The 56,323-nt window shown below is 69.5% G+C and carries 54 protein-coding genes (1 of these 54 cut by a window edge); 36 read left to right on the top strand and 18 right to left on the bottom strand.

Translation table 11 applies throughout. The annotated features are described in order from the left end of the window. The 8 genes from KL771_RS23165 to KL771_RS23130 form a co-directional block, all read left to right on the top strand. Positions 1-903 carry the 3' portion of a PDR/VanB family oxidoreductase gene (locus tag KL771_RS23165; RefSeq protein ID WP_261970885.1) on the top strand. It extends 75 nt beyond the left edge of the window, so only the last 903 of its 978 coding nucleotides appear in the window; its start codon lies beyond the left edge, outside the window; its stop codon occupies positions 901-903. Continuing rightward, positions 900-1,658, top strand: a complete 759-nt coding sequence (locus tag KL771_RS23160; RefSeq protein WP_261970884.1) for a GntR family transcriptional regulator — start codon at positions 900-902, stop codon at positions 1,656-1,658. Before KL771_RS23165 ends, KL771_RS23160 begins: the two co-directional genes overlap by 4 nt. 162 nt (positions 1,659-1,820) lie before the next feature. Beyond that, on the top strand, positions 1,821-2,999 hold the full coding sequence (locus KL771_RS23155) for an ABC transporter substrate-binding protein (protein ID WP_261970883.1): 1,179 nt from the start codon (positions 1,821-1,823) through the stop codon (positions 2,997-2,999). Positions 3,000-3,156: 157 nt separating this feature from the next. Beyond that, positions 3,157-4,011 (top strand): branched-chain amino acid ABC transporter permease, encoded by an 855-nt coding sequence (locus KL771_RS23150; RefSeq protein WP_261970882.1) that lies wholly within the window; start codon positions 3,157-3,159, stop codon positions 4,009-4,011. Positions 4,012-4,027: 16 nt separating this feature from the next. Beyond that, complete coding sequence (locus tag KL771_RS23145) at positions 4,028-5,092, top strand: branched-chain amino acid ABC transporter permease (protein ID WP_261970881.1); 1,065 nt, start codon at positions 4,028-4,030, stop codon at positions 5,090-5,092. Between the two features lies 1 nt (position 5,093). Then, positions 5,094-5,846, top strand: coding sequence for an ABC transporter ATP-binding protein (locus KL771_RS23140; protein WP_261970880.1), 753 nt, complete (start codon positions 5,094-5,096; stop codon positions 5,844-5,846). Next, positions 5,839-6,570, top strand: a complete 732-nt coding sequence (locus KL771_RS23135) for an ABC transporter ATP-binding protein (RefSeq protein WP_261970879.1) — start codon at positions 5,839-5,841, stop codon at positions 6,568-6,570. The genes KL771_RS23140 and KL771_RS23135 overlap by 8 nt, the downstream gene beginning before the upstream one ends. A gap of 54 nt (positions 6,571-6,624) precedes the next feature. After that, positions 6,625-7,734 (top strand): 5-methyltetrahydropteroyltriglutamate--homocysteine S-methyltransferase, encoded by a 1,110-nt coding sequence (locus KL771_RS23130; RefSeq protein ID WP_261970878.1) that lies wholly within the window; start codon positions 6,625-6,627, stop codon positions 7,732-7,734. An 82-nt stretch (positions 7,735-7,816) separates the two neighbouring features. On the opposite strand, the gene KL771_RS23125 is transcribed toward KL771_RS23130, so the two are convergent. From KL771_RS23125 to KL771_RS23110, 4 genes are all read right to left on the bottom strand, one after another. Continuing rightward, positions 7,817-8,155, bottom strand: a complete 339-nt coding sequence (locus KL771_RS23125) for a helix-turn-helix domain-containing protein (RefSeq protein WP_261970877.1) — start codon at positions 8,153-8,155, stop codon at positions 7,817-7,819. After that, positions 8,152-8,505, bottom strand: a complete 354-nt coding sequence (locus KL771_RS23120; RefSeq protein ID WP_315901521.1) for a type II toxin-antitoxin system RelE/ParE family toxin — start codon at positions 8,503-8,505, stop codon at positions 8,152-8,154. Before KL771_RS23120 ends, KL771_RS23125 begins: the two co-directional genes overlap by 4 nt. 289 nt (positions 8,506-8,794) lie before the next feature. Beyond that, positions 8,795-10,294, bottom strand: a complete 1,500-nt coding sequence (locus tag KL771_RS23115; protein ID WP_261970875.1) for an aldehyde dehydrogenase family protein — start codon at positions 10,292-10,294, stop codon at positions 8,795-8,797. Then, complete coding sequence (locus KL771_RS23110) at positions 10,291-11,397, bottom strand: mandelate racemase/muconate lactonizing enzyme family protein (RefSeq protein WP_261970874.1); 1,107 nt, start codon at positions 11,395-11,397, stop codon at positions 10,291-10,293. The genes KL771_RS23115 and KL771_RS23110 overlap by 4 nt, the downstream gene beginning before the upstream one ends. Positions 11,398-11,604: 207 nt before the next feature. Here KL771_RS23110 and pdxR point away from each other — a divergent pair, with 207 nt between their 5' ends. The 6 genes from pdxR (at position 11,605) to KL771_RS23080 (ending at position 18,962) form a co-directional block, all read left to right on the top strand. Next, a complete protein-coding gene (pdxR, locus tag KL771_RS23105; RefSeq protein ID WP_261970873.1) occupies positions 11,605-13,143 on the top strand; it encodes a MocR-like pyridoxine biosynthesis transcription factor PdxR in 1,539 nt (512 codons plus the stop codon). An 86-nt stretch (positions 13,144-13,229) separates the two neighbouring features. Continuing rightward, positions 13,230-14,297: an extracellular solute-binding protein gene (locus KL771_RS23100; RefSeq protein ID WP_261970872.1), complete on the top strand. Its 1,068-nt coding sequence runs from the start codon at positions 13,230-13,232 to the stop codon at positions 14,295-14,297. 79 nt (positions 14,298-14,376) lie between these two features. Then, on the top strand, positions 14,377-15,561 hold the full coding sequence (locus KL771_RS23095) for an ABC transporter ATP-binding protein (RefSeq protein WP_261970871.1): 1,185 nt from the start codon (positions 14,377-14,379) through the stop codon (positions 15,559-15,561). Further along, positions 15,558-16,451, top strand: a complete 894-nt coding sequence (locus tag KL771_RS23090; protein WP_261970870.1) for an ABC transporter permease — start codon at positions 15,558-15,560, stop codon at positions 16,449-16,451. The genes KL771_RS23095 and KL771_RS23090 overlap by 4 nt, the downstream gene beginning before the upstream one ends. 2 nt (positions 16,452-16,453) lie before the next feature. After that, positions 16,454-17,323, top strand: a complete 870-nt coding sequence (locus KL771_RS23085) for an ABC transporter permease (protein ID WP_261970869.1) — start codon at positions 16,454-16,456, stop codon at positions 17,321-17,323. Positions 17,324-17,333: 10 nt separating this feature from the next. Beyond that, entirely contained in the window at positions 17,334-18,962 is a 1,629-nt protein-coding gene (locus KL771_RS23080) for a GMC family oxidoreductase (protein WP_261970868.1), read from the top strand. Positions 18,963-18,975: 13 nt separating this feature from the next. On the opposite strand, the gene KL771_RS23075 is transcribed toward KL771_RS23080, so the two are convergent. The 8 genes from KL771_RS23075 to KL771_RS23040 form a co-directional block, all read right to left on the bottom strand. Next, complete coding sequence (locus KL771_RS23075; RefSeq protein ID WP_261970867.1) at positions 18,976-19,893, bottom strand: lysophospholipid acyltransferase family protein; 918 nt, start codon at positions 19,891-19,893, stop codon at positions 18,976-18,978. A 171-nt stretch (positions 19,894-20,064) separates the two neighbouring features. Continuing rightward, positions 20,065-20,859, bottom strand: a complete 795-nt coding sequence (locus tag KL771_RS23070; protein ID WP_261970866.1) for an SDR family NAD(P)-dependent oxidoreductase — start codon at positions 20,857-20,859, stop codon at positions 20,065-20,067. After that, on the bottom strand, positions 20,856-21,701 hold the full coding sequence (locus KL771_RS23065) for a shikimate dehydrogenase (protein ID WP_261970865.1): 846 nt from the start codon (positions 21,699-21,701) through the stop codon (positions 20,856-20,858). The genes KL771_RS23070 and KL771_RS23065 overlap by 4 nt, the downstream gene beginning before the upstream one ends. A gap of 22 nt (positions 21,702-21,723) precedes the next feature. Further along, positions 21,724-22,146, bottom strand: a complete 423-nt coding sequence (locus tag KL771_RS23060) for a GlcG/HbpS family heme-binding protein (RefSeq protein ID WP_261970864.1) — start codon at positions 22,144-22,146, stop codon at positions 21,724-21,726. A 10-nt stretch (positions 22,147-22,156) separates the two neighbouring features. After that, positions 22,157-23,191: a branched-chain amino acid ABC transporter permease gene (locus KL771_RS23055; RefSeq protein WP_261970863.1), complete on the bottom strand. Its 1,035-nt coding sequence runs from the start codon at positions 23,189-23,191 to the stop codon at positions 22,157-22,159. Next, positions 23,188-24,066: a branched-chain amino acid ABC transporter permease gene (locus KL771_RS23050; RefSeq protein WP_261970862.1), complete on the bottom strand. Its 879-nt coding sequence runs from the start codon at positions 24,064-24,066 to the stop codon at positions 23,188-23,190. The genes KL771_RS23055 and KL771_RS23050 overlap by 4 nt, the downstream gene beginning before the upstream one ends. Positions 24,067-24,241: 175 nt before the next feature. Further along, on the bottom strand, positions 24,242-25,414 hold the full coding sequence (locus KL771_RS23045; protein ID WP_261970861.1) for an ABC transporter substrate-binding protein: 1,173 nt from the start codon (positions 25,412-25,414) through the stop codon (positions 24,242-24,244). Between the two features lie 151 nt (positions 25,415-25,565). Further along, positions 25,566-26,465, bottom strand: coding sequence for a LysR family transcriptional regulator (locus KL771_RS23040; RefSeq protein ID WP_261970860.1), 900 nt, complete (start codon positions 26,463-26,465; stop codon positions 25,566-25,568). 265 nt (positions 26,466-26,730) lie between these two features. Between KL771_RS23040 and KL771_RS23035 the strand changes: the two genes are divergently transcribed. The 21 genes from KL771_RS23035 to KL771_RS22935 all read left to right on the top strand — a co-directional run bounded on the left by KL771_RS23035 (position 26,731) and on the right by KL771_RS22935 (position 46,881). Beyond that, the gene (locus KL771_RS23035) at positions 26,731-27,732 is read left to right on the top strand and encodes an NADH-quinone oxidoreductase subunit B family protein (protein WP_261970859.1); all 1,002 of its coding nucleotides are present in this window, start codon (positions 26,731-26,733) and stop codon (positions 27,730-27,732) included. Beyond that, the gene (locus KL771_RS23030; protein WP_261970858.1) at positions 27,729-29,177 is read left to right on the top strand and encodes a nickel-dependent hydrogenase large subunit; all 1,449 of its coding nucleotides are present in this window, start codon (positions 27,729-27,731) and stop codon (positions 29,175-29,177) included. Before KL771_RS23035 ends, KL771_RS23030 begins: the two co-directional genes overlap by 4 nt. Before the next feature lie 187 nt (positions 29,178-29,364). Then, positions 29,365-30,453 (top strand): hydrogenase small subunit, encoded by a 1,089-nt coding sequence (locus KL771_RS23025; protein ID WP_261970857.1) that lies wholly within the window; start codon positions 29,365-29,367, stop codon positions 30,451-30,453. Positions 30,454-30,563: 110 nt separating this feature from the next. Continuing rightward, complete coding sequence (locus KL771_RS23020; protein WP_261970856.1) at positions 30,564-32,354, top strand: nickel-dependent hydrogenase large subunit; 1,791 nt, start codon at positions 30,564-30,566, stop codon at positions 32,352-32,354. Positions 32,355-32,414: 60 nt separating this feature from the next. Beyond that, positions 32,415-33,113 (top strand): Ni/Fe-hydrogenase, b-type cytochrome subunit, encoded by a 699-nt coding sequence (gene cybH, locus KL771_RS23015; RefSeq protein ID WP_054362026.1) that lies wholly within the window; start codon positions 32,415-32,417, stop codon positions 33,111-33,113. Position 33,114: 1 nt separating this feature from the next. After that, positions 33,115-33,732, top strand: a complete 618-nt coding sequence (locus KL771_RS23010) for a HyaD/HybD family hydrogenase maturation endopeptidase (RefSeq protein WP_261970855.1) — start codon at positions 33,115-33,117, stop codon at positions 33,730-33,732. A gap of 117 nt (positions 33,733-33,849) precedes the next feature. After that, entirely contained in the window at positions 33,850-34,455 is a 606-nt protein-coding gene (locus KL771_RS23005) for a HupE/UreJ family protein (protein WP_261970854.1), read from the top strand. A gap of 14 nt (positions 34,456-34,469) precedes the next feature. After that, positions 34,470-34,760, top strand: coding sequence for a HypC/HybG/HupF family hydrogenase formation chaperone (locus KL771_RS23000; RefSeq protein WP_261970853.1), 291 nt, complete (start codon positions 34,470-34,472; stop codon positions 34,758-34,760). Between the two features lie 86 nt (positions 34,761-34,846). Continuing rightward, positions 34,847-35,293, top strand: coding sequence for a hydrogenase accessory protein (locus KL771_RS22995; RefSeq protein WP_261970852.1), 447 nt, complete (start codon positions 34,847-34,849; stop codon positions 35,291-35,293). Beyond that, positions 35,290-36,147, top strand: coding sequence for a hydrogenase expression/formation protein (locus KL771_RS22990; RefSeq protein WP_261970851.1), 858 nt, complete (start codon positions 35,290-35,292; stop codon positions 36,145-36,147). The genes KL771_RS22995 and KL771_RS22990 overlap by 4 nt, the downstream gene beginning before the upstream one ends. Further along, complete coding sequence (locus tag KL771_RS22985; protein WP_261970850.1) at positions 36,144-36,332, top strand: rubredoxin; 189 nt, start codon at positions 36,144-36,146, stop codon at positions 36,330-36,332. Before KL771_RS22990 ends, KL771_RS22985 begins: the two co-directional genes overlap by 4 nt. Continuing rightward, the gene (hybE, locus tag KL771_RS22980; RefSeq protein ID WP_261970849.1) at positions 36,325-36,840 is read left to right on the top strand and encodes a [NiFe]-hydrogenase assembly chaperone HybE; all 516 of its coding nucleotides are present in this window, start codon (positions 36,325-36,327) and stop codon (positions 36,838-36,840) included. The genes KL771_RS22985 and hybE overlap by 8 nt, the downstream gene beginning before the upstream one ends. Further along, positions 36,837-37,895 carry a hypothetical protein gene (locus KL771_RS22975; protein WP_261970848.1) on the top strand — a complete coding sequence of 353 codons (1,059 nt, stop codon included), beginning with the start codon at positions 36,837-36,839 and terminating at the stop codon, positions 37,893-37,895. Before hybE ends, KL771_RS22975 begins: the two co-directional genes overlap by 4 nt. Beyond that, complete coding sequence (gene hypA / locus KL771_RS22970) at positions 37,888-38,229, top strand: hydrogenase maturation nickel metallochaperone HypA (RefSeq protein WP_261970847.1); 342 nt, start codon at positions 37,888-37,890, stop codon at positions 38,227-38,229. The genes KL771_RS22975 and hypA overlap by 8 nt, the downstream gene beginning before the upstream one ends. Next, entirely contained in the window at positions 38,229-39,185 is a 957-nt protein-coding gene (gene hypB / locus KL771_RS22965) for a hydrogenase nickel incorporation protein HypB (RefSeq protein ID WP_261970846.1), read from the top strand. The genes hypA and hypB overlap by 1 nt, the downstream gene beginning before the upstream one ends. Positions 39,186-39,189: 4 nt before the next feature. Further along, the gene (gene hypF / locus KL771_RS22960; RefSeq protein WP_261970845.1) at positions 39,190-41,469 is read left to right on the top strand and encodes a carbamoyltransferase HypF; all 2,280 of its coding nucleotides are present in this window, start codon (positions 39,190-39,192) and stop codon (positions 41,467-41,469) included. Between the two features lie 2 nt (positions 41,470-41,471). Continuing rightward, positions 41,472-41,723 carry a HypC/HybG/HupF family hydrogenase formation chaperone gene (locus KL771_RS22955; RefSeq protein WP_054359139.1) on the top strand — a complete coding sequence of 84 codons (252 nt, stop codon included), beginning with the start codon at positions 41,472-41,474 and terminating at the stop codon, positions 41,721-41,723. Next, complete coding sequence (gene hypD, locus KL771_RS22950) at positions 41,720-42,880, top strand: hydrogenase formation protein HypD (RefSeq protein WP_261970844.1); 1,161 nt, start codon at positions 41,720-41,722, stop codon at positions 42,878-42,880. The genes KL771_RS22955 and hypD overlap by 4 nt, the downstream gene beginning before the upstream one ends. Then, positions 42,877-43,938: a hydrogenase expression/formation protein HypE gene (hypE, locus tag KL771_RS22945; RefSeq protein WP_261970843.1), complete on the top strand. Its 1,062-nt coding sequence runs from the start codon at positions 42,877-42,879 to the stop codon at positions 43,936-43,938. The genes hypD and hypE overlap by 4 nt, the downstream gene beginning before the upstream one ends. A gap of 161 nt (positions 43,939-44,099) precedes the next feature. Then, positions 44,100-45,536 (top strand): sigma-54-dependent transcriptional regulator, encoded by a 1,437-nt coding sequence (locus KL771_RS22940; protein ID WP_261970842.1) that lies wholly within the window; start codon positions 44,100-44,102, stop codon positions 45,534-45,536. Further along, a complete protein-coding gene (locus tag KL771_RS22935) occupies positions 45,529-46,881 on the top strand; it encodes a sensor histidine kinase (RefSeq protein ID WP_261970841.1) in 1,353 nt (450 codons plus the stop codon). Before KL771_RS22940 ends, KL771_RS22935 begins: the two co-directional genes overlap by 8 nt. A gap of 148 nt (positions 46,882-47,029) precedes the next feature. Here KL771_RS22935 and KL771_RS22930 read toward each other — a convergent pair whose 3' ends face one another. From KL771_RS22930 to KL771_RS22920, 3 genes are all read right to left on the bottom strand, one after another. After that, positions 47,030-48,547 carry a tripartite tricarboxylate transporter permease gene (locus tag KL771_RS22930; RefSeq protein ID WP_261970840.1) on the bottom strand — a complete coding sequence of 506 codons (1,518 nt, stop codon included), beginning with the start codon at positions 48,545-48,547 and terminating at the stop codon, positions 47,030-47,032. A gap of 159 nt (positions 48,548-48,706) precedes the next feature. Then, the gene (locus KL771_RS22925; protein WP_261970839.1) at positions 48,707-49,213 is read right to left on the bottom strand and encodes a tripartite tricarboxylate transporter TctB family protein; all 507 of its coding nucleotides are present in this window, start codon (positions 49,211-49,213) and stop codon (positions 48,707-48,709) included. Between the two features lie 135 nt (positions 49,214-49,348). Further along, positions 49,349-50,350 carry a Bug family tripartite tricarboxylate transporter substrate binding protein gene (locus tag KL771_RS22920; RefSeq protein WP_261970838.1) on the bottom strand — a complete coding sequence of 334 codons (1,002 nt, stop codon included), beginning with the start codon at positions 50,348-50,350 and terminating at the stop codon, positions 49,349-49,351. Positions 50,351-50,819: 469 nt separating this feature from the next. Between KL771_RS22920 and KL771_RS22915 the strand changes: the two genes are divergently transcribed. Further along, positions 50,820-51,431, top strand: a complete 612-nt coding sequence (locus KL771_RS22915) for a GntR family transcriptional regulator (protein ID WP_261971023.1) — start codon at positions 50,820-50,822, stop codon at positions 51,429-51,431. 143 nt (positions 51,432-51,574) lie between these two features. Here the strand turns inward: KL771_RS22915 and KL771_RS22910 are convergent, their stop codons facing one another. The 3 genes from KL771_RS22910 to KL771_RS22900 all read right to left on the bottom strand — a co-directional run bounded on the left by KL771_RS22910 (position 51,575) and on the right by KL771_RS22900 (position 56,037). Beyond that, positions 51,575-52,675 carry a Fic family protein gene (locus tag KL771_RS22910; RefSeq protein WP_261970837.1) on the bottom strand — a complete coding sequence of 367 codons (1,101 nt, stop codon included), beginning with the start codon at positions 52,673-52,675 and terminating at the stop codon, positions 51,575-51,577. 419 nt (positions 52,676-53,094) lie between these two features. Next, a complete protein-coding gene (locus KL771_RS22905; protein ID WP_261970836.1) occupies positions 53,095-54,975 on the bottom strand; it encodes a vWA domain-containing protein in 1,881 nt (626 codons plus the stop codon). Positions 54,976-54,978: 3 nt separating this feature from the next. After that, positions 54,979-56,037, bottom strand: a complete 1,059-nt coding sequence (locus tag KL771_RS22900; protein WP_261970835.1) for an ATP-binding protein — start codon at positions 56,035-56,037, stop codon at positions 54,979-54,981. Positions 56,038-56,323: the final 286 nt, after the last annotated feature.

Here is a 56,323-nt window from a genome sequence, read left to right as displayed (position 1 = left end):
GAGATCGAGACCGACGGCGCCTTCGTGCCGCCGGCCCCGGGCTGCCACATCAATGTCGCGGTCCAGATCGGCGAGCGCGCCGACCGGCGCTCCTATTCGGTGGTCGGCGCCTGCCAGGACGGCCGCTACCGGATCGCCGTCAAGCGCCTCCCCGAGAGCCGCGGCGGCTCGGCCTATATGTGGAGCCTCTCGCCCGGCGCCCGGCTGGCGGTGTCGACGCCCGGCAACCACTTCGCCCTGTCGCCGCACCGGCCCGACTACCTGCTGGTCGCCGGCGGCATCGGCATCACGCCGATCTACACCATGGCGCTGGCGCTCCAGGACGCGGGCGTGCCGTTCCGCGTGCTCTACGGCGCGCGCGGCCGGGCCGACCTGGCGCTCGCCGACGATCTCGCCGAGCGGATCGGCGGCCGGCTGGAATGCTTCGTCTCCGACGAGGGCCGCCGGATCGGTTTCGCGGCCGAGATCGAGCGGCTGGCCCCGGGCGGCGAGCTCTATGTCTGCGGCCCGATCGGCATGCTGGAGGACGCCAAGCTCGCCTGGGCGGCGAGCGGGCGGCCGGTCGGCGGCCTGCGCTTCGAGACCTTCGGGTCGAGCGGGCGCTTCGCCACGACGGGCTTCACGGTGCGCATCCCGCGGCTCGGTCGCGAGATCGAGGTGCCACCGAACGCTTCCATACTGGACGCCCTGGAGGCCGCCGGGGTGGAGATGATCTCGGATTGCCGGCGCGGCGAATGCGGGCTCTGCGCGCTGAAGATCCTCGACAAGGACGGCATCGTCGACCATCGCGACGTGTTCTTCTCCGACGAGGAGAAGGCCAGCGACGCCAAGCTGTGCACCTGCGTCTCGCGCATGGCCGGCGGATCGATCACGGTCGACACGGCGGACAGGATGGCGCCATGACCCGTGCCGCGATCCCGGCCGTCGAAAAGTCGCCGTCGCAGACGCTGAAGGCGCAGCTTCTGCTGCGCGATCTGATCGTGCAGGGCGAGTTGCGGCCGGGCGAGCGCGTGTCCGAACTGCAGATGGTCGACCGGCTGGGCATGTCGCGCACCCCGATCCGGGCCGCGCTGGTGCGCCTCGAACAGGAGGACCTGCTCGAGGCCCTGCCGTCGGGCGGCTTCGCCGTGAAGGCCTTCTCGGAGCGCGACTTCGCCGAGGCGATCGAGATCCGCGGCACGCTCGAGGGGCTGGCGGCACGGCTGGCCGCCGAACGCGGCGTGCGTCCGGCGCAGCTGCGCGAGGCAAGGGCCCTGCTGGCCGAACTCGATACCGTGGTCCGGCGCGAGACGATCGAGATCGACGTGTCGCTCTATGTCGAACTCAATGCCCGCTTCCATGCCCTGGTCATCGCCATGGCGGGCAGCACCGCGCTGGCGCGGCAGATCGAGCGAGCGAGCGCGCTGCCCTTCGCCTCGCCGAGCGCCCTGGTGCCGGTGCAGACCCGATCGCCGGAATCCCACCATATCCTGACCATCGCGCAGGACCAGCACCGCTGCGTCATCGCGGCGATCGAACATCGCGAGGGCAGCCGGGCGGAGGCGATCATGCGCGAGCATGCGCGCATCGCCCACCGCAATCTCGAACGCGCCTTCGCCGACCAGCGCAACCTTGCGCTCGTCCCGGGCGCCGCGCTGATCCGGAGGGCGGAGGCCTAGCCCGAATTGGGTGGCGGGAATCGGCCGACCGATCGATACGCCCTGGCGAGCCGGTCCGGCACTATTCTACAAGGGACATCCTGCCGACCCTCCGGGCCGGCCAAGAAGCGGCACAAGCCGTCGCGAAGGCCGAAGCGGCAACGACAACCAAGGAGGACACGCATGCACCGCAGAACCCTTTTGGCGCTCGCCGCCGGTCTCGCCGCCGCCGGCCTCGCCGGCACCACGCCCGGCGCCCGGGCGCAGGAGACGTTCAAGATCGGCCTGATCCTGCCGATGACCGGCGCCTCGGCCTCGACCGGCCGGCAGATCGAAGCCGCAGTGAAGCTCTACATCGCCCAGAACGGCGACACCGTCGCCGGCCGCAAGGTGCAGCTGATCGTCAAGGACGATACCGGCGTCGCCGACGTGACCAAGCGCCTCGCGCAGGAGCTGATCGTCAACGAAAAGGTCGGTGCCGTCGCCGGTTTCGGCCTGACCCCGCTCGCCCTCTCGGTCGCCCCGCTCGCCACCCAGGCCAAGGTGCCGCAGGTCGTCATGGCCGCCGCCACCGCAACCATCACCGAGGCCTCGCCGTTCATCGTCCGCACCAGCTTCACGCTGCCGCAGGCGACCCAGCCGATGGCCGAATGGGCCTCGGCCAACGGCATGAAGAAGGTCGTCACGCTGGTCACCGACTACGGTCCGGGCATCGACGCCGAGAAGACCTTCACGGCGACCTTCACCAAGGCCGGCGGCACGGTCGAGAACCTGCGCGTCCCGCTCGCCAATCCGGACTTCTCGCCCTTCCTGCAGAAGGTCGCCGACGCCAAGCCGGATGCCCTGTTCGTGTTCGTGCCGTCGGGCTACGGCGCGCAGTTCATGCGCCAGTTCACCGAACGCGGCCTCGACAAGAGCGGCATCAAGCTGATCGGCACCGGCGACGTGACCGACGACGATCTCCTCAACGGCATGGGCGACGCCGCGCTCGGCGTGGTCACCTCACACCACTATTCGGCCGTCCACGACAGTGCCGAGAACAAGGCCTTCGTCGCCGCCTTCAAGAAGACGGCCGGTTTCCGCCCGAACTTCATGGGCGTCGGCGGCTATGACGGCATGCATGTGATCTACGAGGGCCTGAAGAAGACCAACGGCGCCGGCGGCGAGGCCCTGGTCAACGCCATCAAGGGCATGGCCTGGACCAGCGTGCGCGGCCCGGTCTCGATCGACCCGCAGACCCGCGACATCATCCAGAACGTCTATATCCGCAAGGTCGAGAAGGTCGACGGCGAACTCTACAATGTCGAGTTCGCGACCATCCCGAACGTCAAGGATCCGGTCAAGGCCGCCAAGGCCAACTGATCCGAGCGGGCCGACATCCGGCGCCGGCCGTCCGCCGCCGGATCGATCCGCCCCGCCACCCGGTTCGGGCTGGATGCAAGCATCCGTCCCGATCCCCCCCAGACGGGCGCCCCGGCCGGACCGGCGGCGCCCCTCCTGCCCCGTGCGGAGGCTTCCGGTGCTGACCATCCTGTTCGACGGCGTCGCCTACGGCATGCTGCTCTTCGTGCTCGCCTGCGGGTTGGCGATCACGCTCGGGCTGATGAACTTCGTCAATCTCGCCCATGGCGCCTTCGCCATGGCGGGCGGCTACGTCACCGCGATCCTGATCAACCGCTGGGGCCTGCCCTTCCTGGCCACCCTGCCCTTCGCCTTCCTGGTACCCGCCGCGATCGGGCTGGTGCTGGAACGGACCCTCTATGTCCGCCTCTATCACCGCAACCACCTGGACCAGGTGCTGTTCTCGATCGGCCTGGTCTTCATGGCGGTGGCGGCGGTCGACTGGACGATGGGATCGCAGCAGCAATTCGTGACGCTGCCGTCCTGGCTGAAGGGCCGGGTCGACATTCTCGGCGTCCAGGTCGGCCTCTACCGCAGCTTCATCATCGTGGTCTGCAGCGTGCTGGTGGTCGCCCTCCAGCTGGTGTTGGCCAAGACCCGCTTCGGCAGCCGGCTGCGTGCGGCTGTGGACGATCCGCGCGTCGCCCGCGGCCTCGGCATCAACGTCTCGGCCATCTTCGCGATCACCTTCGCGTTCGGCTCCGGCCTCGCCGGCCTCGGCGGCGCGCTGGGGGCGGAGATCCTCGGCCTCGATCCGACCTTCCCGCTGAAATTCATGATCTACTTCCTGATCGTGGTCACCGTCGGCGGGACCACCAGCCTGACCGGGCCATTCCTGGCCTCGATCCTCCTCGGCGTCGCCGACGTGGCCGGCAAGTACTACGTGCCGAGCTTCGGCGCCTTCGTCATCTATTCGCTCATGATCGTGGTCCTGGTCCTGCGCCCGCAGGGTCTGTTCGCCCGCGCCCGCTGAGTCCAGGGACCGCACCATGTCGCACGCCTCCGCCGACAGCTTCGTCCAGAGCGGCATCGTCGCCCGCACCCTCGCCCGGCGCGGCCGCTGGCGGGTGCCGGAGATCCTGTTCTGGCTCGCCGCGCTCGCCTCGATCTGGCTCCTGCCGGACCGGCACCTGATCCTGAACGAGATCGCCATCATCGGCCTGTTCGCCGTCTCGCTCGACCTGATCCTCGGCTATGCCGGCATCGTCTCGCTCGGCCATGCCGCCTTCTTCGGGCTCGGCGCCTACACGGCCGGGCTGATCGCCAAGCATTTCGCGCTCGACCCCGTGATCGGGCTCGTCGGCGCGGCCGCGACCGCCGCGGCGCTCGGCTGGGTGACCAGCTTCCTGGTGCTGCGCGGTGCGGATCTGACCCGCCTGATGGTCACCCTCGGCGTGGCCCTGATCCTCGCGGAGGTCGCCAACCAGATGGCCTGGCTGACCGGCGGCGCCGACGGCCTGCAGGGCGTGATCATGCCGGCGATCCTCGGCCGCTTCGAGTTCGACATCTTCGGCACCACCGCCTATGTCTACAGCCTCGTCGTGACCTTCGTGCTGTTCGTGATCGCACGGCGCATCGTGGTCTCGCCCTTCGGGCTGTCGCTGCGCGCCATCCGCGACAATTCATTGAGGGCACGGGCGGTCGGCATCCCGGTCAATGCCCGGCTGATCGCGGTCTACACGCTGTCGGCCGCCTATGCGGGCGTGGCCGGCGCGCTGCTCGCCCAGACGACCCAGTTCGTCTCGCTCGACGTGATCGCCTTCCACCGCTCCGCCGACGTGCTCCTCGTGCTGGTCATCGGCGGCACCGGCTATCTCTACGGCGGGCTGGTCGGCGCGGTCGTCTTCAAGCTCCTGCAGGACATGCTCGCCAGCATCACGCCGCAATACTGGCTGTTCTGGATCGGCCTGATCCTGATCATCCTGGTCCTGGCCGACCGAGACCGCCTGACCGCCCGGCTCACCGCCGCCTGGCGCGCCCGCGCGACCGGGCCCGCCGGCGGGGCCGGACCCGCCGGCGGACCCCACGCCACCCCCGCCTCCGGAGAGCGCTGAGATGGCCCCCGCCCTGGAAACCCGCGGCCTGGTGCGCCGCTTCGGCGGCCTGATCGCCACCGACCATGTCGATTTCCGCCTGGAGACCGGCGCCCGCCATGCCCTGATCGGCCCGAACGGGGCCGGCAAGACCACCTTCGTCAACCTCCTGACCGGTGTCCTGCCGCCATCGGCCGGGCAGATCCTGCTCGAAGGCGCCGACGTGACCCGGCTCCGCTCCGACCTGCGCGTCCGCCGCGGCCTGTCGCGCACCTTCCAGATCAACCAGCTGTTCCCGACCATGACGCCTTTGGAGACGATCGGCCTTGCCGTCTCCGAGCGGATGGGGTCCGGGCGCGACTGGTGGCGGGTGGTTGGCAGCAAGGCGGCCGTCACCGACGAGATCCTGGAGATCGCCGAGCGCTTCCGGCTGACCGAGGTGCTCGGCGAGCCGACCCGGACGCTCGCCTACGGCAAGCAGCGGCTCCTGGAGATCGCCGTCGCCTTCGCGTGCCGGCCGCGCGTGCTGCTCCTCGACGAACCCGCCGCCGGCGTGCCGGAGGCCGAGCGCCAGGAACTGCTCGCCACCGTCGCGGCCCTGCCGCGCGACGTGTCGGTGCTGCTGATCGAGCACGACATGGACCTCGTCTTCTCTTTCGCTGACCGCATCTCGGTGCTGGTCAACGGTGCGCTGTTCACGGAAGGCAGCGTCGCGGAGGTCGCCAACGACCCGCGCGTGCGCGCCGTCTATCTCGGGGAGAGCCTGGATGGCTGATCTTCTGCGGCTCGACCGGGTCGCCGCCGGCTATGGCGAGGCGCTGGTCATTTCCGGCATCGACCTGACCCTTGGCGAGGGCCGCGCGCTCGCCGTGCTCGGCCGCAACGGCACCGGCAAGACGACGCTGCTCAACACGATCGTGGGCGTCACCCGCCATCGCGGCGGCCGGATCGCGCTCGGCGGAAAGGACATCACGGGGCTCCGGCCCGACCGGCGCGCCCATGCCGGCATCGGCTGGGTGCCGCAGGAGCGCAACATCTTCAAGTCGCTGACGGTCGAAGAGAATCTGACCGCCGTGGCGCGGCCGGGCGCCTGGACGGTCGATCGCGTCTACGGCCTGTTCCCGCGCCTCAAGGAACGCTGCCGCAATCTCGGCAACCAGCTGTCCGGCGGCGAACAGCAGATGCTGGCAGTCGGCCGCGCGCTGGTGCTCAATCCGCGCCTGCTGCTGCTCGACGAGCCGACCGAGGGCCTGGCGCCGATCATCATCGAGGAACTGCTTGCCGCCTTGAAGCGGATCATCCGCGACGAGGGCATGGCGGCGATCGTGGTCGAGCAGCATGCCCAGAAGATCCTCGGCGTGACCGACGACGCCGTCATCCTCGATCGCGGCGCCATCGTGCATGCCGCGCCGAGCCGGACGCTGATCGACGATCCCGCGCCGCTGGAGCAGCATCTCGGCGTGACCGCCCGCAAGCCCGGCCGTATCGGACAGCATTGACCGCCCGAAACCATCGGATCCGCACGACAGAAAACGAAACAGGGAGGATATCGCATGCAACGCCAGACGCCGCCGTTCCGGGCCGACATGGTCGGCAGCCTTCTACGCACCGCACCGGTTAAGGCCGCGCGCGAGAGCCACGCCGCCGGCACGCTCGACGATGCCGGCCTGAAGGCCGTCGAGGATGCCGAGATCGTCAAGCTGATCGCCCGCCAGGAGGCGGTCGGCCTGAAGGGCATCACGGACGGCGAGTTCCGCCGCGCCTTCTGGCATTTCGACTTCCTGGAACGGCTCGACGGCGTCACTTCGGTCACCGCCGATTCCGGCATGAACTTCAAGGGCGGCGTCGGCATCGCCAAGGCGCTGCGCATCACCAGCAAGGTCGGCTGGCCTGGCACCCACCCGATGCTCGACCATTTCGCCTTCCTGCGCGACCATGTCGGCCCCGGCTCGACGCCGAAGATGACCATTCCGGGTCCGAGCATGCTGCACTATCGCGGCGGCCGGAAGATGATGAATCCCGGCATCTACGACGACATGGACGGCTTCTACAACGATGTCGGCACGGCCTATCGGGGTGCCGTCGACAGCTTCTACGCGGCCGGCTGCCGCTACCTGCAGCTCGACGACATCTCGTTTGCCTATCTGTGCGATCCCGAGCAGCGCGAGATGCTGCGCGCGCGCGGCGACGACCCCGACCGGCAGCCGGACATCTATGCCGGCATGGTCCGGACGGCGCTCGCGGCCAAGCCGGCCGACCTCGCCATCACGATGCATCTGTGCCGCGGCAACTTCCGCTCCACCTTCATCGCCTCGGGCGGTTACGAGCCGGTCGCCGAGGTGCTGTTCAACGCCATGCCGGTCGACGGCTATTTCATGGAATGGGATAGCGACCGCGCCGGCGGCTTCGAGCCGCTGCGCTTCCTGCCCAAGGGCAAGTTCGTGGTGCTCGGCCTCGTCACCTCCAAGACCGGCACGCTGGAGAAGAAGGACGACATCCGCCGCCGCATCGACGAGGCGGCCCGCTACGTCTCCCTCGACCAGCTCTGCCTCTCCCCGCAATGCGGCTTCGCCTCGACCGAGGAGGGCAACATCCTGGCCGAGGACGAGCAATGGGCCAAGCTCGCCATGATCGTCGACATTGCCCGCGAGGTCTGGGGCTGAGGGTTAGACCGACGGACTGGGGGCGGGACACGTTTCGAGGTCCCGCCCGCAGCGGCGCAATCCGGACGGTGGCGACGGACGGTCAGGCCTCCACGGCGCTGAATCGAATCCGGCCGCGGCCCTGTTGGGCCGCGCGCGGGCGGGCGACGATCTCCACATCTCGGCCGAAGGCGGTCAGGAAGGTCATCAGCCGGTCGACGGAATATTCGCGAAAGTGCCCTTTGAACAGGCGGGACACCTCCGGCTGGGAAATCCCCATGAGGGTCCCGGCCCTCGCCTGGGTCAGCTTCCGTTCGCCGGTCAGGCGATAGATCTCGGCCACCAACTGGGCCTTGAGGAAATGCGTTTCGGCGTCCGGCAGGCCGAGGTCGGCGAACAGGTTGCCGGTTCCCTCGGTGACCTCGATCGGGTCCGCAGTCATGATGGGGTCTCCCGCTTCATCCTGTTGGCATGGTCCGCTTCGGCATCCTTCAGGCGCTTGCTGATCAGATCGATATCGGTCTGCGGCGTCTTGATGCCGCTTTTCGACTTCTTCTTGAAGGCATGCAGGACATAGATGACGCTTTCGAAGCGGGTCGTGTAGACGGCCCGATAGGTGTCGCCGTCGAAGTCGTCGATCAGTTCGACCGTCCCGCCGGACAATCCCTTGAGGGTCTTGGCCGACGGCGGACGTTGGCCGGTCTGGGCCAGAAACAGTTCGAACCCGAAGGCTTCCTGGACGGCCGGCGGGAAGGCCCCGTAGTCCTTCCGGCAGGACCCGATCCAAACCAACGAGCGGCTGGGTCGCGGTAGCCTTTCCATCGCAGGGCTGCCCCCAGCCTCAACCAGTCCGGGCACGGGCCGTCGTGCTCCGATCTTGGCATTATGAGTATAAACTCATGAAGAAATCAAGCCGCCGCACTTTCGGGCGCACGGACAGCGATCGCAGGCCCGGTGACGCCGGCAAGGCTGCCCGAATTCGGACCAAATGTCGCGAAGAAGCCAGGGTGGGGAGGACGGATCGGAGACGTTATGGAGCGATCCTGCCTCCCCTCCCGTTACCACTGCACCCGCCCGCCGTTCAGATCCGCGCGACGATGCTCTTCAGTTTGCAGTAGCCGCGCAGGCCTTCGAGGCCTTTTTCGCGGCCGAAGCCGGACTTGCGGTTGCCGCCGAAGGGCACCTCGATGCCACCAGCGAAATATTCGTTGATGTAGACCTGTCCGGCGTCGACGGCGCGGGCGAAGCGGAAGGCCTGGCCGAGATCGGCGGTGTAGATGCCGGCGACCAGGGCATACGGGGTCGCGTTGGCGGCCGCGATGGCGGCGTCGAGCTCGTCGACCACCGTCACGGCGAGGACCGGGCCGAACACCTCCTCCTGGACGATTGGGTCGTCGAGGCCGCGCGCGAGCACCACGGTCGGCGCGAAATAGTGGCCGGCCTCGCAGCCCTCCGGCCGGCAGACCGCGCCGCCGGTCAGGATGGTGTTGCCGGCCCGGCGCGCCGCCGCCACATGGGCGTCGATGCGGGAGAGATGCAGCGCGGAATTGACCGGCCCCATGTCGGTCGCGTCGTCGAGCCCGTGGCCGAGCCGCAGGCGCGCGATCCGGCCGAGCAGCGCCTCGATGAACGCCTCCGCGATGCCGCGCTGCAGGATCAGACGCGAGCCGGCCGAGCAGATCTGGCCGGCATTCTCGAAGATCGCCTCCATCACGCCGTCGAGCGCGCGGTCCCGGTCGGCGTCGGCCATGACGACCAGCGGCGACTTGCCGCCGAGTTCCATGACCGTGCGGGTGACGTTGTCGGCGGCCGCCTTGATGACGCCGATGCCGGTCGGCACCGAGCCGGTGAAGGTGATGTGGTCGATCCCCGGATGGGCGACCAGCGGCGCCCCGGCCGCGCGGCCCGTACCGGTGACGACGTTGAGCACGCCGGCGGGCAGGCCGGCGCGGGCGAGGATGTCGGCCAGCATCAGCGCGGTGAACGGGGTCTGCTCGGCCGGCTTCGCCACCACCGTGCAGCCGGCGGCGAGCGCCGGCGCGATGCCGCGGGCGGCGGTGGAGATCGGATAGTTCCAGGGGATGATCTGCGCGGCGACGCCGACTGGCTCCCAGACGGTCAGCCCGACATGGTCGGCATCGAGCGGCAGGCTGTCGCCCTGCAGCTTGTCGCAGGCCCCGGCATAATATTCGAAGCAGCGCGCCACGCCGCGCACGTCGCCTTCGGCTTCCGCCAGCCGCTTGCCGGCGTCCAGGCATTCGACCACCGCCAGACGGGCGGCCTCCGCGCGCACGATCTCGGCCGCGCGCATCAGAATGCGGCCGCGCTCGGCCGGGGCCATGCGACGCCAGACGCCGCGGGAGGCCTTGCCGGCACTCGCCACGGCGCGCTCGATATCGGCGGCATCGCCGGCGGCGAAGCGCGCGAAGGGCCGGCCGAAGCCGGGATCCTCGCTGTCCATGAAGCGGCCGGCGGCCGGCGGCACAAAGGCGCCGTCGATGAAATGGCCGTCCGGCAGGCCGGCGAGCGTACCGGTCGCCCGGGCCTCGGCGACCAGCGCGTCGCGCGAAACGGCGCTCATCGGGCCACCTCGCTCACCTGATAGTCGGCCCCGTCGAGCCAGGCCGGCTCGATCTCCAGGCCCCATCCGGGACCGGCCGGGATGTCGACCATGCCGTCGCGGGCAACGAGCGGATTGCGCAGCAGGCCGACCTCCCAAGGATAGTAGTCCGGCCCCTCGATCGAGAATTCGACATAGGGCCCGGCATTCGGGATCGCGCCCATGATGTGCAGGGTGAAGCAGGTAACCAGCGACTGGTTGGCGGAGTGCGGCGTCACCGGCAGCCCGGCCGCCGCGGCCATGCGGGCGACCTCGAGCATGCGGCAGACGCCGCCGACATAGCACACGTCCGGCTGCACCACGTCGACGACCCGGTTCTCGGTCATGTAGCGCCACAGCGTCAGGTCGCAGTCCTGCTCGCCGCCGGTCACGTCGAGAGTGAGCGCGCGCGTCACCTCGGCGGTCCAATGGTGCATCCAGTAGGGGCAGGGCTCCTCGAAATGCACCACGCCGTGGTCCTGCAACATGTGGCCGACCTCGATCGCCTTCTTCGGCGAATAGGCGCTGTTGCCGTCGACCAGCAGGATGGCGTCGTCGCCCAGCGCCTTGCGCACCATCGGCACAATGGCTTCGGTGCGCCCCGGCCATTCGTCCTGGTCGTGGCCGCATTCCCGGCCGACGCGGAACTTGAAGGCCTTGTAGCCGTGCCGGTCGCGCAGCCGCGGCAGCCGCTCAGCCTCGGCCTCGGGCGTGATCTCGCCGCGCTTCATGCTGGAGGCATAGACCGGGAACGGCCGCGGCGTGCCGCCGAGCAGTTCGCAGACGCTCTTGCCGGCCCGCTTGCCGGCGAGATCCCACAAGGCGGTGTCGAGCCCGGTCAAGGCGCGGAACAGGTAGGAGCAGGGAAACTTGTGCTCGCGCTCGGGAATCAGGGCGACCAGGCCGGCAATGTCGGTCTCGTCGGCGCCGAGCGCATGGGGGGCGATCTGGCGGTGGAACACCGTCGCGGTGATGTCGGCATTGTAGGCCGACATCTGACCCCAGCCCTGCCGGCCGTCCTCACTCGTCACGCGAACGAAGCCGACGGAACGATTGGCAAAGGTCTCGAGCTTCTGGATCCGCATGCCGCCTCCCGGAGCCCGGTGCATCTCCGTCGAAATGCCCCGGCTCCTGCCTCGGGTTGGCGCCGATCCTCGGAGACGGGCCGGCGCGGTTCGGGATGGGCTGCCCCCACGCCGATGCCGTGGACTTTAGTCTGGATTGGACTGCGACTAAGGTCCATTCTGGACAAATCGACGGGCCAATCGAACCGAGGGTCGAAGCGTGACAGCATGGTGAAGCGGGCCGCGGGACCGTTGATGCAGGCGATCCGGCTCGACCGGACCTCCGAACTGGCCCTGCCGGTGCAGATCGGCGACGCCTTGCGCGAGTTGGTCCTGTCCGGCGCGCTGGCGGCCGGCGACCGCCTGCCGGCGACCCGGACGCTGGCGCGCGAACTCGGCGTCGCGCGGGCGACGCTGGTGGAGTGCTTCGAGCGGCTGGCCGCAGAAGGCATCCTGGAGACCCGGATCGGCGACGGCACCTATGTCAGCGCCGCGGTCGGGGCGGAGCGGCCGCGCCCGGTCGCCGTTGCCGCGCCCGGCGCCGCCCGGCCGGCCCGGCTCGCCCGCTCGATGGCCCTGGCGGCATCCGAATTCACGCCGCGCCTGACCCACCAGCCGCGCCCCTTCACCACCGCCATGCCGTCCTTCGAAGACTTTCCCATGGCGCAATGGGCGCGGCTCTCCGCCAAGCATTGGCGCAAGGCCCGCCACCAGGTGCTCGGCTACCCGGACCCGCACGGCCATGCGCCACTGCGCAAGGCGATCGCAGCCCATCTGCGCTTCGACCGCGGCATCGAATGCGACTGGCGCTCGATCCTGATCGTGGCTGGCGCGCAGGATGCCTTCCAGCTGATCGCCGCGGCCCTGATCGATCCCGGCGACCCGGTCTGGTTCGAGAATCCCGGCGCGATCGGCGCGCGCAATTCCTTCGTGCTTCGCGGCGCCCGGCTGGTGCCGGTGCCGGTCGACGACAGTGGCCTCGTGGTCGAGGCCGGCCTTGCCCGCGAGCGGGCCTTCCGCCTCGCCTTCGTGACGCCGTCGCATCAGCAGCCGCTCGGCGCGACCCTGTCGCTCGACCGCCGCCTGGCGCTGCTCAATGCCGCCGAGGCGGCGGACGGCTGGATCGTGGAGGACGACTGGGACGGCGAGTTCCGCCTGTCGGGTCAGCCGCTGCCGACCCTGAAGGGCATCGATCGCGGCGGACGTGTGATCTATGTCGGCAGCTTCTCGAAATCGCTGTTCCCGGCGCTGCGGCTCGGCTTCATGCTGCCGCCGCCCTCGCTCGCCGATGCGCTGGCCTTGAGTCTGGAGGCCTTCTCGCCGGGCGTGCCGACCGTGGTGCAGGCCGTGGTGGCGGATTTCCTCGCCGAGGGCCATTTCGCCACCCATGTCCGGCGCATGCGCCGCATCTACGCGGAGCGCTACCGGGCCCTCAGCGCGGCGCTGGCCGGCCCGCTGGCCCGATGGATGGACCCGGTGCCGACCACCACGGGCCTGCACACGGTCGCCTTCCTGAAACCCGGTCTGTCGGCGGCGCGGCTCGCCCGGGCGGCGGACAAGCGCGGCCTGACCGTGGCGCCGATCGAGCGCTTCTGCGTCGAGCCGATCGGCCGGGAGGGCGTCGTCCTGGGTTTCAGCGGTTTTTCGCCGGCCCAGATCGGACACGCGACTGTCACACTGGCTGAGTCTCTGGCTGATATCGAGGCCGACGGCCTTCGCGTCGACAGGACCGCGGAGACCGGGATTGGTCTGCCTGATTGGCCATAATGGACCTGCCGGACAGACCAATCCCTCCATACTGTTCCAATCCGACGGCAGCCCAAGCGCTGGCGTGCGGACCGAGGGAGAGACACATGAAGAGCTTCCAGCGTTTGCTCGCCTCCGCGGCGGGGCTTGCCCTTCTCGCCATCGCCCATCCGGCCGAGGCCGAAACCCTTCGCCTCCTGACCTGGGGCGACTATGCGCCCGAGGCGGTCCTCAAGAAGTTCAAGGCCGAGACCGGCATCGACGTCGAGGTCACGATCTCGAACAACGAAGACATGATCTCCAAGCTGCGCGCCACCGGCGGCGCCGGCTTCGATCTGGCCCAGCCGAGCCAGGACCGCATCACCGGTCCGCAGACCGAGTTCGGCATCTACAAGCCGATGGACCTGTCCAAGATCAAGGCCGAGCTGTTCATCCCGGAACTGCTCGAGGCCTCCAAGAAGAACACCGCCGTCGACGGCAAGGTCTACGGCGTCGCGCATCTCTGGGGCACCTCCGGCATGGTGGTCGACCGCTCCAAGGCGCCGGACATCAAGACCTTCGCGGATCTGTGCAAGCCCGAATACAAGGGCAAGGTCTCGATGCGCCTGAAGCGCACCGCGCTGCTCGGCATGGCCTTCGCGGCCGGCGACGATCCCTTCGCGGCCTATTCGGACAAGGCCAAGTACCAGGCCATCATCGAGAAGGCCGGCCAGAAGCTGGCCGACTGCAAGCCCAACGTGAAGGCCTACTGGACCGGCTCCGACCAGCTCCTCGGCATGATCCGCTCCGGCGAGATCGTCGCCTCCGAGGCCTGGGATTCGACCGGCTTCAAGCTCAACGGCGAGAATGCCGCGATCAACTTCGTCGCGCCCTCGACCGGCGCGCTCGGCTGGATCGACACCTTCGCGCTGCCGGCCAAGGGCAAGAACGACGAAGCCGCCTACAAGTGGATCAACTTCGTCATGAAGCCCGAAATCGCCGCGCAGATCGTGGAATCCTCGGGCAGCTTCTCGGCCTCCAAGGGCTCCGACGCGCTGGTCTCCGAGAAGCTGCGCAAGTCCTTCCAGGAGGCCTTCCCGGCTGCGGTGATCGCCAACATCAAGTGGTTCCCGGCGATCCCAGCGGGCCTCGAAGAGATGGAAGGCAAGATCCTGGACCGCGTCTCGGCCAAGTGAGGCCGGTCGCAGTTCCGCGATGACACCCCGCCCGTCCGGCAAACCGGACGGGCCCCTTCATCCGGCGGCCGGGACGCCCATGTCGATCGATCTCGAAGTCCGCACCGTCTCGAAGCGCTTCGGCCGCTTCACCGCCGTGCACGACGTCTCCCTGCAGGTGCCGAAGGGCTCGTTCTTCTCGATCCTGGGCCCGTCGGGCTGCGGCAAGACCACGCTGATGCGCATGATCGCCGGCTTCGAGCAGCCGAGCGCGGGCGACATCCTGATCAACGGCGCCTCGGTGCTGGCGACGCCGCCGAACCGGCGGCCGGTCAACATGGTGTTCCAGCATCTCGCCCTGTTCCCGATGATGACGGTCGCCGGCAATGTCGGCTACGGCCTGCGCCGCCGCGGCCTGCCGCGCGAAGAGATCGCCCGCAAGGTCGACGCCGTGCTGGCCCGGGTCGGGCTCGCCACCGCCGGACCGAAGCGCATCGACCAGCTCTCCGGCGGCCAGAAGCAGCGCGTCGCCATCGCCCGCTGCATGGTGCTGGAGCCGACCGTGCTCCTGCTCGACGAACCGCTCGGCGCGCTGGACCTGAAGCTGCGCGAGCACATGAAAGTAGAACTGAAGCAGCTGCAGCACCAGTTCGGCACCACCTTCGTCTACATCACCCACGACCAGTCCGAGGCGCTGGTGATGTCCGACCAGGTCGCGGTGATGAATGGTGGCCGCTTCGAGCAGGTCGGCACCCCGCAGGACCTCTACTACCGCCCGTCGAGCGCCTTCGTGGCCGGCTTCGTCGGCGACAGTCAGCGCTGGACCGCGACCGTCACGGCGGCCGACGCGGGCCGCATCCGGGCCCGGACCGAGTCCGGCCTCACGGTCGCGGCCACGGCGGCGGAGGGCGTGCGGCCGACCGTGGGCACCCGGGTCGAGATCTTCGTGCGGCCCGAGGCGATCGTGCTGGAGACCGCCGGGGCGCAGATCCAGCCCGCCGAGGACGGCGACAACCGGTTTTCCGGCACGGTCGACAGCCTGCTCTTCAACGGCGCGGCCAGCCAGACCCTGGTCACGGTCGCGGCCCCGGCGGCGCCCGAAACACTCGCGGTCGCCTTGCCGGCCGGCCTGCCGACCGGCGGCCTCGCCCCCGGCGCGGCGGTCCGGCTGCGTTTCCAGGCCGACCGCGCCATCGCCTTCCTGGCGCCTAACGGCGCAACGCCTCACGGCGCGGCGCCTCACGATGCGGTGCCTGCCGGCGCGGCATCGGAGACGTCCCCGTGAGCGCCCCGGCGTCCATCCCGGTCGACCCGCGCCGAGATGGGCGCCGGCTGGCGCTGCTGCTGGTCGCGACGCCCTTCGTGCTCTGGATCCTGCTGATCGTCGTTATCCCGCATGTCGACCTCCTGCTGATCTCGCTGCACGAGAAGGTCGCCCCGCGCGTCTTCAGTACCGGCATCCGCAACTATGTCGAGTTCTTCGGCGAGCCGGTCTATGTGCAGGCGCTGATCCGCACGGTGGCGATGTCGCTCCTGGCGACTGCGCTGACCCTCGTGATCGCCTTTCCGATGGCCTACTACATCGCCAAGCTGGCGCGCGGCCGGGGCCGGACGGCTCTGTTCATGGCCTGCCTGCTGCCCTTCTGGGTCAGCGAACTGGTCCGCGTCTTCGGCTGGATGATGATCCTGCGCGAGACCGGCCTGCTCTCCAACCTGCTCATCTGGGCCGGCATCATCTCCGGGCCGGTCGAATTCCTCTACAACGACGTGGTCGTGATGATTGGCCTCGTCTACACCTCGCTCCTGTTCATGGTCGTGCCGCTGATCTCCGCGCTCGACAGCCTCGACGACAGCCTGATCGAGGCCGGCTACGACCTCGGCGGCAATGCCGGCTCGATCCTGCGCGAGGTAGTGGTGCCGCACGCCATGCCGGGCATCGTCGCCGGATCGATCGTGGTCTTCATGCTGACGCTCGGCAACTACCTGACCCCAACGCTGCTCGGCGGCAAGTCGAGCCAGTGGTTCACGGCGCAGATCTACACGCAGTTCATCACGCGCTTCAATTGGGAGGTCGGCTCCGCCTTCGGCTTCGTGCTGCTGGCGACGTCGAGCCTGATCGTCTGGATCGGCCTCCGGCTGACCGGCCAGTCCCTGTCCTCGACGCTGGGGCGCTGACCATGCTGCGCACGCTGCCCCGCTCGCCCTTCGTCGATGCCGCCTACAAGGCCTATGTCGGCCTGTTCCTGATCTATCTGGCGGTGCCGCTGGTCGTCGTCGCCGTCTTCGCCTTCAACGATTCGCTCTTTCCGGCGCTGCCCTGGAAGGGCTTCACGCTGGATTGGTTCATCGGCACGACCGAGCCCCGGATCGGCCTCCTGCACGACCGCAACATCCTGCGCGGCATCGGCAATTCGGTGCTGGTCGCGCTCGCCACCACGGCCGTCTCGATCCTGGTCGGCACCACCACCGCCTTCCTGTTCGAGCGGCACGACTTCCCCTTCAAGAGCTTCGCCTATCTGATGATGCTGGCGCCGCTGGTCATTCCGGGCGTGATCCTAGGCATCTCGATCCTGGCCTTCTCCTCGACCGTCGCCAATGCGCTCGACGACCGCTTCGGCTGGGAGGTGGCGGCGCTGCGACCGGGGCTGCTGCTGGTCGTGCTCGGCCAGTTCTCCTTCATCGCCACCATCGCCACGCTGGTCATCGCCGCCCGGCTGCGCAAGTTCGACCGGGCGCTGGAAGAGGCCGCCTTCGATCTCGGCGCGACCCCGGCCGCCGCCTTCCTGACCGTGACGCTGCCCTATCTGGCGCCGGCGGTGATCGGCGCCGGCCTGGTCGCCTTCCTGATCTCGTTCGAGAATTTCAACACGACGCTGATGCTGGTCGGGTCAGACCCGCCGTTGACGATCACCATGTTCGACCGCATGAAACAGGGCTCGACGCCGGTCCTGAACGCAGTCTCGCTGTTCCTGATGGTCGGATCCGGGCTGATCGGCCTGATCTCGGTCATGGTCCAGCGCGACCGCGGCGAGGGCCGCGCCGGCTGACGGGGTTCCGATGGAAAACTATGACTGGATCGTGGTCGGCGCGGGCTCGGCCGGATGCGTCGTGGCCGGACGTCTGGCGGAGGCCGGCCGGGGCCGGATCCTGGTGCTGGAGGCCGGGCCGCGCGACCTGAGCCCCTGGATCCACCTGCCGATCGGCTACGGCAAGACCTTCTATGCGCCGCGGCTGAACTGGATGTACCGCACCGAAGCCGTGCCGGGCCTGGACGGCCGCGTCGTCTACCAGCCGCGCGGCAAGGTGGTCGGCGGATCGAGTTCGATCAACGCCATGGTCTGGTCGCGCGGGCAGGCGGAGGATTTCGACGGCTGGGCGGCGGCCGGCAATCCGGGCTGGTCGGGCGCCGACGTGCTGGCCGCCTACCGGCGCATGGAGGATCACGCGCTCGGCGCCTCCGAATGGCACGGCGCCGGCGGCCCGGTCCACATCTCCGACATCGCCGGCGAATGCCACCCGTTGACCGCCCTGTTCGTGCGCGCCGGCCTGGAGGCCGGCCTGCCGGCCAATCCGGACCTGAACGGCGCCACCACCGAGGGCGTCGGCCACTACCAGATCACCACCCGCAACGGCCGCCGGGTTTCGGCCGCCACCGCCTTCCTGAAGCCGGCCCTGAAGACCGGCCGCGTCCGCCTGGTCACCGGTGCGCTGGCCGAACGGATCCTGTTCGAGGGCCGCCGCGCCGTCGGCATCCGCTACCGGCGCGGCGGGCGCGTGCACGAGGTGCGGGCGGGCGGCGGCGTCATCCTGACGGCTGGCGCCTTCAACTCGCCGCAGATTCTGCAGCTGTCGGGGATCGGCCCGGCCGACCTGCTCGCCCGCCACGGCATCGCACCCCGCGTCGACAGTCCCGCCGTCGGGCAGAACCTGCAGGATCATCTCTGCTACGACCATGTCTACCGGGCGCGCCGCCCGAGCCTCAACGACGACCTGTTGCCGCTGATCGGCCAGATCCGCGCCGGGCTAGCCTATCTGTTCGGCCGGCGCGGGCCGCTGTCGCTGAGCGTCAACCAGGGCGGCGGCTTCTTCCGGACGCGCGCCGATCTCGACCGCCCCGACATGCAGCTCTACTTCTCGCCGCTCTCTTACGAGCGTGCCGTTCCGGGGGTGCGTGCGCTGATGAAGCCCGATCCCTTCTCGGGCTTCTCGACCAGCGTCTCGCCCTGCCGGCCGACCAGCCGCGGCCATGTCGCGATCCGCTCTGCCGACCCGTCCGTCGCGCCGCTGATCGTCCCGAACTATCTCGACACCGAGGAGGATCGCACGACGATCCTGGCCGGCGCCCGCTTCCTGCGCCGCCTCGCCGAAGCGCCGACCTTCCGCGACCTGATCGCCGCCGAACTGAAGCCCGGTCCGGATTGCGCCTCCGACGACGCGCTGGCCGCCGACATCCGGGCGCGCGCCTATTCGGTCTTCCATCCCTGCGGCACCTGCCGGATGGGGCCGGACCCGGGCGGCAGCGCGGTCGACCCCGATCTCAAGGTCCATGGCGTCGACGGCCTGCGGGTCGCCGATGCCTCGATCTTTCCGACCGTCACCTCGGGCAACACCAATGCGCCCGCCATGATGGTCGGCTGGATGGCCGCCGACCGCATCCTGGCCGAGGTGGCGGCACGCCGGCAATAGGCGGCGGGTCGGATCAGTCGACCTCGATCCAGTCGCGGAACCGGAAGGTGTTGGCGAGCACTTCCGGGCGGGCATTGCCGAGCGAGAGGGTCCGCCGGCGCAGGTCGTCCAGCGCCTCGGCGCGGTCGGTCTTGGGCAGGCTGTCGGCGCGGAACGGCGTGCCGATCGTGACGCGCAGGTCGCGGCCCATCCGGCGGCGGGTTTCGTGAAAGATCAGCGCGACGCGCAGCGGATAGTTCAGGTGGCTGGCGACCTGGAACAGGCGCGAATTCTGGCCGTGGAAGAAGACCGGCACGACCAGCAGGTCCGGCACGGCGAGCAGCCGCGCGACGAAGACGTGCCAGGGATGCTCCAGCGCCGGCCCGCGCAGCGGACGCCCGGCGGTCGCGATGCCGCCGCCCGGGAAGATGCCGACCGCGTGGCCGTCCGACAGCCACTCGATGGCGCGCTGGCGGGTCCGGACCGTGGTCAGCCGGGCCGCTGCGCTGCGATCGAAATCGACCGGCAGCAGGTAGGGCCGCGCCTCGGGCACCTGGCACAGCATGCTGTGCGTCATGATCTTCAGATCCGGCCGCACCTTGGTGGCGAGGCAGCCGAGGGTCAGGCCGTCGATGACGCCGAAGGGATGGTTGGCCAGGAACAGCACAGGCCGATCGGTCGGGATCGCGGCGAGCGGATGGCCGTCGAAGCGCGGCCGCACGCGCAGAAGGTCCAGGGCCGCCTCGAAGAAGGATTTCGACCGGTCGCCGCTGGCCGCCCAGGTGCGATAGAGCCGCTCCAGGCGCGCCTGGCCGGTGACGGCTTCGACGACACGAATCAGCGCACGGTCGAAGGGCTTCTGTTCGGGTCTGGCATAGCTGAACCGGAAGTCTTCAGACGCCTCGGGGGAGAATACAGTACCGGGGTATTCGCTTTCGACTTCGATCATCATCGTCCGTCCGGCTAACTCTCCGAGAATGATCCGGTCTCGTGAAGCCTGTATGACGGCGCGGAGACGGAAACCCGGAACGGGCGGGGCGAACGGTGAAGGCGCTACGGCGGCGAAGACGCCCCGGCGGCGAAGACGCCCTGGCGGCGAAGACGCCCTGGCGGCGAAGACGCCCTACATGGTCGTCGTCATGCCGCCGTCGACGGCGATCTGCTGGCCGGTGACGTAGCTGCCGGCCCGCGAGGCGAGCATCAGGGCGACGCCGGCGATCTCCTCCGGCTTGGCCCAGCGCTTCAGCGCGGTGCGGTCGACGACCCGCTGCACGAAGGCCGGGTCGGCCATCAGCGGGCGGCTCAAGTCGGTCTCGACATAGCCGGGCGCGATGCAATTGCAGGTGATGCCATGCGGGCCAAGTTCGGCGGCGAGCGAGCGGGTCAGGCCGGCGAGCCCGGCCTTGGAGGCGACATAGGCGTGGATGGTGGCGCGGCCGAGGATGCCGGTGATCGAGCTGGTGAAGACGATCCGGCCAGAGCCCTGCCGGCGCATCGGCCCGGCCGCCGCCTGGGCCAGGAACAGGGCCGAGCGCAGGTTGGTGTCGAGGATCGCGTCCCAGGCCGCCTCGGTCCAGTCGCCGAGCGCGGCCCGGTTGGTCGCCCCCGCATTGCCGACCAGCACGTCGAGCCGGCCGTGCCGCGCTTCGATGGCAGCGACCGCGCCCGCCGCGGCCTGTCCGTCGGCGACATCGAACGGGGCGGTCTCGCAGACGATCCCGGCCGCCTGCAAGGCGGCGGCACCGGCCTCGAGCGAGGCGGCCGTACGGGCATTGAGCACCACCGTGGCACCGGCCCGGCCGAGCGCGGAGGCGATGGCGAAGCCGATGCCGCGCGAGGCGCCGGTGACCAGCGCGACCTGCCCGGTCAGATCGAAATAGGCGCCCGGACCGGGCGCGAGATCATCCGCCGCACTCATCCGACCGAGGCCTCCAGGCGGGCGCGCAGATCCGGGGTCACCTCCGGCAGGATGCCGAACCAGGCCTGGAAGGCCGGGCGGGCCTGGTTGATCAGCATGCCGAGCCCGTTGACGGTCCGGTTGCCGCGCGCGCGGGCGGCAGCGAGGAGCGGCGTCTCCAGCGGGATATAGACGATGTCGGAGACCAGCGCGGCGACCGGCAGCCGGTCGAGCGCGAGATCCAGCGCCGGCTGGCCGGTCATGCCCTGGGTGGTGGTGTTGACCACCATGGCGGCATCGTCGAGGATCTCGGCCCGGCGCGACCAGTCGACCGCCTTGACCGGACCGCCATATTCGGCCGCCAGCGCGACGGCATGATCGGCACTGCGGTTGACCAGCCGGATCTCCGGCGCGCCGGCGTCCGCCAGCGCCGCCACCACCGCCCGGGCGCCGCCGCCGGCGCCGAGCACCACGATCGGGCCGGCATCCACGCGCCAGTCCGGGAAGCGCTCGCGAACGCTTTCGAGATAGCCGAAGCCATCGTTGTTGCAGCCGTAGAGCGAGCCGTCCGGGCGGACCACGACGCAGTTGATCGCGCCGATGCGCCGGGCCCGCGGGTCGACCTCGTCCATCACCGCCATGGCGGCGACCTTGTGGGGCAGCGTGATGTTGCAGCCGGAAAAGCCGAGCGCCGGCAGGGCGCGCAAAGCCGCCTCCAGCCGCTCCGGCGGGATCGCCAGCGGCACATAGGCGCCCTTGAGGCCATATTGGGCGAACCAGTGGCCATGGATCATCGGCGAGCGCGAATGGAGCACGGGCTGGCCCATCACGCCGGCCAGGCAGAACCGTTCCTGGGATGACATCAAGGGTCCCTTTCGAGGCGGGTCAGAGGGCGGCGAGGATCGCGGCGATGCCGATGGCGGCGATCTCCTCGTCCTCGGCATCGGTCAGGCCGGAGACCGCGACCGCCCCGGCCACCACACCGTCGACCATGACCGGCAGGCCGCCGCCCCAGCCGACATAGCGGGGGTCGCCGTAATAGGCGATGTCGAAACCGGTCTCCGGATGGCGGACGCGCCGTCCGGTCTCGCCGGAGGGTCGGCGCAGGCGGGCGGCCGAGAAGGCCTTGTTGGTGGCGACCGCGACCGAGCTGAGCGGCGCGCCGTCGAGACGCAGCAACGCGATCGGCTCGCCGTGATCGTCGGCGACCGCCAGGACGGCGGTCTTGCCGCGGTCGGCGAGGGCCGCCCGCATGGCCTCGAGTGCGGCGCGCGCATCGGCATCGGACAGGGTCTTGGCGAGGCGCATGGACGGGGTCCTATCGGGAATGGGAAGCGGATGCCGCGCCGGTCGGGCCGGGCGTGGCGCCACCGGGGTCGAGCGTTCCGCCGGGGCCGGGTGCACGGCCGGGCGGCTTGCGCCGGCGTTCGGCGATCAGCGCCACCGCACCGACGAGGCCTTTCGGGCAGACGGCCATCAGGATCACCACCAGGGTGGCATAGATCAGCAGATAGTACCCTTGCGTGAAGCGCAGCCATTCGGGCAGCAGGATCTCGATCATCGCGCCGAAAAAGGGGCCGATGAAATAGCCCGCACCGCCGACCAGCACGATCAGCAGGAGCTTCAGCGAATAGGTCAGCTGGAACGAGTTCGGCTCGATGAACTGCACCAGCGGCGCATAGAGGGCGCCGGCGAAGCCGCCATAGGCCGAGCCGATCGCGAAGGCCATCAGGGTGTAGCGGCGCACGTCGATGCCGAGCGAGGCGGCGCGCAGCGGGTTCTCGCGGATTGCCACGAAAGCCCGGCCCCAGGGCGAGCGCAGCATCCACCATTGCAGCCCGGCGAACAGGGCCAGCATGCCGAGCGCGAAATAGTAGAAGTCCGGGTTGCGATTGGTCGACAGGCCGAACACCTTCGGCCGGGCGATGTCGTTGATGCCGTAGATGCCGTTGGTCAGCCATTGCTCGTTGCGCAGCACCAGGAAGACCAGCGTCGAGAAGGCGAGCGTCACGAAGGCCAGGAAATGGTGCTGCACGCGCAGCGCCGGATAGCCGAGGCACCAGCCGATCGCGAAGGTGATCAGCCCGGCGCCCAGGAAGGCGACGAAATAGGGAATGCCCGCCGCGGTGGCGAGCGCGACCGTATAGGCGCCGATGCCGACGAAGGCGCCCTGGGCAAGCGAGATCTGGCCGGCATAGCCGAGCGTCAGGTTGAGGCCGAGCGCCGCGATGGTGGTCACCGACCACAAGGCCAGCAGATAGACGCCGTAGGAGCGCAGCATCGTCGGGGCGGCGATGAGCAGCCCGACGGCGATCAGGACGGCGAGAAGGCCGAGGATGCGGGCGAGGCTCATACGGTCCGCTCCTCGACGCGGCCCATCAGGCCCTGCGGCCGGAACAGGATGAACAGGACCAGTAGGATCAGCGGGACGGCGGAGCGGTACTGCGCCGACATGTAGGCGGCGCACAGATTGTCGAGCACGCCGAGCAGGATGCCGCCCGCCATGGCGCCGCGCGCCTGGTTGAAGCCGCCGATGATCGCGGCCACGAAGGCGGCAAGGCCGAGCGTCTCGCCATTGGTGAACTTGGCCAGATAGATCGGGCTGATCAGGATCGAGGCGATCGCGCACAGGACCGCGTTGACCAGGAAGGTGGTCAGGATCATGCGCTCGACATCGATGCCGAGGATGCGCGCCACGGTCGGGTTCTGGGCGGTCGCCTGCATCATGCGGCCGAAGCGGGTATGCTGCAGGAAGATGTGCAGGGCGGCGACGATCGCCACGGCGACCACCAGCAGCGCCAGGCTCTGGGCCGAGAAGACGACGCCGAACAGGGTGATGTCGCGGTCGGCGACCAGCGACGGGAAAGGCTGCGCCTGCGCGGAATAGAAATCCTTCACCGCCTCGCGCATGAACAGCGACAGGGCGATGGTCGAGACGACCAGCGGCAGCACGCCGTGGCGCAGCATCTGGTCGACAATAATGCGCTTGAACAGGACGCCGAGCACCAGCGCGGCGGTCGCGATGCCGACGATCGCGGCCAGCCAGAACGGCAGTCCGAGCGTGTGCATGGCAACCAGCACGAAGAAGGCCGGCACCATGACGAATTCGCCCTGCGCGAAATTGATCGTCTGCGAGGTCTGCCACAGGAGCGAGAAGCCGACCGCCACCAGCGCGTAGATGGCGCCGGTCGCCAGGCCGGAGACGAGCAATTGCAGGAATGAGGCCATGGTCGGGTCCCTGGCGCGGTGCGCGGGCGGCGGCACGGGCGGGTGGACGGACAGCGGGGGGTAGACGGGTGCGATCGGACGACGGATAGCCCGCGCGGCGCGGGTGCCGTGGCCGGCCCGGGCGGTCGCCGCATCCGCCGGAGCCCCGAACGGGCCCCGGCGGATGCCGGTCAGGTTACTTGTTCAGCTTGGGCAGGACTTCGACGATCTTCTGCTTGCCGGCGACGACTTCGCCCAGGAAGCTCGCCCGGTCGATGTCGCCGTTCTTGTCCCAGGTCGCTTCCATCAGGATGCCCGGCGTCTTGTCCGGCGTGATGGTCATGCCGTGCAGCGCTTCCGCGAAGGCCTTGCTGTCGAACTTGCCGATCTTCTCGGTGACATGCTTGATCGCATAGACGGCCACGTAGCCTTTGATGCCGTTATGGTCGTTGGCGTAGTTGAACCGCTTCTTGAACTTCTCGGCGAAGGTCGCGAGCGCGGGCACGGGCGCGTCGGAAGACAGGCCGACATGGCCGCGCACGCCGTTGGCGGCCTCGCCGGCCAACTCGATCACCTTCTGCGACAGAAGCGTGGTCTCGCCGATCAGCGCGCCCTTGAGCGACTGCTTGCGCGCCTCCTTCAGGAAGCGGGCGCTCTCCTCCTCGTTGGTATAGACGAAGACGGCATCCGCATTGGCGGCCTTCAGCTTGACCACGTCGGCGGCGAAGTCGACCTGGCCGGATTCGGTCGAGATGTCGGCGACGACCTTGATGTCGCGTGCCTGCATCTCCTTGGTGAAGTTGTCGCGGCCGCCCTTGCCGAAGTCGTTGTTGACCCACAGCACGGCGACCGACTTCGCCTTCAGGCCGTCGCGGATGTAGTTGGCGATCTTCGGCATCGAGAACTGCTGGCCGAACGAGGTGCGGAACACGAAGGCGTTGCCGCGCTGGGTGATCGCCGCCGCCTCGCCGCCGACGATCTCGGCGATCTCGTTCTGCTGGGCGAGCGCCATGGTCACCAGCACCGAGCCGGAGAAGACCGGTCCGAGGATGACATAGGGCTTGTCGTCCATCACCTTCTGCACCTGGGCGCGCGCGATGCTGGCGTCGCTCTGGGTGTCGAGATGCGGCACGTTGAGCTTCTTGCCGAGGATGCCGCCGGCCGCGTTGATCTCCTCCACGGCGAGCGTGATGCCGTCGCGCCAGTTGGTCCCCGATACGGCGCCCGCGCCGGACAGTTCCACGACATTGGGGATGAAGACGGTATCGTCGGCCGCACGAGCCGAAAGGCTGGACACCGCCAGGGCGCCGGCGAGCACGATGCCGCCGAGGACGCCGCGGCGCGCGGCGATCTGAGATAGGCTGACCATGTTTTCCTCCCGTCGGGCCTCGTCTGCCGCAGCCGGGACGAAGCGCCATTTTGACCTTGCGGCCGCGCTGGAAACGCTGCCGGAACGCCATTGCTAGCACGCTCCGCGACCTATCGCGATGACCGTTTGATGCGACAGACATAACATGATGTTACGATTGGCGCGCTTCGGCCTCCATTTCCTCGCGCAGCAGCTTCAGGAAGCGCTCGCCGTGGCGCGACAGCGGCCGGTCGGCCCGGACGGCGACGACCGGCTCGAACCGGGTCGGCTCTCGGATGCGCAGCACCTTGACGCCCGACAGGTCCTCGCCGGCGACCGCGAACTGGTCGACGATGGCGATGCCGAGGCCGGCGCGGACGAGCCCGGTCGTGGTTACGCCGAAGCGCACCGTCATGGTCATCTCGAAGGCGATGCCGGCGCGCCGGAACATCTCGGTGGCGTTGCGGCCATAGGGATCGTCCGGACTGACCCCGACCAGCGGATGTTGGGCGATCTCGGCCGCCGAGACGACATCCTGCGCGGCGAGCGGATGGCTCCGCGCCACGATGCAGCGCAGGCCGCCGACGGCGAGCGGCACCATGGCGATGCCGGGATGCTCGAAGCCGTAGCTGAGCACGACCAATTCGCAGCGGCCGAGCAGCAGATAGTCCTGCGCCTCCTGCACCTTGACGATGTCGAGGTCGATCGCGATGTCGGGGAAATCGCCGCGCAGCCGGTGCAGCGCGCGCGGCACCATGACGTTGGACATGGACGGCACCGAGGCGAGGCGGAAATCGATGCCGCCGCCGCGCTCGATCCGGCGCAGGGTGGTCTGCAGGTCCTCGACGCGGGCATAGACGGCGTTGATCTGCTCGAAGATGTCCTCCGCCTCGCGGGTCGGGAAATAGCGGTTCTGCTTGCGCTCGAAGAGCTTCAGGTTGAGCGAGCGCTCGGTGTATTTCATCAGCCGGCTGATCCCGGGCGCCGAGACGCCGAGCAGCTTGGCCGCCCCCGCGACCGTGCCGGCGATGGTGACCGCCCGGATGACCTCGATCTGGCGCAATGTCAGCACAGGCCGCCCCTCCCCCGGCCGCCCGCTGGACCGCCCGGCATCCTGACGCAAGACGCGGCGGTCCGCCACGGCGGATGGTCGGTTGGTTCCCGCGGTCTGCCCGGTTGGCCGGTGGCCAGGGCGGCGTGCGGGTTTGCAGCCCGGTCGCCGAGCCGGCTTGCGGACAGGCGGGTCGATCCGCGATAGTCCGCGCAGGCGCCGTCCTCTCGGCGGCGGGCGGCGGCGGGGGCCGCGAGTTTGAGCGGGCGGGAGCTGCGATCACCGGATGGCCGACCGATCCACCCTTCTCTGGCTGCAGGCGGGCAGCTGCGGCGGCTGCACCATGGCGGTGCTCGAATGCGGCGCGCGCGGCTGGTCGGCGGAGCTGAACGCAGTCGGCATCGACCTGATCTGGCACCCCTCGGTCAGCCTCGCCACCGGCGCGGAGGTGATCGAGCGGCTGGAGCGGATCGAGAGCGGCGCCGAACCGCTCGACATTTTGTGCCTGGAAGGCGCGGTCCTGTGCGGGCCGAACGGCACCGGCCGGTTCAATCGCTTCGCCGGCACAGACCGCACCATGCTCGACTGGGTGCGGGCGCTTGCCCCGCGCGCCGGCACGGTGGTGGCGGTCGGCTCCTGCGCGGCCTTCGGCGGCATTCCGGCCGGCGATCCGGACCCGACCGATGCGCGCGGGCTGCAGCACACGGCGCGCGGCCCCGGCGGCGTGCTCGGCACGGACTTCCGCGCGCGGAGCGGCATGCCGGTGATCAACGTCTCCGGCTGCGCGCCGCATCCGGGCTGGATCATGGAGACGCTGGAGGCGGTCGCGGCCGGACTGATCGGCCCGGGCGATCTCGACGCGCTCGGTCGGCCGCGCTTCTTCGCCGACCATCTGGCCCATCACGGCTGCAGCCGCAACGAATTCTACGAATTCAAGGCCAGCGCCGAGCGGCCATCCGACCGCGGCTGCATGATGGAGAATCTGGGCTGCAAGGCGACCCAGGCGGTCGGCGACTGCAACCAGCGCAGCTGGAACGGCGGCGGCACCTGCACGGACGGCGGCTATGCCTGCGTCGCCTGCACGGCGCCGGGCTTCGAGAATATCCGCGGCTTCCTGGCGACCCCGAAGATCGCCGGCATCCCGGTCGGCCTGCCGCTCGACATGCCCAAGGCCTGGTTCGTGGCGCTCGCCGCGCTGTCGAAATCGGCGACCCCGAAGCGCGTGCGCGACAATGCCCGCGCCGACCGACCGGTCGTGCCGCCGGGCCGGGGACCGGGCACGCGATGACGCGCACCATCGTCGGGCCGTTCAACCGGGTCGAGGGCGATCTCGAGGTCCGGCTCGAGACCGGCGACGGCGTCGTTCGCGAGGCGCGGGTGACGACGCCGCTCTATCGCGGCTTCGAGCAAATCCTGGTCGGCCGCGCGCCGGCCGACGCGCTGGTGATCGCGCCGCGCATCTGCGGCATCTGCTCGGTCTCGCAGTCGATGGCGGCGGTGGCGGCCCTGCGCGCGCTGTCCGGCACGGTGGCGGCGCCGAACGGCGTGCTGGCCGCCAACATCGCCCATGCGGCGGAGAACATCGCCGACCACCTGACCCATTTCGTCGTCTTCTTCATGCCCGACTTCGCCCGGCCCGACTATGCCGGCGCCGCCTGGCATCCGGCCGCCGCCGAGCGCTTCGCCGCCGAGACCGGCGCGGCTTCCGCCGAGATCCTGCCGGTGCGCGCCCGGCTCCTGCATGTGATGGGCCTGATCGCCGGCAAGTGGCCGCACAGCCTCGCCTTCCAGCCGGGCGGGACGACGCGCGCACTCGATCTCGGCGCTCGCATGCGGCTCGCCGGCATCTGGCGGGACTTCCGCGCGGCGTTCGAACGCATCGTGCTCGGCGTGCCGGTCGAGGATTTCCTGGCCATCGAGACCGCCGGCGCGCTCGCCGCCTATGCCGAGGCCGGGCGGGCCGACCTGCCGCATTTCCTGCGCATCGCGGCGGCAACCGGCTGCGACCGGCTCGGCCGCGGACCGGGGCCGCTGATGAGCTTCGGCGCCTATCACGGCGAGGACGGCGCGCTGTTCGCCGGCGGCCTGACCGAACCCTCGGACGGCTGGCGGCCGCTCGATCCCGACCGGATCGCCGAGGACCTGTCGCATGCCTGGATGCAGGACGGCCCCGCCCTGCATCCCGCCCGCGGCGAGACGCGGCCCGATGTCGACCGCCCCGAGGGCTACAGCTTCGCCAAGGCGCCGCGGCTCGACGGGCGGCCGGTCGAGGTCGGCGCGGTGGCGCGCCAGGCCGTCGACGGGCAGCCGCTGATCCGCGCGCTGCTGGAACGCGACGGCGCCACCACGGTGACGACCCGCATCCTCGCCCGCATGGTCGAGACGGCGCGCCTGGTGCTGGCCGTCGAAGGCTGGGTGCGGGCGCTCGACCTGCGCGAGGCCTTCTGCGCGCCCGAGGCCGTCCGCTATGGCGACGGCGCCGGCGAGGGCCTGGTCGAGGCCGCCCGCGGCGCGCTCGGTCATTGGATCGCGGTGCGCGGCGAGCGCATCCAGCGCTACCAGATCGTCGCCCCGACGACTTGGAACTTCTCGCCGCGCGACGCCGCCGGCCGGCCCGGTCCGCTCGAACAGGCGCTGGTCGGCACCCCGGTCGGCGACCAGCCGGGCCGCGCGGTGGCGGTCCAGCATGTCGTCCGGTCCTTCGATCCCTGCATGGTCTGCACGGCCCACTGACCCGGTCCGGGTGGTCACTCGCTTTTCGCTCCTGGAAAGCCAGTATCCGCCCGCCCCACCGTCAGGCCACACGGCGATTCTGCAACTGATTGATTATTAGAATAAATCCAAATCAGCCCCCATCCGGCACGGCTCTTGCGATCAGGCTTCCCGCCAACGAGCAGCCGAGAAAGGGAGGGGGGACGACATGGCAGCCGCCACCGAGACATTCTACGAGGTCATCCGCCGGCAGGGCATCACCCGCCGCAGCTTCGTGAAGTTCTGCAATCTGACCGCCGCGAGCCTCGGCCTCGGTCCGATCGCCGCCGCCGAGATGGCCGAAGCGCTGGAGACCAAGCCGCGCACGCCGGTCATCTGGATGCACGGGCTGGAATGCACCTGCTGCTCGGAGAGCTTCATCCGTTCGGCGCATCCGCTGGTCAAGGATGTCGTGCTGTCGATGATCTCGCTCGACTATGACGACACCATCATGGCCGCCGCCGGCCATCAGGCCGAGGCGATCCTCGAAGAGACCAAGCAGAAGTACAAGGGCCAGTACATCCTCGCCGTCGAGGGCAATCCGCCGCTCAACGAGGACGGCATGTTCTGCATCGACGGCGGCAAGCCCTTCGTCGAGAAGCTGAAATGGATGGCCGAGGACGCCATGGCGATCATCGCCTGGGGCGCCTGCGCCTCGTGGGGCTGCGTCCAGGCGGCCAAGCCGAACCCGACCCAGGCGACCCCGATCGACAAGGTGATCAAGAACAAGCCGATCATCAAGGTGCCGGGCTGCCCGCCGATCGCCGAGGTGATGACCGGCGTCGTCACCTACATCACCACCTTCGGACGCCTGCCCGAACTGGACCGGCAGGGTCGGCCGAAGATGTTCTATTCCCAGCGCATCCACGACAAGTGCTACCGCCGGCCGCATTTCGACGCCGGCCAGTTCGTCGAAAGCTGGGACGACGACGGCGCCCGCAAGGGCTACTGCCTCTACAAGATGGGCTGCAAGGGCCCGACCACCTACAACGCCTGCTCGACCACGCGCTGGAACGGCGGCGTCTCTTTCCCGATCCAGTCCGGCCACGGCTGCATCGGCTGTTCGGAAGAGGGCTTCTGGGACAAGGGCTCCTTCTACGACCGGCTGACCACCATCACGCAGTTCGGCGTCGAGCGGAACGCCGACCAGATCGGCGGCGCGGTCGCCGGCGTGGTCGGTGCGGCAGTCGCGGTCCATGCCGCCGCCACGGCGGTCAAGCGGCTGACCGGCAAGCCGACCGAGAAGACGGACGCCTGAGCGCGCCGGTCCCGGGGGCGGCATCCGCCGCCGTCCCGGGACCCGCGCCGCGCTCCGTCCACCGGGCCTCAGCGCCCCGTCCCCAACGACAATCCGAGGAAAGCGCCGCCATGGGCATCCAGACTCCGAACGGTTACACGCTCGACAATTCGGGCAAGCGCGTCGTCGTCGATCCGGTCACCCGCATCGAAGGCCATATGCGCGTCGAGGTGAATGTCGACGACAAGAACGTCATCCGCAACGCGGTCTCGACCGGCACGATGTGGCGCGGCATCGAGGTCATCCTCAAGAACCGCGATCCGCGCGACGCCTGGGCCTTCACCGAGCGCATCTGCGGCGTCTGCACCGGCACCCACGCGCTGACCTCGGTCAGGGCGGTCGAGAACGCGCTCAAGATCGACATCCCCGAGAATGCCAACACGATCCGCAACATCATGCAGCTGACGCTGCAGGTGCACGACCATCTGGTCCATTTCTACCACCTGCACGCGCTCGACTGGGTCGACGTGGTCTCCGCGCTGTCGGCCGATCCGAAGGCGACTTCGGAGCTGGCGCAGTCGATCTCGTCCTGGCCGCTGTCCTCGCCGGGCTACTTCAAGGACCTGCAGGCGCGGCTGAAGAAGTTCGTCGAATCCGGCCAGCTCGGGCCGTTCAAGAACGGCTATTGGGGCCATCCGGCCTACAAGCTGCCGCCGGAAGCCAACCTGATGGCGGTCGCCCATTATCTGGAAGCGCTCGACTTCCAGAAGGAGATCGTCAAGATCCACACCATCTACGGCGGCAAGAACCCGCATCCGAACTGGCTGGTCGGCGGCGTGCCCTGCGCGATCAATGTCGACGGCACCGGCGCGGTCGGCGCGATCAACATGGAGCGGCTGAACCTCGTCTCCTCGATCATCGACCAGACGCTAGCTTTCTGCGAGCAGGTCTATCTCCCCGATGTGCAGGCGATCGGCAGCTTCTACAAGGACTGGCTCTATGGCGGCGGCCTGTCGGGCACCTCGGTCATGGCCTATGGCGACGTGCCGGAGCATGCCAACGACTATTCGCCGAAGTCGCTCAAGATGCCGCATGGCGCCATCGTCAACGGCAATCTGAACGAGGTCTTCCCGATCGATCACGCCGACCCGGCCCAGATCCAGGAATACGTCACCCACAGCTGGTACAAGTATCCGGACGAGAGCAAGGGCCTGCATCCCTGGGACGGCGTCACCGAGCCCAACTACGTGCTCGGCCCCAAGGCCAAGGGCACCCGCACTAATATCGAGGAGCTCGACGAGGGCGGCAAATATTCCTGGATCAAGGCGCCGCGCTGGAAGGGCCACGCCGTCGAGGTCGGCCCGCTCGCCCGCTACGTGGTCGGCTATGTCCAGAAGCGTCCGGAGTTCAAGGAACCAACCGACCGCTTCCTGTCCGCGCTCGGCCTGCCGCTGACCGCGCTGTTCTCGACCCTCGGCCGCACCGCCGCGCGTGCGCTCGAATGCGTCTGGGCCGCGCAGCAGATGCGCTACTTCCAGGACAAGCTGATGGCCTCGATCAAGGCCGGCGACCTGTCGACCGCCAACACCGACAAGTGGAAGCCGGAATCCTGGCCGAAGGAGGCCAAGGGCGTCGGCTTCACCGAGGCGCCGCGCGGCGCGCTCGCCCACTGGATCAAGATCAAGGACGGCAAGATCGACAACTACCAGTGCGTCGTGCCGACCACCTGGAACGGTTCGCCGCGCGATCCGAAGGGCAATATCGGCGCCTTCGAGGCCTCGCTGATGAACACCCCGATGGCCGACCCCAAGCTGCCGCTGGAAATCCTGCGCACGATCCATTCCTTCGATCCCTGCCTGGCCTGCTCCACCCACGTCATGTCGGCCGACGGCCAGGACATGGCGACCGTCACCGTGCGCTAGAGGGAGGCGGCCATGAGCGTCACCTCCGAAGACCGCAGCCGCGCCGTCCTGCGCGGCGTGATGGATGCCGACGATCACGTCATCGTCTCCGGCCCGTCGATCTATGTCTACGAGGCGCCGGTCAGGATCTGGCATTGGGCCAACGCGCTGGCGATCGTGGTCCTCGCCGTGACCGGCTACTTCATCGGCTCGCCGCTGCCCTCCATGCCCGGCGAGGCGTCCGACCACTTCCTGATGGGCTATATCCGCTTCGCCCATTTCTCCGCCGGCTACGTCCTGGCGATCGGCTTCCTGTGCCGCATCCTGTGGACCTTCTTCGGCAACCGCCATTCCCGGCAGATCTTCTACCTGCCGGTCTGGAGCGGCACCTGGTGGGCCGGCATCCTGCGCGAACTGCGCTGGTACATGTTCCTCGAGAAAGAGCCCTACAAGTATGTCGGGCACAATCCGCTCGCCCATGTCGCCATGTTCCTGATGTTCACGCTGTTCACGGCCTTCATGATCGTCACCGGCTTCGCGCTCTATTCGGAGGGCGCCGGCATCGACAGCTGGCAGGCGAAGCTGTTCGGCTGGGTCTTCACCTATTTCCCGAACAGCCAGGATGTGCACACGCTGCACCATCTGGGCATGTGGGTGATCGTCGTGTTCGCCGTGATCCACATCTACGCGGCGATCCGCGAGGACATCATGTCCCGGCAGACCATGATCTCGACCATGATCTCCGGCGAACGGCAGTTCCGCGACGAGCGGGAGGGCTGAGATGGGCGCCGAGACGGGGCATGACGCGCAACGGCCGGCCGCCCGGGTGCTGGTCCTCGGCATCGGCAACATCCTGTGGGCCGACGAGGGTTTCGGCGTGCGCACCGTGGAGGCCTTCCACCGCCGCTTCGAGACCGACGCCGAGGTCACCATCCTGGATGGCGGCACGCAGGGGCTCTACCTGGTCGACCATGTCGCCTCGCACGACCTGCTGCTGGTCTTCGACGCGATCGACTACGGATTGGAGCCCGGCACGGTCCATCTCGTCCGCGACGCGGAAGTGCCGCGCTTCACCGGCAACAAGAAGATGAGCCTGCACCAGACCGGCTTCCAGGAGGTGCTCTCGGCCGCCGACCTGCTCGGCCGCTACCCGACCTCCCTGGCTTTGATCGGCTGCCAGCCGGTCGACCTCGAGGACTGGGGCGGGCCGCTGACCGGGCCGGTCGCCGCTGCGATCGGACCGGCTCTGGACCTCGCGCTGGAGGTCCTGGCCGGCTGGGGCATCGCGGTCCGGCCGCGGACGGTGCCGCTGCCGCCCGAGCAGCAGTTGCTGGCCAACGACATCGACCATGCCGCCTACGAGCGGCATGCGGCCGCCGGTTCCGCGCCGGCCGCCTGAGGGCCGGCACAGGGCCCTGCCGACGCATCAGACTGACGAAGCGCCCGATCCCGGCCCGGCCGGATCCGCGGCGCTCCTACCCAACGCTCCAGACGACGTTCCGAAGGGGGAACCGCCATGAAAAACCGTCTTGTCGCCGCCGCCGTCCCGGGCCTCGCCCTGGTGTCTGGCCTTGCCCTGATGCCGGACGTGGCGCTGGCCCATACCGGCGTCATGCCGCACGACCATTCCGGCTTCACCGCCGGCCTGATGCACCCGCTTTCGGGGATCGACCATCTGGCCGCCATGGTGGCGGTCGGCCTGTGGGCCGCCTCACTCGGCCGCCGGGCCATGCTGATCGTCCCGGCCGCCTTCATGGCCGCCATGGTGGTGGGTGCCGGGATTGGCTGGGCGGGGATCGAACTCCCGGCCATCGAGCAGGTCATCGCCGGTTCGGTCGTGGTGCTCGGGCTGATCGCCACCCTGAAGCTGCGCGTCCCGACCGCGGCTGCCTCGGCGCTGGTCGCCCTGTTCGCGCTGTTCCACGGGCATGCCCATGGCGCCGAGATGCCCGAACTGGCCGGTCCGGTCGCCTATGGCCTCGGCTTCCTGATCGCCACCGCGGCCCTGCATGCCGGCGGCCTCGGTCTCGGCCTGATCGGCGCGCGGGCCGGCGGGTCGTTCGAACGCCTCCCCGGCGCGGTCGTGACCTTGACCGGTCTCGCCCTGTTCGCCGGTCTCTGAGCGGGAGCGGGTCCATGTGCCTCGGCGTGCCCATGACGGTCGTGGAGAGCGACGGCTTCACCGCGCTGGTCAGCCGCGGCGCGGAGACCCGCCGGGTCTCGGTCCTGCTGGTCGGGGCGCAGCCGGCCGGCGCCCGGCTCCTGATCCATATCGACAGCGCGGTCCGGGTGCTCGATCCGGACGAGGCCGAGGCGATCGACCGGGCGCTGGAAGGTCTCGCCGCCGCCCTGGACGGGCGGGCCTTCGACCATCTCTTCGCCGACCTGATCGACCGCGAGCCCCAGTTACCCGCCCATCTCGCCTGAGCGGCGGCCCGGCCCCGAGGCAGCATCCCCGGGCCGAGACCGCCGGCCGACAGATCTATCGCGCCTTTTGTCCCGAGGAGATTGCCATGCCTCCCCTGATCGCCGCGCTGGCCACCCGGCACGGCATTCCGACCATCGATGCCGCCAGCGTGGACGCCTTCCTGGCCCCCGCGGCCGGCGAGAGCCCCCATGCCCTGCTGTTCTTCACCGGCGATCCGGAAGCGCGCGGCGAAGCGGTCGACGTGGCGGTGATCCTGCCCGAGCTGATCGCCGCCTTCCCGGGCCGGCTGCGCGCCGCCCGCGTCGAGCGCGCGGCCGAAACCGCCCTGATGGCCCGCTTCAACGTCCGTCTGCTGCCGAGCCTGGCGCTGGTGCGCGGCGGCGAACCGCTCGCCGTGATGCCGCGGGTGATGGACTGGGTCGACTATCTGGCCGCCATCGATCCGAAACTGAGCCCCGATGCCCCCGTCATGGCCGCGCCCGCCGGGCCGCGCGTCGAGATCACCCATTCGAGCCGCAGGAGCCCCGCATGAAGGCCGGATTCTGGGTCGCCCCCGAGGGCTCCGACCAGCCGCTCGCCATCCTGCCGATCGGCGGCGTCGACCTCTCGCCCCGCCAGGGCCGCGACGGCCTGCGCTTCCTGGCGACGTCCGACGCCGCCGCCCTGGTGGCGCGCTGCCCGCGCGTCGCCGATCTCCTGCCGCGGCTTGCCGATGCGCTCGACCGGCAGACCGCGACCGCGCCGGGGCTGATCTTCGATCTCGGCCGGCTCGGCGAGGAGGAGATGCGACTCGTCGCCGACGTGCTCGGCGAGGGCGAGGTGGCGGCGACCGTGGCGCTGCCGGACGGCGTCGTCGCGCAGGTGCAGGAAAGCGTGATGGCCGGCCTCTGGCGCGTCCGCTTCACCGATGCCGAGGGCCGGCTGGTCGCCGACTATGCCGAGGTCTCCGCGGTGCCGCAGGCCGTGCGCCGCGCCGCCGCCATGACGTTGCCGGACATCGAAATCGGCACCCCGCCGGAGGGTGCGATGAACGTCCTGCCGGTGCTGGCCGAGATCCGCGATGCCGTCCTCAGCCGCCGGCCGGGCGACCCGCCGCGCACCATCTCGCTGACGCTCCTGCCCATGACGCCGGAGGATCTCGACTTCCTGCAGGCCTCGCTCGGCACCGGGCCGGTGCGGCTGGTCTCGCGCGGCTACGGCAATTGCCGGGCGCAGGCGACCGCGATCAACGGCGTCTGGTCGATCCAGTTCACCAATTCGATGGACACGGTGCTGCTCGACACGATCGAGATCGGCGACGTGCCCGAGGTGGTCAGCGCGGCGGAAGAGGACTTCCGCGATTCCGCCGAGCGCCTGCGCGAGATCCACGAGGCCTATTTCGTATGACCGAGCTGGCCGCCCGTCTCGCCCGCTTCGAATGCGGCGTCTGCTGGACCGTCTACGACCCCGCGGTCGGCGACGACGTCTGGCAGATTCCGCCCGGCGTCGCCTTCGAGGACCTGCCCGAGGAATGGCGCTGCCCGCATTGCGACATGCCGCGCGAGAAGTTCCTGAGGCTCGACGATGCGTGACGATGCGGGGCGTGACGATGCGGGCCGGCCGACGGAGGATCCCGGCCCCCGCCTCGCCGCCTGGTGGCGGGAGGTGGCGCAGCGCATGGCCGACCTGCCGATCTACAACCCGGTGCTGGAGGTCCAGGTCACGGATTTCCGTCGGCACGGCGATTTTCATGTCGGGGTCGGCGTGACGCCCTGGTTCATGAATGTGGTCGCGGTTCCGGCTCGCGCGCGCAGCATGCCGGCGGCCGGCGCAACCCTCGTGCTCGACCTGCCGGCCGGGCCCATCGAGGCGATCGTCGGCGAGGCCGGCCCGGTCGGGACCGTGGCGCTCGCCTCGCTGTTCTCGCCGATGGACATGTTCGACGATCCCGCCGCGACGCGCCTCGTCGCGGAGGCGGCGCTCGAGGCCCTGTTCGAACGGCCGGCGCCGCCCGAACCGATACTCGAACGGCAGCTGGCGCGGCCGACCGACCGCCGCAGCCTGCTGTTCCCGCGCCGTTCCGCCGAGGCGGCATCATGAATGCGCTGCCCGCCCCCGAAGCCGGTCGGGTCGAGATCCGCGTCGAGGTCGCGGACGGGCGGGTGCGCACGGCCGACATCCGCAGCCTGCGCCCGTTGTCGATCGTGTCGCGCTTCGCCGGACGGCCGGTCGACGACATCGTGCCGATGCTGGCGCTGCTGCACGGACCCTGCGGCGCCTCCCACGCCGCGGCCTTGCACTTCGCCGGCGCGGCGGCGCGCGGCCGGAACATCGCGGCGAATGAGACGGCCGCCTGGGTCCGGCGTCTGGCCGCAGAGCGGGTTGCCGAACATCTCGGACATCTGGCGGCGACGGAGACCCTGCCGGGCATGGCCAACGACGAGACGCGGCGCCGGTTGCGGGACATGCTCGCCGCCGCCCGGGGGCTCGCCCATGGCGGCGCCGGGCCGGACCGGTTTGCCGCAGCGCTTCTCGGCGCCGCGGCCACGCTCGAACTCGGCGATACGGACGTCGGTGCGGCAGCGCCGCCCCTGGAGCCGCCGCATCCGGTCGACGGGCTCACCGCAGCCGACGACCCGGCGGTGCTCGCCGGCCTCGCCGCCGATCCGGACTTCGCGGCCCGCCCGGCGCTCGACGCGCGCTGCCCGGAGACCGGGCCGGCCGCGCGCTGCGGCGGAACGGCGGCGGCACCCGGCACGGCGATCCGCGCCCGCCGGATCGAGATCCGTGCAGCGGTCTCGGAAATCGACGGCGCCGCGCAGGATCCGGGCTGGATCGCGCATGGCAGCCTCGGCGACGGTGCGGGTTTCGCCGCAGTGGAAAGCCCGCGCGGACGCCTGCACTATCGGGTCGCGATCGCGGCGGATGGACGGATCCGGGAGGCCCGCGTGCTGGCACCGACGGAATGGAACTTTCACCCGCAGGGTCCGGTCGCGCGCATGCTGGTCGGCCTGGCGGTGGGGCACGGGGCAACGGAAAGAGGTGCCGCCGGCGATCCCGATCGGGCCGTCGAGCGGGTCCTGTCGCGATGCATTGCCGCCTTCGACCCCTGCGTCCCATTCCGGATCGTCCGGGAGGGCGCCGCCGATGCATGAGATGGCGCTGTGCCAGGGCGTGGTCGACCTGATCGACGAGGAGGCGGCGCGCCAGAATTTCGGCCGGGTGAAGGCCGTCGTGCTGGAGATCGGCGTGCTCGGCCATGTCGAGCCCGAGGCCATGATGTTCTGCTTCGACGCGGTCAGCCGCGGCACGCGCGTGGAGGGCGCCCGCCTGGTCATCGAGCGGGTTCCGGGCGCCGGCTGGTGCCTCGACTGCGGCAAGACGGTGCCGCTGACCGAACGTTTCGGCGCCTGCCCGGAGTGCGGCCGGCACCGGGTCCAGATGACGGCCGGCGACGAATTGAAACTGCGCGAACTGGAGGTGGAGTGATGTGCACGGTGTGCGGCTGCAGCGGCCATACCACGGAGGCCGGCCACGGCCATCCCCATCACCATGATCATGGACATCAGGGGCATGGCCACGACCATGATCACGACCATCACCATGGGCACGATCACCACGACCACCACCACCACGGTGCCGACGATGCTGGGCTGCGGCTGGCCCACGGCCTGGTCGATGCCGGCGCCGGGCCGGCCGGGGTGGCGGTCGCGGGCCTGTCGCAGGACCGGCTGATCCGGATCGAACGCGACATCCTGTCCAAGAACGATGCCTATGCGCGCGAGAACCGGGCGCTGTTCGCGGCGACCGGCACCTTCGCGCTGAACCTCGTCTCCAGCCCCGGCTCGGGCAAGACCACCCTGCTCTGCCGCACCCTCGAAGACCTGAAGGCGCGCTTCCCGATCGTCGTGATCGAGGGCGACCAGCAGACCTCCAACGATGCCGAGCGCATCCGCCGCACCGGCGTGCCGGCCGTGCAGGTCAATACCGGCAAGGGCTGCCATCTCGACGCCCACATGGTCGGCCACGCGCTCGACGACCTGCCGATCGACAGCGGCGGCCTGCTGTTCATCGAGAATGTCGGCAACCTGGTCTGCCCGGCCGGCTTCGACCTCGGCGAGGCCCACAAGGTGGTGGTGCTTTCGGTCACCGAGGGTGAGGACAAGCCGCTGAAATATCCGGACATGTTCGCGGCCGCCGACCTGATGCTGCTCAACAAGTCCGACCTGCTGCCGCATCTCGACTTCGATGTCGCCGCCTGCATGGCCGCCGCGCTGAGGGTCAACCCGCGCCTGCAGATCCTGACCGTCTCGGCGCGCACCGGCGAGGGCATGGCGGCCTTCTATGCCTGGATCGAGGCGCGCGCCGCCGCCCTGAGGGCGCCCCGGACCGCTCCGCTGCCGGCGCGCTCCGAACCGGCGCCCGCCACCGCCAGCGCGGCCTGACGTCATGACGATCGCCCCCGTCTCTCCTGCCGCCCCGATGGCCGAACGCGTCCGCGTCCGGCTGTCGGGCGCCGTGCAGGGGGTCGGGATGCGGCCCTTCGTGCATCGGCTGGCGGCCGACTGCGGCCTCGCCGGCTTCGTCCTGAACGGCCCGGACGGCGTCACCATCGAGGTCGAGGGCGCGGGAATCGCGACCTTCCTGGCGCGATTGCAGGCCGAGCGCCCGCCGCTCGCGCGCATCGAGGGCCTCGCCATCGAGCCGATCCCGGCCGAGCGGGCGGCGGGCTTCGCCATCCTGGCCAGCCGCGGCGGGCCGACGGCGACCCGCATCGTGCCCGACGCCGCCACCTGCCCGGCCTGCCTCGACGAGCTGTTCGACCCGGCGAGCCGCTTCAACCGCTATCCCTTCGTGAACTGCACCCATTGCGGCCCGCGCTGGACCATCTCGCGGCGCCTGCCCTACGACCGAGCCGAGACCAGCATGGCGGGCTTTCCGCTCTGCGCGGCCTGCGCGGCCGATTATGCCGATCCGTCCAACCGCCGCTTCCATGCCGAGCCGGTCGCCTGCCCGGCCTGCGGCCCGCGCCTGACGCATCCGGTCGCCGAGATCGCCACCGCCCTGCGGGCCGGCAAGATCGTCGCGCTGAAGGGCATCGGCGGCTTCCACCTCGTCTGCGACGCGACCGACGAGGCCGCGGTGGCGACCTTGCGCCGGCGCAAGGGGCGCGACGCCAAGCCGTTCGCCGTCATGGTCGCCAATGCGGCCTCGGTCGGGCTTGTCGCCGAGCCGACCGAGGCTGAGGCCGACCTCGCCGCCACGCCCGGCCGGCCGATCGTGCTGATGCAGGCCCGGCCCGGCCTTCTGGCGCCGTCGGTGGCGCCGCGGCTCGGCCGGGTCGGGGTCGTCCTCGCCTACGCGCCGCTGCACCATCTCCTGTTCGCCGAATTGGCCGGCGGCCCGGCCGGTCACGCCGTGGCCGGCCACGACTGGCGCGCGGCCAACCCGTCAATGCTGGTCGCCACCTCCGCCAATCCGGGCGGCGAGCCGCTGGTGGTCGACGACGACGACGCCGAGGCACGGCTTGCCGGCATCGCCGACCTGATCGTCGGCCACGACCGACCGATCGTCACCCGTGCCGACGACAGCGTGATGCAGGTCGTCGCCGGCCGCCCCGCCTTCCTGCGCCGGGCGCGCGGCTTTGTGCCGGATCCGATTCCGCTCACCGAGGACGGCCCGGACATCCTGGCGGTCGGCGGGCATCTGAAGGCGACCGTCACGGTGACACGCGGGCGGGAAGCTTTCGTGTCGCAGCATATCGGCGATCTCGACGGCGCCGAGACGCTGCGTTTCTGGCACGAGACCGTCGCCCATCTGCTGGCCGTGACCGGCGTCCGGCCGGCGGCGGTCGCCGCCGACCTGCATCCCGACTACCGCTCGACGCTGGCTGCCGAGGCGATGGGCCTGCCGATGCTGCGCGTGCAGCACCATGCCGCCCATGTCGCCGCGGTGGCGGCCGAGCACGGCATCGCCGGACCGGTGCTCGGGCTGGCGCTCGACGGCCACGGCCTCGGCGCCGACGGCGGCGCCTGGGGCGGTGAACTGATCCGCCTGGACGGGGCCGGATGGCGGCGGCTCGGATCGCTCGATCCCCTGCCGCTGCCCGGCGGCGACCGGGCGGCGCGCGAGCCCTGGCGCATGGGCGTCGCCGCCCTGCACCGGCTCGGCCGCAGCGCCGAGGTCGGACGCCTGTTCGCGACGGAGCCGCTCGCCGGTCCGCTCGCCGCCCGTCTGGCCGCCGGCCACGAGCGGATCGCCACCTCCTCGCTCGGCCGCCTGTTCGATGCCGCCGCGGCCCTGCTCGGGCTGGCCGGCCGGCAGGCCTATGAGGGCCAGGCCGCCATGGAGATGGAAGCGCTGGTCGCCACGCCGCGTGCGCTCGACCGGGGCTATCGGATCGAGGGAACGCGCATCTGCTTCGCGCCGCTGCTCGCCGCGCTGGCGGACCTGCGCGCCGATCCCGTTCGGGGCGCGGAGCTCTTCCACGGCACGCTGATCGAGGGGCTTGCCGCCTGGACGCTTCGAGCGGCCGCGGACCAAGGCCTCGACCGCGTCGCGCTCGGCGGCGGCTGCCTGATGAACCGCGTCCTGGCCGAAGGCCTCGACGCCGCGTTGCGGGCGGGCGGCGTCGCGCCGCTTCTGCCCATCAAACTGCCGCCCAACGATGGCGGCCTGTCGTTCGGCCAGGCGGTACTCGCCCGCCGGATGATCTCGAGGGAGGGATAGTCATGTGTCTTGCCATACCGGCGCTCGTCACCGGCCTTCTGCCGGACGGCATGGCCCGGATCAGCCTCGACGGCGTCGTCAAGACCATCTCGGTCGCGCTGGTCGAGGATGTCCGGCCGGGCGACTACGTCATCGTCCATGTCGGCCACGCGCTCGCGCGGATCGACCCGGACGAGGCGGAGCGGACATTGGCGCTGCTGGCGGAAGCCGGCGCGCTCGGGGCGGCGGTGGCGGCAGCGGAGGCACGGCCATGAAATATGTCGACGAGTATCGCGACGGCGCGCTTGCCAAGTCGCTGTCGGCGGCGATCGCCGCGGAGGCCCGGCCGGACCGGACCTATGCCTTCATGGAATTCTGCGGCGGCCACACCCATGCCATCTCGCGCTACGGCATCGAAGACCTGCTGCCGGCCAATGTGCGCATGATCCACGGCCCCGGCTGCCCGGTCTGCGTGCTGCCGATCGGCCGGATCGACGACGCCATCCGGCTCGCCATGCGCCCGGAAGTGACGCTGTGCACCTATGGCGACCTGATGCGCGTGCCGGCTTCCCGCAACGGCAGCCTGCTCAAGGCCAAGGCGGCCGGCGCCGACATCCGCATGGTCTATTCCTCGCTCGACGCGGTGCGCATCGCCGAGGCCAATCCCGACCGCCAGGTGGTCTTCTTCGCGATCGGCTTCGAAACCACCACCCCGCCGACCGCCATCGCGCTGAAGGCGGCCGAGGCCAAGGGCCTCGCCAACTTCACCATCTTCTGCAACCACGTTCTGACCCCGGTCGCCATGCGGGCGATCCTGGAGACGCCGGCCGCGGCGGGCGAGCCGCCGATCGCCGTCGAAGGCTTCGTCGGCCCAGCCCATGTCTCGACCATCATCGGCACCGAGCCCTACCGGATCTTCGCCGAGCACTACGGCAAGCCGGTCGTGATCGCCGGCTTCGAGCCGCTCGACGTGATGCAGGCGATCCTGATGCTGATCCGTCAGGTCAACGAGGGCCGCAGCGCGGTCGAGAACCAGTATATCCGGGCCGTCACCACGCCCGGCAATCTCGCCGCCCAGAGGCTGACGGAGGACATCTTCGAACTGCGCGACGCCTTCGAATGGCGCGGCCTCGGCATCATGCCGAAGAGCGCCCTGAAGCTGCGCGACGCCTATGCGGCCTTCGACGCGGAGGTCCGCTTCGCGGTCGAGACCCAGCCGGCCGCCGACAACCCGGCCTGCGAATGCGGCGCCATCCTGCGCGGCTGGAAGAAGCCGGCCGATTGCCGCCTGTTCGGCACCACGTGCACGCCGGAGACACCGATGGGCGCCTGCATGGTCTCGTCGGAGGGCGCCTGCGCGGCGCATTGGACTTATGGCCGCTTCCGGGCGCACGAGAAGACCGCGACCGCACCGGTCAGGAGGGCATCATGACCGCACAGAGCCCGATCAAGGCCTTCCGCCGCAAGCTCGACCTGCGCAACGGCCGGGTCGACATGAGCCACGGCTCCGGCGGCCGGGCCAGCGCCGATCTGGTCGCCCAGATCTTCCGCGACGCCTTCGCCAACGAATGGCTCGATCAGGGCAACGACCAGGCCAGCCTGCCGCTGCCGGCCGGCCAGCGCCTGGTCATGACCACGGACGGCTATGTCGTCTCGCCGCTGTTCTTCCCCGGCGGCGACATCGGCTCGCTCGCCGTCCACGGCACCATCAACGACATCGCCATGGCGGGCGCGCGGCCGCTCTATCTGTCGGCGAGCTTCATCGTCGAGGAGGGCTTCCCGCTCGGCGATCTCGACCGGATCGCCGGCTCGATGGGGGCCGCTTCGCGCGCCGCCGGGGTGCCGGTGGTCACCGGCGACACCAAGGTGGTCGAGCGCGGCAAGGCCGACGGCGTGTTCATTTCGACGGCCGGGGTCGGCGTCGTGCCGGAGGGCATCACGCTGTCCGGCGACCGCGCCCGGCCGGGCGATGCGGTCATCCTGTCCGGATACATCGGCGATCACGGCGTCGCCATCATGTCGAGCCGCGAGAATCTGGAATTCGAGACCGCCGTCCTGTCCGACAGCGCGGCGCTGCACGGCCTCGTCGCCGCCATGGTGGCGGCGGCTGGGCCGTCGCTGCGCACCATGCGCGATCCGACCCGCGGCGGGCTGGCCGCGACGCTGAACGAACTCGCCCACCAGTCCGGCGTCGGCTTCCGCATCGACGAGGAGGCGGTCCCGGTCCGCGCCGAGGTGGCGGCGGCCTGCGAACTGCTCGGCCTCGATCCGCTCTATGTCGCCAACGAGGGCAAACTGGTCGCCGTCGTGGCGCCCGAGGCGGCCGAACGGCTGTTGGCAGTCATGCGCGCCCATCCGCTCGGCCGGGATGCCGCGCTGATCGGGACGGTGGTGGCGGACGAGCGCCAGTTCGTGCAGATGACGACCAGCTTCGGCGGCGGCCGGATCGTCGACTGGCTGTCGGGCGAGCAGTTGCCGCGCATCTGCTGACCGGATCGGGGAAACCCGGATCGTCCGCATGGTTCCGGACGCCGCCGATCCGTGGCAGGGTCGCCGGCGCAACATCGCGGGTTGCCCGAAGGCCAGGGGGCGGGTCGCCCCCTTGAGCGGCGTGCGGGCCGCGCGGCGGACCGGAATCGGAAGGAAACGACGTGGCGCAGCCGGCGACGGTTCTGGTGATCGACGACGAGGTCCGCTCGCTCGAAGCGCTGAAACGCGTGCTCGCCGACGAGTTCGAGGTGCTGGTCGCCCGTTCGACCGAAGAGGCGACGGCGGTGCTGGCCGGCGAGATGGTGCAGGTGATCCTGTGCGACCAGCGCATGCCGGGCGAGACCGGGATCGCCTTCCTGAAGCGCGTGCGCGAGCAATGGCCGGATCCGGTGCGGATCGTCATTTCCGGCTATACCGACAGCGAAGACATCATCCAGGGCGTCAACGAAGCCGGCATCTACCAATATATCACCAAGCCCTGGCACCCCGACGAGCTGATGGGCCGCGTGCGCGAGGCGGCCGATCTCTACCGCATGCAACACGAGGCGGTCGGGGCGAGCGAGGTCAAGCCGAGCCCCGCGCGCCTCAACGCGCTGGTCGACGCGCGCCGCAAGGCCGAGCGCGGGCTCTACGAATTCGACCGCATCGTGCACGAGCGCGCGAGCCCGGTCGCCGGGGTGGTGGCACTCGCCCGGCGCGCGACGCGCTACGACATCTCGGTGCTGATCACCGGCGAATCCGGCACCGGCAAGGAACTGCTCGCCCGGGCGATCCACTACGGCTCGGCCCGGACCGACCGGCGCTTCGTGGTCGAGAATTGCGGCGCGCTGCCGGACGAACTCCTGGAAAGCGAGCTGTTCGGCTGCAAGAAGGGCGCCTTCACGGGTGCCTACCAGGACCGGATCGGCCTGTTCGAGGAAGCCGACGGCGGCACCATCTTCCTCGACGAGATCGGCGAGACCTCGCCGTCCTTCCAGGTCAAGCTCCTGCGCGTGCTGCAGGAGGGCGAGATCCGCCCGCTCGGCGCGCAGCGGCCGCGCAAGGTCGACGTGCGCGTCGTCGCCGCCACCAACCGCGACCTGCTCGCCGAGGTCGCCGCCGGCCGCTTTCGACGCGATCTCTACTATCGGCTGGCCGCCTTCCCGGTCCACATGCCGGCGCTCCGCGACCGGGCCGTCGACATCCCGGCGATCGCCGCGCGCCTGCTCGACGACATCAACCGCAACTTCCACCGGCGCGTGGCCGGCTTCGCGCCGGAGACGCTGGCCGCCTTCGCGGACTATGCGTGGCCCGGCAACGTGCGCGAACTGGCCAACGAGATCCAGCGCATGGTGGCGCTGTCGGACAGCGACGAACCGCTCGGCACCGATCTCCTGTCGCCCGGCTTCCGCCGGCAGCCGGCCGCCGCTGCGCCCGCAGGCTCTGGCGCGGCGCTGCGAGATCGGATCGAGGCGCTCGAAAGATCGGCGATCGAAGAGACCATGCGGCGCCATGCCGGCAACATCAGCCGCGCCGCCGACGAACTCGGCCTGTCGCGGGTCGGGCTCAGGGCCAAGATCGAGCGTTATGCGGTCAGCCGGGACGGGTTCGATGGCTGAACGGGACGGCAACGCCCGGTCCGGGCGGCTGATCGAACAGGTCACCGGCAGCGAACTGGCCGGCCTGGACGGCGCCGGCGAGGCGCTGTGGCTGGACGTGATCGCCAAGATGGACGAGGTCTATTCCGACCTCCTGCGCTACGAGACCGATCTCGAAGCCAAGAATGCCGAACTGGAGGAGGCGCAGGCCTTCATCTCCAGCGTGATCGCCTCGGTCTCCGACATCCTGGTCGTGGTCGACGCGGACGGCACCATCCTTCAGGTCAATCCGGCCTTCGTCCGACTGACCGGCATCCCGGCCGCGGACCTGGTCGGCACCAGGCTGGCGAACCGCCTGGCGCCGGCCGATCGCGCTGTGGCGATGGAACTGGCCGGCGGCTCCGGCGAGTTCAGCGACCGCGAGGTCCGCTTCCTGACCGTCGATGCGGTCTCGGACCTGATGGCCGTCGCCTGCTCGCCGCGCCTCGACCATGCCGGCCGCCATGCCGGCGCGGTGCTGACCGGCCGCCCGATCGGAGAGTTGCGCCGCGCCTACGAGGCCCTGCACCGGGCGCATCAGGAATTGCAGCAGGCGCAGCGAAAGTTGATCGAGCAGGAGAAGATGGCCAGCCTCGGCCGCCTCGTCGCCGGCGTCGCCCACGAGCTCAACAACCCGATCAGCTTCGTCTACGGCAACATCCACACGCTCGACCGCTATCGCGGCCGGCTGACCGGCTTCTTCGAGGCGCTGGCCGCCGGCGGCGATCCCAACGAACTGCGCCGCACCTGGCGCATCGATCCGCTGATGGAGGATCTGGGGCCGCTGCTGGAAGGCAGCCTGGAGGGCGCCGTCCGGGTCAGCGATATCGTCCGCAACCTGCGCCGGTTGTCCTTCTCCAAGCCCGGCGACCGGATGGCGGTCGATCTCGACAAGGTTGCCCGCAATGCCGCCAACTGGGCGGCGCGCGCCAAGGGCGGCGGTGCGCGCATCGATTTCGACGGCTGCGATACGGCCCTGGTCGACGGCCACGAGGGCCAGCTGCACCAGGTGCTGGTCAACTTGATCGAGAACGCGCTCGACGCGGTCGCCGACGAGCGCGACCCGGTCGTCGGCGTGACGGTCGAGGCCGCGGACGGCACGGTCGAGGTGCGCGTCCAGGACAACGGACCCGGGGTCGCCCCGGCCGTCGCGGACAAGATTTTCGAGCCTTTCTTCACCACCAAGGCGGTCGGCGAAGGCACCGGGCTCGGCCTCTGGATCTCCTATTCGATCGCCCGCGAGCATGGCGGCGAGATCGCCCTGAAGCCGGTGGCCCACGGGGCCTGCTTCGTTCTCAGGCTGCCCCAACGCGGGCAGGAGCCTTAGGTTTCTCCCGATCGGATGGACTGCTCAGGATCAATATCTAGAGACGACCCAGCGGCGCCCGGAACCGGACGGCCGGCATGAAAGGACCCGGCCTCGGGACGCGATCCGAGGCCGGGCCTTCCGTTTCAGATCCAAGGGCCGCCGCCGGTCACTCGCCCGACACGACCCGCGGGGTGTCGCGCTTCAGGCTGGCCATCGCCGCCGAGAGGAGCGGCCAGACCAGCATGAGCAGGGCGAGGGTCACGATGGAGCCGACCAGCGGGTTCGACCAGAACACCGACAGGCTGCCCTGGCTGACCAGCATGGCCTGCCGGAAGGAGCTTTCCGCCATGTCGCCGAGCACCAGCGCCAGCACCAGCGGGGCGAGCGGGTATTGCAGCTTCTTGAACAGATAGCCGAGCACGCCGAAGACCAGCATCACGGCGATGTCGAGCAGGGCGTTGTGGACCGTGTAGGCGCCGACCGCGCAGATCACCAGGATGATCGGCGCGATGATCGAGAAGGGGATGCGCAGGATGGCGGCGAACAGCGGCACGGTCGACAGGACCACGATCAGGCCGGCGATGTTGCCGAGATAGATCGATGCGATCAGACCCCAGACGAAGTCCTTCTGTTCGACGAACAGCAGCGGGCCGGGTTGCAGGCCCCAGATCAGCAGGCCGCCGAGCAGGACCGCGGCGGTCGGCGAGCCCGGGATGCCGAGGGTCAGCATCGGCAGCAGCGCGGCGGTGCCGGCCGAATGGGCAGCGGTTTCCGGCGCGATTACGCCCTCCACCTCGCCGGTGCCGAACTTGTGCCCGTTCTTCGAGAAGCGCTTGGCAAGACCGTAGGACATGAAGGAAGCCGGCGTCGCGCCGCCCGGCGTGATCCCCATCCAGGCCCCGACGATGGCGCCGCGCAGCGCCGTCCAGGCATATTTCGGCATGTCCTTCCAGACCTTCAGCACGACGCGCAGGTCGATGCGCGCGGAGCGGCCCTTGAAGGCCAAGCCCTCTTCCATGGTCAGAAGGATCTCGCCGACGCCGAACAGGCCGATCACCGCGACCAGGAAGTCGAAGCCGCGCAAGAGCTCGGTCGAGCCGAAGGTCATGCGCAGCTGGCCCGTGACCGTGTCGAGGCCGACGGCGGCAAGCGCAAAGCCGAGCATCATGGCGGCGATGACCTTGTAGGCAGGTTCCTTGCCCATGCCGACGAAGGCGCAGAATGTCAGCAGATAGACGGCGAAGAACTCGGGTGGCCCGAATTGCAGGGCGAACTTGGCGACCAGAGGCGCCAGGAAGGTGAGGAGCAGGGTCGAGAAGAAGGCACCCAGGAAGGAGCCCGTGAAGGCGGCCGCGAGCGCCTCGCCGGCGCGGCCCTGCTGGGCCAGCGGATAGCCGTCGAATGTGGTCGCCACCGACCACGGCTCGCCCGGAATATTGAAGAGGATCGACGTGATGGCGCCGCCGAACAGCGCGCCCCAATAGATCGACGACAGCATGATGATCGCCGATGTCGGCGACATCGAGAAGGTCAGCGGCAGAAGGATGGCGACACCGTTGGCACCGCCGAGACCCGGCAGAACGCCGATCAGCACGCCGAGGAAGATGCCGACGAACATGTAGACGATGTTCATCGGGTCGGCGAGCACGCCGAAGCCGTGAATGAGTGATATGAGCGCGTCCAAGGGTCGATCCTCCCGATCCGTCCCGGCCTATTCTTGTCGACATGTCCGCGGCGCCGCCCTTTTTGGGCGTTTCGCCGCTGCGCGCCGTAGCGCGAAAGTCCTCCAGCGGAACGGCAAGCGGGGGCGGTCGGCACGCGGCCGTCCCGGCGGAACGCTCGATTAGTAGCCGAGCGCGGCCTCGAGCGGCCCCTTCGGCAGCGGCACGAGGAACCAGACCTCGAACATCATGAACAGCACCACCGGCACCAGAACCGCGATCGGGATCGCCTTCCAGATCGGGTAACGGCCGAGCACGACCATGAAGAAGGCGATGAACAGGGTGCTGGCGACATAGATGCCGGCGACGCTGATCGCGGCGACGTAGACGGCGGTGGGGATGAAGACCCACAGCACCTGCATCAGCGGCGCGCGCTCGACGAAGGTCTCGGCGAGGGCGGGCGTGCGGCGCAGGTTGACCACGAAGGTGATGGTGCTCGCCACCAGCATGATCAGGCCGATGTAGAAGGGGAAATACCCCGCCTCGGGCCCGTCGCTGGCCCAGCGCGCCCCGATGCGCCAGTTGTCGGACATGACCACGAGCGACAGCATGATGAAGACGCCGGCCACGAACAGCTCGAGGACCTGCCGCGACAGCGTATGTTGGTTTTCTTCCGGCCGGTCGGCCATAGCGATGTCTCCCGGTTTGGGCTCATGCGGCCCGACCCTTGCGGCCTGTCGGGCCGGGATGGCGGACGCCGATCCTGTGCCGGGCCCGGCTCCGTGCGGAGCCGCATCCGGCGATCGGTCCGGCGTCCGGCCGGGTCACTTGGCCAGGAAGCCGGCCTTTTCCATCAGGGTGCGATGACGGTCCGCCTCCTTGGCCACCCAGGCGCGATACTCCTCGCCGGCCAGGAAGGTCGTGTTGAAGGCGCCCTTGGCCATGAAGTCCTGCCAGTCGGATGTCGCGCGGACCTTCTTGAAGAGTTCCACGTAGAAGGTGACCTGATCGGGCGTCGCCTTGGCCGGCATGAAGATGCCGCGCAGCATCAGATATTCGATGTCGAGACCGGATTCCTTGCAGGTCGGGATGTCGTTCCACGACTTGCCGTCGGCAACCGGCTCCTTCAGCGGGATGCGCTGATTGTCGAACACGCAGAGCGGCCGCAGCTCGCCGCCGCGCCACTGCGACACGGCCTCGATCGGGTTGTTGACGCTCGACGTGACATGGCCGCCAACCAGCTGCGCCGCGACGTCGCCGCCGCCCTTGTAGGGGACGTAGGTGAACTTGGCGCCGGTCTGCTGCTCGATCGCGGCCGTGATGATCTGGTCTTCCTGCTTGGAGCCCGTGCCGCCCATCTGGAACTTGGCGGCGCCGCCTTCCTTGACCGCGTCGACATATTCCTTCGCGGTCTTGTAGGGCGACTTGGCGTTGACCCAGAGCACGAACTCGTCGAGCGCCAGCATCGAGACCGGGGTCAGCTCGTCCCATTTGAACGGGACGCCGGTCGCCAGCGGCGTGGTGAACAGATTCGACAGGGTGATGACGATCTTGTGCGGATTGCCGGCGGAGCCCTTCATGTCGAGGAAGCCCTCGGCACCGGCGCCGCCCGCCTTGTTGATGACAACCAGAGGCTGCTTCATCAGTTCATGCTTCTGGATGATGCCCTGAAGCACCCGCGCCATCTGGTCGGCGCCACCGCCGGTACCGGCCGGGACGATGAATTCCACCGCCTTCGTGGGTTCCCAGGCCACAGCGGACGTCGCGCCGGCCAGACCGGGCACGAGGAGGGCGGCCGCCGCGGCGGCAATGCGGGATGTGTTCATTGTTTCCTCCCAACGGTCCTGGCGGACGGGCCTTCCTGACGGCGACCTGTCCGACCGAGCCGTCAGGCATAATGTATGTCAGAGGGCCGACAATCAACCGGGATCTACTCCGGCCGGTCAGTAAATATCGCAGGCTATCGCGACTATTGCGCTGCACCCTGATTATTCCGCGGGTTACCGCGCCGCACACATGGCAAAATGCCGCGTGACAACATGATTAGGTCAAGCATGTTGACAGAATATGCCGCTTGGCTCCGGCGTTTTCGGCGCGGCCGCCAAACCATTTTTCGGCCCTCCCTTGCATCGCAGACAGCTGTCAGTAACCTGTCATGGAATTTTCTTGGCAAGCTAGGCGGGTCCCGCAGAGGGCCGCAAGGAGAATCCATTGGACCGCCCCGTATCCGACACGATCGCACGTGCCACGAGGCCGGAACCGAACGAGAGGCTGAGGACGCGCGCCTACGAGGCCATGAAGCGTTCGATCGCCTCGATGGACATCTATTCGAGCCCGGAGGACATCCGCCTCGACGAGCGGCAGATCTCGGAGGAGCTCGGCGTCAGCCGCACGCCGGTGCGCGAGGCCATGTCGATCCTCGAGCAGGAGGGTTTCGTGCGCTCGGCACCCCGCCGCGGCGTCTTCGTGGTGCGCAAGACGAAGGCCGAGATCATCGAGATGATCCATGCCTGGGCGGCCCTGGAGAGCATGGCGGCGCGCCTCGCGGCGACCCGCGCCAAACCCGCCGATATCCGCCGGCTGAAGGCCCTGTTCGACGCCGTCGAGGACGCACCGGCGACGCATCTCAGCGAGTATTCGGACGCCAACATCCGCTTCCACCAGGCGATCATCGCGCTCGGCGACTGCGCGCTGATCGAGCGGCTGTCCGAGAACCTGTTCATCCATGTGCGCGCCATCCGCGCCGTGTCGATCCGCCAGGGCGACCGCCTCGAACGGTCGCTGGCCGAACACGACGCCATCCTGGCCGCCCTCCTCGGCCGCGATGCCGACCGCGCCCAGATCCTGGTCCGCGACCACGCCCTCGGCCTCGCCGCCCATGTCGAACGCCACGGCCTGCTGCGCTAAATGCGGGGGAGAGGGAGCCTATCGCCGCGGTAACCGGTTCGAGAAGCGCCCGAAGCAGATGGACGAGGGGACGCATCTTGTGAAGGCGATCAGCCGGTGCGGAGCCCCCGAATGACGGGACGCTGCACAAGCGCAAATGGGCGTTACACCATCACCAGCGAATAGCTCGTGCTCCTGCCGCCGGCGGCATCCTTGGCCAGAACGCCCCGCGCCATGAGATCGTCGATATCGCGCAAGGCCGTATCCTGCGAGCATTTCGCCAGCAGAGCCCATTTCGACGACGTCAGCTTGCCCTCGAAGCCATTGAGCAGTCGGTTGATGATCGCGCGCTGGCGATCGTTGAACGGCGCGTCGCGGTGACGCTCCCAGAATCGCGCCTTGGCCATGACGGATGCGAGCGTTGCCTCCGCCCCTTCGAAGGCGCGGCCAAGGCAGGCGAGGAACCATGCCAGCCACGGCGTCACATCCATGTCGCCCTTCTGCGTGGCTTCCAGCATCTCATAGTAGGCCGTCCGCTCGATGCGGATCTGCGCCGACATGCTGTAGAACCGTTGCGGCGACCCTTCCGATCGCGCCAAGGCCATATCCGCAACGGCACGGGCGATACGCCCATTGCCATCGTCGAAAGGATGGATGGTGACGAACCAGAGGTGGGCCAGCGCTGCCTTGATGACCGGATCGAACTCCGTGGGCGCTTCGAACCAGGCCAGAAAGCGCGCCATTTCAACGTCCAGCCTGTCGGCGGCTGGCGCTTCGTAGTGAATTCGCTCACGCCCGATCGGTCCTGAAACGACCTGCATCGGTCCGGCGCTGCCGTCCCGCCACGCGCCGACCTTGATCCGCGTCATGCCGCTGCGCCCTGTCGGAAACAGGGCCGCGTGCCAGTCGAAAAGCCGTTCCTTGGTCAGCGGTTGGTCGTAACGCTGCGTGGCGTCGAGCATCATCTCAACCACGCCTTCGACATCGCGGTCGACCGGTGCCAGCGCACCGATATCGAGCCCAAGCCGACGGGCAATTGAGGAGCGCACCTGTTCCTTGTCCAGCGCCTCACCTTCGATCTCGCTGGACTTGAGCACGTCTTCCGTCAGTGTCTGCAACAGCGCCTCGGACCGAAGCGGGAAGCCGAGCGCTTCCATCCGCCCGATCAAGCGCCCCTGCCGATGCCGGACAGCCGCAAGCGGAGCGCTGAGCACTCCATCGCTCCACCTGAATGCCGGCCAGCCCTCGTGTTCGTAGATATACATGTTCAATCACCGCGGCATTTGCGGAGATCGTGGCCATCATTCGCCGCAAAAGGCAAGCTTATTCACCGCATCCACTGCGGAGAAGAGAGGAGCTATCCGCCGCTCAGGCGGCGGCCCACCCCGAAGAGGCGCGCACGACAGGCGCAAAGCCGGCAGGGAAAAGTGAGTTGAAAATCAGCCTACGACGCTCACCCGACAATCGCTCGATAGAGCAGTTCCGACTCGCCGCCTCCCTTTCCGGGTGACTTTCGCTGAAACGGCATTGGAGCGAGGTTGCGGTTCAGAGCACCTCGAAATGAGGAGCGCCGCCTTTGCGCCGGGTCGCCATGGGTCCCCGCTTCAACCGCCGACCAGACCACCGAGACGCTGGAGCGCGAACGAACCGCGCTCGCGGCCAGTCTGGGTGGAGACAGCGCCCTCTATCCCTCGTCGAAGGCAAATCGTGGCGCGAGCGAGCGGAACGGGAGCCGGGCGCCCTCCGGCATCAGGAAGGCGTGATTGCGTGGGGTGGTCAGTATGTCGGTGCCGCCGTCGGTGATCACCAGGATCGGCGCATCCTTGGGGAAGTCCTTGGCGCGCAACAGCTTTTCGATCGCCGGCTGCAGCACCGTGCCGCCGCGGCCGCGGATTTCGACCGTGCCGGCGAGCCGTTCCGGATCGACATAGCCCATGTCGTGGACGGCCGCGTCGCACTGCACCAGCCGCACCGCCGGCACCTCGCGGCTGAGCGCATAGGACACGATGGCGCCGAGCGCCCGGCCGATCAGGCGCGACGACATCGAGCCGGAGGTGTCGAGTACGACCCCGAAGGTGCGGCTGGCGACCGGGACCGGCGGCCGTTCCCAGACCGGGCGCGGAATGTCCGGCGTGGCCGACTGGCGCCGGCTCGCCCGGGCATAGCTGCGCCGGCGTTCGGCGGGCGGGAAATACTGGTCGAGCCACTGGCCGAGCTTCACGTCCCAGGGGATCGGCGGCTGCTGCAGTGCCCGGATCTCCTCGACGAGATCGCCTGGCAGCAGGCCGCGCGGCGGACCGGCGAGATGCAGGTCGAGCCCCTCGGCCAGCGCGCGCCGGTAGAAGCTGTCGAGATCGCAGCCGATCCCGGTCCACCAGCTCGGCGGCCGCTCCGACAGGAGATCGCCCCGGCCGACGCCGCCGAGTGTCGCCTGCTTGGCGAGCTGGCGGCGCAGGCGCAGGTCGCGCACGATCCGGTCGTAGAGCGCTTCTGCCGAATCCCGCTCCAGCCCCAGCTCCGGATCGAGCATCAGGCCCGGGGTCGGGATGCTGCCGACCCCCATCTCGACCAGCCAGCCGTTGATGACGAAATCGCAGGCGATATTCCACAGATAGGGGTCGCGGCCCTGCCGGCGCGCCTCGTGGCGCAGGCCGACATGGAGCAGTTCGTGCGCCATGACGAACTGCATGGCCGGCCAAGTCCAGGCGAAATGCGGATTGATGTAGATGCGCCGTTCCTCGGCATTGACCGCCGCAATGGCGATCCCGGCGCGCTGGCAGATGTCGGCATCCTCGACGATGTCGAAAGCCGCCGCAAGTGCGGCGAGCAGCGGATATTCGGCGATGCACCAGGACCGCGCCTTCTCGGCCAGCGAATTCGGATTGCGCGGTCGGCCGCGCGCCGCCCGGGCGGTGTCGCCGGCGGTCGCGACCGCATTGGTGATGGCATTGCGCACCGCGCTCGCGAACCAGGCCTGGTTCTGCGCCCGCATCGCCGCGTGAAAAGCCGGCACGTCGGGCTCGGCGCTCCAGGTCGGCTGCCCGGTGCCGGCCGTGCCGAACCGGCCGAAGTCGTCGAGCCCCCGCGCGCCCTCCGCGGCGATCATCTCGGCCAGCTGGTCGAGGCGGCGGGCGCCGATCTGTTCGTCCGGCAGCGCGAGGTCGCCGGGCCGATGGCCGATCGAGAGCTGGCGCAGCATCACCGTCGCCTCGACCTCGCAGGCCGCCCGCCAGGCGGGGTCGGTGCGGACCGGGTCGATATGGTTCATGGCGACATGGAGCAGGCATTGCGCGATGACGTTCTGCCATTCCGCCGGCGTCGCCCGCTGCCAGGGATTGACCTCGAGGGTGACCTTCGAAGTTTCAGTCAGGCGGGTCGCATAACGCGTGTTCAGCCGGCGCAAGAACAGCCGCGCATAGCCGTCGGCCGGAAAGGGCTGCTGCGGCAGGTCGTCGAAGCCGGCGATGCCGAGGAGGCTGCCGAACAGCGGATCGGCGCGCAGCAGGTCATAGCCGGCCGAGATCGCCTGCAGGTTCACCTTAGGGGGTGACGGGGCGCGCGCCATAACTCATTTCCGGGCCGCGGCGAGGCGCGGCAGGGCGCGGGCCAGTTCGACCGTGTACCAGGCCGGCAGCGCGGCGCCGCTTTCGGTCTCGGCGACCAGGATCTGGGCGAGTTCGGTCGAGATGCGCGCCAGCGAGACGATCAGGTCCTTGGCGCGCAGGGCGAGCTCGCGCACCTCGCGGCTCATCCGGCTCTCCTCGTCGGGCAGTTCCTTGATCAGCCGGTCGCGCAGCTGGTGGACCATGAAATAGAGGATGTCGCGCTCCTCCGGCCGGTCGGGCCAGCCGCGTTCGCCCTTCAGGATGGCGTTGAGATCATGCGCCCGCTCGCGCATGCGCGCGAAGGCGACGAAGGCCTGGGCATGGGCGGGGGTCAGCAGGCCTGACGCCAGCACGCGGATGTCGTCGATGGTCGCCCGCGGCCCATAGGCCCCGAGCGCGTCGGACAGCATGTGCCAGCTGCGCGGCGTCGAGAAGGGCTCCTCATGTTTCGGCGGCTTCGACCAAAGGTGATCGGAACGGTTCTCGACATAGGCGAGCACCAGCGGATCGATGCCGGCTTGGCGCGCCCAGTCGAGCCAGTCGCGCGGCGAGGCGCGCAGCTGGACATGGATCAGGCGGTTGACCAGCGCGGAGGAGAGCGGGCGGGTGATCGCCTGGTCCTCGGCCCGGTTGCCGGCGCCGATCACGATCGAGCCCTTCGGCAGTTCGAACTCGCCGACGCGCCGGTCGAGCACCAGCGAATAGAAGGCTTTCTGCACCTCGTGCGAACAGGCGTTCAGCTCGTCGAGAAAGAGGCAATAGGGCTCGTCGCGCGCGATCAGGGTCGGCGGGCAGAAGCGCGACTTGCCGTCGACGATCTGCGGCACGCCGATGATGTCCTCCGGTGCCAACTGCGAGCCGAGCAGGGAGACGCAGGGCAGGCCGACCGCCTCCGCGAAGCCGCGCACCAGCGCCGACTTGCCGATGCCGGGCGGTCCCCAGATGAAAACCGGCATGGCCGGCGCGACATTGAGCAGGAACGGCGCGAGGGCTGAGGGGGTCAGGATGGCGGCGGCTTCCACGGGCGGCGACCTCGGTTCGCGTCCGCCCAAACCGGCGCGGCGCAACAACGGATGGCGCCGTTACTATCCGAAGGCCAATCCGCTGTCGCCCGCCGGCCACGGCCCCGCCCTGCAATCGCATTGGAAACGGTGCGGAGAAGATCTCGCGTCGGCGTTCTCCGGGCCGCGGGGTGCGTTTGGACAACAAAAAACGCCCCGGGGCTGGTGGCCACGGGGCGTTTGATATGGCTTGGTTGCGGGGGCCAGATTTGAACTGACGACCTTCAGGTTATGAGCCTGACGAGCT

This window comes from Prosthecodimorpha staleyi (assembly GCF_018729455.1).
Classification (GTDB): Bacteria; Pseudomonadota; Alphaproteobacteria; order Rhizobiales; family Ancalomicrobiaceae; genus Prosthecodimorpha; species Prosthecodimorpha staleyi.
This window is presented reverse-complemented; position numbering and strand designations above follow the sequence as displayed.

Excerpts from the sequence above, each read along its gene's own strand:
- KL771_RS23160 (WP_261970884.1), top strand. The coding sequence starts at position 900 with ATGACCCGTGCCGCGATCCCGGCCGTCGAAAAGTCGCCGTCGCAGACG.
- KL771_RS23155 (WP_261970883.1), top strand. The coding sequence starts at position 1,821 with ATGCACCGCAGAACCCTTTTGGCGCTCGCCGCCGGTCTCGCCGCCGCC.
- KL771_RS23145 (WP_261970881.1), top strand. The coding sequence starts at position 4,028 with ATGTCGCACGCCTCCGCCGACAGCTTCGTCCAGAGCGGCATCGTCGCC.
- KL771_RS23140 (WP_261970880.1), top strand. The coding sequence starts at position 5,094 with ATGGCCCCCGCCCTGGAAACCCGCGGCCTGGTGCGCCGCTTCGGCGGC.
- KL771_RS23135 (WP_261970879.1), top strand. The coding sequence starts at position 5,839 with ATGGCTGATCTTCTGCGGCTCGACCGGGTCGCCGCCGGCTATGGCGAG.
- KL771_RS23130 (WP_261970878.1), top strand. The coding sequence starts at position 6,625 with ATGCAACGCCAGACGCCGCCGTTCCGGGCCGACATGGTCGGCAGCCTT.
- KL771_RS23125 (WP_261970877.1), bottom strand. The coding sequence starts at position 8,155 with ATGACTGCGGACCCGATCGAGGTCACCGAGGGAACCGGCAACCTGTTC.
- KL771_RS23115 (WP_261970875.1), bottom strand. The coding sequence starts at position 10,294 with ATGAGCGCCGTTTCGCGCGACGCGCTGGTCGCCGAGGCCCGGGCGACC.
- KL771_RS23110 (WP_261970874.1), bottom strand. The coding sequence starts at position 11,397 with ATGCGGATCCAGAAGCTCGAGACCTTTGCCAATCGTTCCGTCGGCTTC.
- pdxR (WP_261970873.1), top strand. The coding sequence starts at position 11,605 with ATGGTGAAGCGGGCCGCGGGACCGTTGATGCAGGCGATCCGGCTCGAC.
- KL771_RS23100 (WP_261970872.1), top strand. The coding sequence starts at position 13,230 with ATGAAGAGCTTCCAGCGTTTGCTCGCCTCCGCGGCGGGGCTTGCCCTT.
- KL771_RS23095 (WP_261970871.1), top strand. The coding sequence starts at position 14,377 with ATGTCGATCGATCTCGAAGTCCGCACCGTCTCGAAGCGCTTCGGCCGC.
- KL771_RS23085 (WP_261970869.1), top strand. The coding sequence starts at position 16,454 with ATGCTGCGCACGCTGCCCCGCTCGCCCTTCGTCGATGCCGCCTACAAG.
- KL771_RS23080 (WP_261970868.1), top strand. The coding sequence starts at position 17,334 with ATGGAAAACTATGACTGGATCGTGGTCGGCGCGGGCTCGGCCGGATGC.
- KL771_RS23075 (WP_261970867.1), bottom strand. The coding sequence starts at position 19,893 with ATGATGATCGAAGTCGAAAGCGAATACCCCGGTACTGTATTCTCCCCC.
- KL771_RS23070 (WP_261970866.1), bottom strand. The coding sequence starts at position 20,859 with ATGAGTGCGGCGGATGATCTCGCGCCCGGTCCGGGCGCCTATTTCGAT.
- KL771_RS23065 (WP_261970865.1), bottom strand. The coding sequence starts at position 21,701 with ATGTCATCCCAGGAACGGTTCTGCCTGGCCGGCGTGATGGGCCAGCCC.
- KL771_RS23060 (WP_261970864.1), bottom strand. The coding sequence starts at position 22,146 with ATGCGCCTCGCCAAGACCCTGTCCGATGCCGATGCGCGCGCCGCACTC.
- KL771_RS23055 (WP_261970863.1), bottom strand. The coding sequence starts at position 23,191 with ATGAGCCTCGCCCGCATCCTCGGCCTTCTCGCCGTCCTGATCGCCGTC.
- KL771_RS23050 (WP_261970862.1), bottom strand. The coding sequence starts at position 24,066 with ATGGCCTCATTCCTGCAATTGCTCGTCTCCGGCCTGGCGACCGGCGCC.
- KL771_RS23045 (WP_261970861.1), bottom strand. The coding sequence starts at position 25,414 with ATGGTCAGCCTATCTCAGATCGCCGCGCGCCGCGGCGTCCTCGGCGGC.
- KL771_RS23035 (WP_261970859.1), top strand. The coding sequence starts at position 26,731 with ATGGCCGACCGATCCACCCTTCTCTGGCTGCAGGCGGGCAGCTGCGGC.
- KL771_RS23030 (WP_261970858.1), top strand. The coding sequence starts at position 27,729 with ATGACGCGCACCATCGTCGGGCCGTTCAACCGGGTCGAGGGCGATCTC.
- KL771_RS23025 (WP_261970857.1), top strand. The coding sequence starts at position 29,365 with ATGGCAGCCGCCACCGAGACATTCTACGAGGTCATCCGCCGGCAGGGC.
- KL771_RS23020 (WP_261970856.1), top strand. The coding sequence starts at position 30,564 with ATGGGCATCCAGACTCCGAACGGTTACACGCTCGACAATTCGGGCAAG.
- cybH (WP_054362026.1), top strand. The coding sequence starts at position 32,415 with ATGGATGCCGACGATCACGTCATCGTCTCCGGCCCGTCGATCTATGTC.
- KL771_RS23010 (WP_261970855.1), top strand. The coding sequence starts at position 33,115 with ATGGGCGCCGAGACGGGGCATGACGCGCAACGGCCGGCCGCCCGGGTG.
- KL771_RS23005 (WP_261970854.1), top strand. The coding sequence starts at position 33,850 with ATGAAAAACCGTCTTGTCGCCGCCGCCGTCCCGGGCCTCGCCCTGGTG.
- KL771_RS23000 (WP_261970853.1), top strand. The coding sequence starts at position 34,470 with ATGTGCCTCGGCGTGCCCATGACGGTCGTGGAGAGCGACGGCTTCACC.
- KL771_RS22995 (WP_261970852.1), top strand. The coding sequence starts at position 34,847 with ATGCCTCCCCTGATCGCCGCGCTGGCCACCCGGCACGGCATTCCGACC.
- KL771_RS22990 (WP_261970851.1), top strand. The coding sequence starts at position 35,290 with ATGAAGGCCGGATTCTGGGTCGCCCCCGAGGGCTCCGACCAGCCGCTC.
- KL771_RS22985 (WP_261970850.1), top strand. The coding sequence starts at position 36,144 with ATGACCGAGCTGGCCGCCCGTCTCGCCCGCTTCGAATGCGGCGTCTGC.
- hybE (WP_261970849.1), top strand. The coding sequence starts at position 36,325 with ATGCGTGACGATGCGGGGCGTGACGATGCGGGCCGGCCGACGGAGGAT.
- KL771_RS22975 (WP_261970848.1), top strand. The coding sequence starts at position 36,837 with ATGAATGCGCTGCCCGCCCCCGAAGCCGGTCGGGTCGAGATCCGCGTC.
- hypA (WP_261970847.1), top strand. The coding sequence starts at position 37,888 with ATGCATGAGATGGCGCTGTGCCAGGGCGTGGTCGACCTGATCGACGAG.
- hypB (WP_261970846.1), top strand. The coding sequence starts at position 38,229 with ATGTGCACGGTGTGCGGCTGCAGCGGCCATACCACGGAGGCCGGCCAC.
- hypF (WP_261970845.1), top strand. The coding sequence starts at position 39,190 with ATGACGATCGCCCCCGTCTCTCCTGCCGCCCCGATGGCCGAACGCGTC.
- KL771_RS22955 (WP_054359139.1), top strand. The coding sequence starts at position 41,472 with ATGTGTCTTGCCATACCGGCGCTCGTCACCGGCCTTCTGCCGGACGGC.
- hypD (WP_261970844.1), top strand. The coding sequence starts at position 41,720 with ATGAAATATGTCGACGAGTATCGCGACGGCGCGCTTGCCAAGTCGCTG.
- hypE (WP_261970843.1), top strand. The coding sequence starts at position 42,877 with ATGACCGCACAGAGCCCGATCAAGGCCTTCCGCCGCAAGCTCGACCTG.
- KL771_RS22935 (WP_261970841.1), top strand. The coding sequence starts at position 45,529 with ATGGCTGAACGGGACGGCAACGCCCGGTCCGGGCGGCTGATCGAACAG.
- KL771_RS22925 (WP_261970839.1), bottom strand. The coding sequence starts at position 49,213 with ATGGCCGACCGGCCGGAAGAAAACCAACATACGCTGTCGCGGCAGGTC.
- KL771_RS22920 (WP_261970838.1), bottom strand. The coding sequence starts at position 50,350 with ATGAACACATCCCGCATTGCCGCCGCGGCGGCCGCCCTCCTCGTGCCC.
- KL771_RS22915 (WP_261971023.1), top strand. The coding sequence starts at position 50,820 with ATGAAGCGTTCGATCGCCTCGATGGACATCTATTCGAGCCCGGAGGAC.
- KL771_RS22910 (WP_261970837.1), bottom strand. The coding sequence starts at position 52,675 with ATGTATATCTACGAACACGAGGGCTGGCCGGCATTCAGGTGGAGCGAT.
- KL771_RS22905 (WP_261970836.1), bottom strand. The coding sequence starts at position 54,975 with ATGGCGCGCGCCCCGTCACCCCCTAAGGTGAACCTGCAGGCGATCTCG.